Below are 54732 nucleotides of genomic sequence, written 5' to 3' on the forward strand. Positions count from 1 at the left end.
ATCATCTTTCACACCGATCGAGGGGTGGAATATCTGGCGGCCGACTTCCGGAAGAAACTGGCCGCCGCCAATATCGAGCAGAGCGTGAACAGGCCCCGTCGCATGACGGACAACGCCCACATCGAGTCATGGAATAAGTCCATGAAATCCGACATGTACCACCGCAGAGCCTTCAGCACGGACAGGGAGCTGCGGCTGGCGCTTCGCGAATACCTCGATTTCTACAACACCCGACGGCTACACTCATCGCTCGGGTACCAAACACCAGCGGAGTTCGAAGCGCTGTGCAGTTAACCATAAGGTGTCCACTTTTTCGTAGGAAGTCCCCGTATTTGCCGCCGCTTCGCGTCGTCAAATCCGCGGCTGAGCTCCGGCGTTGGAGCTCACGATGACTTTCGTCACACCTGAAGAGCGGCTTCGCCAAGGCGCGACTATTCTCGAAAGTAAACTTCAGCCATTCGGCTTTGCTTTCGGAATCGTTGACTCTGGCAAAGGTTCAGGTGGTGACTTCGCGATCGGTGCGTTTACTGCAGGTGATCGTGAGATTCGCATGTGGTTTAGGTTTCACCTTGGAGACGTAACGTACCGCAAGGGCTCTGTGGAGGCGCCGCACAAGGCCGTCGCGCAGTACCTCGGCCTAGAGGGCACTACTGCATATCCCTGTCCTCAAACAGATAATCCATTGGAAGGTTTTGAGGCTTTGCTCACCGATTGGCACCATTGGAATCTGTTCTTCCAAAATGAAGGGGCATTGTTTGAGTCTGTTATGCAGGCCTACAAGTACAAGCAACCTCCCGCCGGATTCACCACTATATTCCGGCATGAGAAGAAGTGAGGTCCAACTAGTGCTTCAAGCCGACGTCCCCGCCTTCGGCGGGTCCGCGGCTTAAGCTGGCGTTGGGGCTCATGAAAACTCGCAAACAAGTCTATGACCTCATTCCGGCCGACCTGCATCAGACAGCCGTATGGGAGTTCGCCTTGGATGAAGAAGGTGAAGAGGGGCAGGACGAAGCTACGGTTCGTCCCGTGAATGTCGAAGGCTCTTTGAACACCGCGGATGGGATGTTCATTGTCTGGGCGTCTTTCGTACTTGCCGACGGCTCGCATGCAGAGGGCTACCTCACACCTGGGGTCCAAGGTGACAACCATCTAAGTTCGGTACAACCGGCTGTCGTGGCTGAGGGCGGGCAAGTTTCCTTCTGGTGTGGGCTTGTCGCTCCGGAAAGGGGCTACCTCGATCGCTGCTATAAGGTCCTTGGGAAACAGCCGAACGAGATATTTCCCCTGTCGTACCAGTCTCAAGTTAATCTGGTCGGGGGCACCATCAGTGGCAGCATTCCTGGCTTTGTCGTGCTTGAAGACATGAAATCGGGAAGAACGAGGGTAGTTCGGTGAGGCCCAACCATCAGTTCCACCCGACGTCCCTGCCTCCGCTTCGCTACGGCAGGGTCGTGGGTGAACTGCAGCGTTAGCGCAGAGATCACATGAAAGCTCCTCGCACACTCGTCGTAATTCTTGCTATCTATTTTCTCCTCAAGGTCTTAACTGCCGTCCTCACTGGACAGATTTACGCTCTTGCGCCGTTGGCGGTTTGGAGCATCGCAGGCTGGAAAGCCTACAAGGGCAGTCAAACTGCGGCAGGGGTGCTCGTCGTTCTTTTCGTTCTCGGTGCCGCGTTCACAACATACGGCACAATGGTCGCTTCAGGACTGCACCCTATTGATGTTGGCTTCAACTATGGATATGTAGTCTTCTTGGCGGCTTCGGCAGCGTATTTACTTTTAAGCCGCAAGCTAAAGGCATTCCAAGAGTCTAGTGGGGTTGGCGCGTATGGGCGCTAACAACGCGCTCCAGTGCGACGCTACGAGAAAATCCGATGGATAGTGTTCGCTGTCGGACGAGATTTGATTCTTCAGGACGAGCGACGCCGTAGCCCTTGCGCAGGAGCCTTCCAATCATGCGCTGCAGCGAAGTGTCGCCTTCGGCGAGGCGAAGAACGACAACGACTACGCTCCGCGGCAAGCCGGCGGTTGCTGCGTACTGGCAAAAGGCGCTGAGTCTCATGCCGGATCTGCGGTTTGAGCTTCTCTGCATTCTGGTTGGCGTCCAGTCCATTACGCGCCACTACAAGGGCGCCAGCGGGCGCCTCGCGGCAGAGGTCTTCCACTTTGGTCCGGATCGCAAGGTGCTCGGGACCTTCGCGCACTATGCTGTTTGAGCAGCAGCCTGCCCCGACATTCTGGAGATGCCGTGCATGTCCGTCACCAAGTCAATCAGCCAGCTTTCCGGCCTGGGGCCAAAGTCGCAGGAGATGCTGGCGCGCGCCGGCATCACGACGGTGGAGCAGTTGCGGGCACTGGGCTCGATCGAGGCTTACGTGCGGACCAAAAAGGCGAATGCTGGGGTGAGTCTCAATCTGCTGTGGGGACTTGAGTCCGCCATCAGCGGTGAGCACTGGCGGACAGTGGCAAAGCAGCATAGAGCCAGTTTGCTGCTGGCCCTGGAGGCGCGGGAGAAAGGTGTCTGAGCAGAAGCACGCCGTTCAGCCCGTCGGGTTTGAATGAGAAGTGCCGCACATCCCGTGGCAGGGGGCGGCGTGACAGCTGTTTATCATCCCTGCCTGTATGCCGCCGCGCCGCTGTCCTCGATCGCCGCCCTGAACCGAACTTGCTCCGATACTTTTGGGAGTTGACGCATGGTCGAAGTTTCTTTCGCTCGCTTGCTGGCACTCCGTGCGTTGTATGGCCTGATGAGCCTGGGTCTTGCGGTGGTGATCTGGCCCCAGCTGCTTTTCCAGACGCCCGCCACGGTGGATTCCGGCAGTGTCGTTCGTTCGCTGCTCGGCGCGCTGGGCTTGCTGGCCGCCTTCGGGCTGCGCTATCCGCTGCAGATGCTGCCGGTGCTGTTGTTCGAACTGCTCTGGAAGCTGGTGTGGGTTGGCGCGGTGGCGCTGCCGGCCTGGCAGCAGGATCGCCTCGGGGTCTACGGCACCGCCACGTTCTACGAGTGTCTGCCGGCCTTCATTCTGTTTCCGCTCATCATTCCCTGGCGCTACGTGCTGGCGGTCTACATCAAGGCCCCGGGCACGCCATGGCATTGCCGCCGCAGAGAGGGTGATGCCTGAGCTGATGGCAGGCCGCACACACAAGCCCAAGGGGGACACCATGGATTCGATTCATCCCGGCCGCTACACCGCTGAAGTGCAGGGCCCGTTTGTGGTCTTCATCATCGGCATGCGGATCAACCGCATTCTGGCGTTTGCCAGATGGCTTCCCGTCGCCAGAGCGATGCGTCCGATGGTCGAGCATCTGCTCGCGCATCGGGAGCTGGGCCTGCTGCACGCGCAGGCCTACGCCTACTGGCGCGGTGCGGCGCTGGTGCAGTACTGGCGCTCCTTCGAGCATCTCGAACGCTTCGCCCGCGATCCCGCCCTGTCGCATCTGGATGCCTGGCAGCGTTTCAATCGCGCGGTGGGTGCGGATGGCAGCGTGGGCATCTGGCATGAGACCTACCTGGTGCAGGCCGGGCAATACGAGTGTGTCTACGGCAACATGCCCAGATTTGGTCTGGCGGCCGCCGGCCGGCATATGAAGGCGGTCGGTGCCCGGGAGACCGCCAAGCGCAGGCTGGGCAGGGAAGGCGAGCCGGCGGTGCCTTCCTACGAAACGCCTTAGCGCGCGCATCGCGCTTGGTGTGCAGCTGCCGGCGCCGCCGCTTGGGTTCCGCCGCGCCATCGTGTACGGTGGCGCCCGCTTCGCGCCGCCCTTGGTTCTCATGCTCCTGTTCAAACTGTTTGCCGTGCCCCTGCTGGTGGCGCTGATGAGCCTGGCCGGCAAGCGCTTCGGCCACGCGGTGGCGGGTCTGCTGGCGGGCATTCCCATCGTCGCCGGTCCGATTCTGGCGGTGATGACCATCGAGCACGGCACCGCCTTTGGCGCGCAGGCGGCGATCGGCACGCTGGTGGGTCTGTTCTCTTATGCGGCCTTCGCGGTGGCATATGCGCGCGCCGCAGTGCATCTGCGCTGGCCGCTGGCGCTGCTGCTGTCCTGGCTGGTGTTCCTGGCGGTGTCGGCCTTGCTGAGCCTGGTGCACTTCTCGGCCGTGGCTGCCTGCCTGTTTGCCTTGCTGCTGCCGCCGCTGGCGCGACCGCTGCTGCCGGCCTACGCGCATGCGCTGCCCGCGCCGCATCTGCCGCGCAGTGAACTGGCCTGGCGCATGCTCGCGGCGGCCTTGATGGCACTGGCGCTCACCGCGGTCGCGGCACTGGTGGGGCCCACGGTGGCGGGTCTGCTCACGCCGTTTCCGGTGGTCACCAGTGTGCTCACGGTGTTCACGCATCGCGCCGGCGGCGCACCGGCCGTGGTGCAGCTGGCGCACGGTGTGGGCCTGGGCTTGTACAGCCTGGTGGGTTTCTTCTCGATGGCGGTTCTGCTGATTCCCGCGCAGGGCCTGCTGGTGGCGATGCTCGCGGCGGTGAGCGTGGCGCTGGCCACGCAGGCGCTGGTCTACCGCATCAAGCTGCACGCCTGAGGCGTACGCGCGGACTCATCCGCTTGCGGGAGGCGGCGCGGGCCTGCCGCGTCCAGAGTCGAGCGGCATGCCTGCTGAGGAGACGCAAACATGGCCCTGCCGCTGGAAGACCTGGAGCTGATCCGGCGTCTGAAATACCGCTATTGCCGCTGCATCGACACCGCCAATCTCGCCGAGCTGCGCGAGCTGTTCACCGAAGACGCCAGCGTCTGCTACGTGGGCGGCAGCTACCGCTTCGAGGCCAAGGGCCGTGATGAGATTCTCGGCGCGCTGGAATACGCCTTTCACGCCGATGCGATTGCCGTGCACCACGTCAATCATCCGGAGATCGATTTCGTTTCAGACCATGAGGCCACCGGCGTGTGGTATCTCAAGGACTGGTTCTGCGATCTGAAGCACAAGATCATCACGGATGGCGCGGCGCTGTATCGCGACCGCTACGTGAAGCGCGAGAACCGCTGGCTGATACAGCACGCCGCGTATGAGCGCGTGTATGAGATCGTCACGCCGTTCACCGAGCCGCCGAATATCACGGCACATTACCTGGCCAAACACGGCAAGAAGTTGCCGGGCTGAGGGACTGCCCGCCCCCTCTCCCCTGACCCCTCTCCCGCAAGGGGAGAGGGGAAGAGTCTCGTTCTAACTCGAAGCTTTCAATCCCAATCCAGTTAAAGCCCCTCTCCCCTTGCGGGAGAGGAGCCAGGGGAGAGGGGGACTTTTACCCCTCGATCTGCCCCGCGTTCTCGATGATGCGTCCCACCAGGCCATATTCCTTGGCCTGCTGCGCGCTCATCCAGTAATCGCGCTCGGTGTCGCGCTGGATGCGCTCCAGCGGCTGGCCGGTTTCGCGCGCGAAGATCTCGTTCAGACGCTGGCGCATCAGCACGATTTCCTTGGCCATGATCGCGATGTCGGAAGCCGTGCCGCCAGCGCCGCCCGAGGGCTGGTGCAGCATGTAGCGGGTGTTGGGCAGCGACAGGCGATTCTCGGGCTTGGCGGCGGTGTAGATCAGCGCGCCGGCGCTGGCCACCCAGCCGGTGCCGATGATGCGCACCGTGGGCTTCACGAACTTGATCATGTCGTGAATGGTGTCGCCGGACTCCACATGGCCGCCCTGGCTGTTGATGTAGATGGTGATGGGATCGTCGGACTCGGCGGACAGCGCCAGCAGTCGCGCGCTGAAGGTCTCGGCGAGCTTCTGGTTGATGGCGCCGTAGATCAGGACGGTACGCGCCTTGAACAGGCGCTCCTCCAGGGCCGGATTCTTGGCGGACTTGGCCTCGTCCTTCTCCTTGTCCTTTTCCTTGGCGGCCAGCGGCAGATCGTGTTCGAACATACGCAAATCCTGTTGGGGGCGGTGTGCGGGAGCGGTCCCGCGTCGACCCGCATTCTAGCCGGTCACGGTCACGGCCACCGCACGCCGGGCGCGCCAGAAGCTGTCGGCAGCGTAGATCAGCAGCGCCGCCCAGATCAGGGAGAAGCCCACCGCCTGCACCGGGCTGAAGCCCTCGTGATACAGCAGCACGCCGCAGCCCAGCTGCAGCGTCGGCGCCAGGTATTGCAGGATGCCGACCAGACTCAGCGGAATGCGCCGCGCGCCGTAGGCGAACAGCACCAGCGGCAGCGCGGTGACCAGGCCGGACACCACCAGCAGCACTTCGGTGCGCAGCGCGCTGTGTCCGAACACACCCTGGCCGTGACCATGCGCCCAGCCCAGCAGCGCCAGTGCCGGCAGCAGCAATACCGCGCTTTCCACGGCCAGGCCGTGCACGGCCGGCACCACCGCGATCTTGCGGATCAGACCGTAGCCGCCGAAGCTCAGGGCCAGCGCCAGGGCGATCAGCGGCAGATGCCCGGTCTGCCAGCTCAGATACACCACGCCCGCGCCCGCGCAGGCCACCGCCAGCCATTGCCAGGCGTTGAGCCGTTCGCGCAGCACCACCACGCCCAGCAGCACGCTGACCAGGGGATTGATGAAGTAGCCGAAGCTGGTTTCGACGATATGGCCGGCGTTCACTGCCCAGATGTACAGCCACCAGTTGCTGCCGATCAGCAGCGCGCTGGCGATGAGCAGGCCCAGGGTGCGCGGCTTGATCTCGCGGCGCCAGGCCATGCCCTCGCGCAGACCCAGATAGGCGAACACGAACAGACAGCACCACAGCACCCGGTGCGCCATGATCTGCATGGCCGGCACCTCGCGCAGCAGGCGCCAGTAGATCGGGAACAGGCCCCAGAGCAGGTAGGCGCCCACGGCGGCCAGCAAACCCTCGCGCACGGTGCGTACCTGCGAAAGTGACCAGAGAAGGGGCGTGCAGTCTAAAGACTTTGTGCCGCGCGCGCGGCGGGTGAAAACGCCCAATCCCGGACCGGACGTGCGATAGCGGCCCACTGTCGTTACGGCAAGTTCCTACGGGCGGGCGGCCGCGCAGCTGCCTACAATGGGCCATGTCCTTCGTGATCGAGCCGCCTTCGGGTCTGCTGCGCGGGGTGCCGCCCGGCGCCCTGCTGGGTGACGTCTGGACCGAATACTCGCCATCCGCGCACGAGCAGATGCTGCGCGAGCAGCCGCAGCGCTACGTGGAGATGGTGCAGAGCATCAGCGCCTACGGCATCTGCCTGCTGGACCGTGACGGCGTGATCCGCAGCTGGAACCGTGGCGCGACCCTGATCAGCGGTCTGCGCGAGGACATCGTCTGCGGCATGCACTACGCAAGGCTGTTCGCCGACGAGGCCCTGCACGAAAACCAGCCGCAGCGCGCCCTGGACTTTGCCCGCGCCAACGGCCATTGCCGTGAGGAGCAGCTGCGCCGGCGCGGCAGCGGTGACACCATCATCGTCAGCAGCACCCTGGATGTGCTGCGCGATGCCGAGGGCCAGCTCACCGGCTTCGTCGAGGTGGTGCAGGACATCACCGAGCAGAAGGAGCGCGAGCGCCAGCTCTACGAACGCGCCACCCGCGACGCGCTCACCGGCGTGGCCAATCGCGGGCATTTCTGCGAGATCGCACAGCAGGAGATCGAACGCGCGCGGCGCTTTGCCGAGCCGCTGTCGCTGCTGCTGATCGACATCGATCATTTCAAGCGCATCAACGATCAGTACGGCCATGAGGTGGGCGATCAGGCTTTGTGCATGATCGCGCGCGCCTGTCGCGGCAGCCTGCGGCGCATCGACACCATCGGCCGCATCGGTGGCGAGGAATTCGCGGTGCTGCTGCCGCGTGCCGACAAGCAGCCGGCGCTGGAGATCGCGCAGCGTCTGCGTCGCGAGCTGTCGGAGCAGAAGATTCCCGCCCCGCCGCGGCGCCACAACATCTCGCTCACCGTCAGCGGCGGCCTGGCCTCGCTGCGTCCGCTGACCCGTGATCTGGGCGAACTGCTGCGCCACGCCGACGCGGCGCTGTACCGCGCCAAGCGCGGTGGCCGCAATGCGGTGCTGGCCTGGTTTGAGTGAGCGCGGTTTCGCAGCTGCGCCGCTGATCCGCGCGACGATGCGGCCGGTGTGGCGCTTCCAGCCGGCGTGGTTGCGCTAGAACAAGGCGGCGCTGCGAGGATCGGGCAGCAGACGCGGCAGATGCAGGCCCTGCGCGACGAATTCCTCCGCGCTCACCGCCGCACCAAAGTGATAACCCTGGCCCTGGTCGCAGTGATGCGTGCGCAGATAGCAGAGCTGCTCCTCGCGCTCGATGCCTTCGGCCACCACTTCGATGCCCAGGCTGTGGGCCATGGCGATGATCGCCTGCGCCACCGCCGCATCGGCGGCGTCATCGCAGACGTCGCGCACGAAGCTGCGGTCGATCTTCAGCTGATCCACGGCAAAGCGCGTGATGTGACTGAGGCTGGAGTAGCCGGTGCCGAAATCATCGATGGCCACCCGCACGCCCTGTGCGCGCAGCTGCATGAGAATGCGCCGTGCTTCCTCGCCATCCTGAATCAGGCTGCTCTCGGTGATCTCCAGCATCAGTGAGCGCGGGTCCAGCTGCACCTCGCGGCAGGCCGCCTGCACCTGCTCGGGCAGATCGCGCTGCAGGAACTGCCGTGGCGAGACGTTCACCGACACCGTCAGCGACTGACCGGTGCTGTCCTGGATGCGCCGCGCATCGCGGCAGGCCCGCTTCAGCGTCCAGGCGCCCAGCGTCGCGATCAGACCGGTTTCCTCCGCCACGCTGATGAACTCCGTGGGCGGCACCCAGCCGCGCTGCGGGTGCCGCCAGCGGATCAGGGCTTCCATGCCGTGCACCTGGCCGCTGCGCAGATCCACCTGCGGCTGATAGTGCATGCAGAACTCGCCGGCCTGCAGGCCCTGACGGATCGCGGTTTCCAGCTCCAGCTTGCGGCTGGCCTCCTCGCGCATGTCCTCGCTGAACACGCGATAACAGCCACGGCCGGCGGCCTTGGCCTTGTACATCGCCGCGTCGGCGGTCATCAAAAGGCCGGCCACTTCCTCGCCGTCGCCGGGGCCGACGCTGACGCCGATGCTGGCGCTCAGGTGCAGCTCATGACCGTCCACCTTGAAGGGCCGCTCGAAGGAGGCCACCAGCCGCGCCGCCATGCGCTGTGCCTCGCCGGGCTCGCGCAGGTTGCGCAGCACCGCGACGAATTCGTCACCGCCCATGCGCGCCACCACATCGTTGCTGCGCAGCTCGTTCTGCAGGCGCTGCGACACCGCCAGCAGGATCTGGTCGCCGACCGGATGGCCCAGCGAATCGTTGATGCGCTTGAAATGATCGACGTCGATCATGAACACCGCGACATGGCGGCCGGCGGCACGCGCGCCGCGCAGGGCCTGGGCCAGACATTCATCCAGCAGCTTGCGATTGGCCAGGCCGGTGAGCGCGTCGTGCTGGGCGATGTGCTGGATGTGCGCTTCGTATTGCTTGCGTTCAGTGATGTCGCGCCAGACCACGGAGTAGCCGATCAGGCGTCCGGAGGTGTCGCGGATGGCCGCCATCACCATATTGGCCCAGAAGTGCGAGCCGTCCTTGCGCAGGCGCCAGCCCTCGTCTTCGACGTGATCCTGCGCGATGGCCTCGCGCAGCTGTGCCTGCGGCTTGCCCTCGTCCACGTCCTCGGGCGCGTAGAAGCTGGCCAGCGGCAGGCCCAGGGCCTCGTCCGCCTGGTAATCGTGCAGACGCGCCGCGCCGGTGTTCCAGCTGGCGACATTGCCGTGCACATCGAGCATCACGATCGCGTAGTCGGCGACGCTGTCCACCATGATGCGCAGACGTTCCTCGGAGTCGCGCAAGGCCAGCTCGGCGGCCTGGCGCTCGCTGATGTCGCGGATCACCGCCACGAAGCGCCGGCCACCGCTGCCTTCGATGGCATTGACCGACAGCAGCATCGCGAACTCGCTGCCATCGCGGCGCAGCCCCGGCACTTCGCGCGGCGCGCCGCGCAGGCAGCCGGCGTCCAGCGGCCCGCTGTCGGCCACCTGCCGTGCATGACGTGGCCGCAGGCGTTCCGGAATCAGCAGCGTGACATTGCGGCCCAGCAGCTCGCTGGCCAGATAGCCGAACAGACGCTCGGCGGCGCGATTGACGCTGAGAATGCGCCCGTCCCGGTCGATGCTGATGATGCCTTCGGCACAGCTGCTGAGCATCGCGCGCTGCGCGCCGGCGGTGTCGCGCAGGTTCAGCAGCAGGGTTTGCATCTTGTGCAGGCCGCCGCGCACGGCGCCCTGCAGGCGCGGCATCAGGCCCGGCGCCGCCGGCAGCACCTTCGCTTCAGAAGAGGGAGGCCGCATGCACGGTTCCCGGCGACGGCGCGCTGTCCTGCGCACGCGCGGGTGCCTGCGTCAGCAGCAGGCCATTGAAACCGAACAGCCGGCCGTCGCGGTCGTGCAGCGCCTGCAGGCTCAGGTGCAGCGGCAGACGCGTGCCGTCCGGACGCAGGCCGAGCACCGGATGTTCGGCGCGGCCGTCGGCCGCCGCCTGCGTCAGCGCCGGGGCCAGGGATTCCCCATCGGCCTCATGCGCCGCCAGCTCGGCGACGTGGCGGCCCTGCAGGGCTTCGCGCGTCTGCGCGAGCAGCTGCTCGGCGCCGACATTGCAATGCTGCACGCGGCCCTGTGCATCCAGCAGCAGAATGCCCAGCGACTCGGTGCCCGACAGCAGCAGGCTCAGACGCTGTTCATGCTCGTGCAGCTGGCGCTGCTGACGCTGCGGTTCGGAGAGATCGTGCACCACGCCCACCAGACGGCGCGGACCGGCCAGGTCGATGGCGTTGAGCGTGAGCTGCAGCGGCAGTTCGCGGCCGTCGCGGCGCAGGCCGGTGATCATGTGGCGCTGCTCGGCGCGATGGCCCCAGCCCAGGGGATCGAGTTCGGCCAGGGTCTGACGCAGATTGCCGCGATGCCGTTCCGGCAGCAGCACGCCGGCGTGCTGACCCAGCACATCCTCGGCGCGGAAGCCGAACAGGCGCTCGGCGGAGCGGTTGAAGCCCAGGATGCGGCCGCTGGCATCGACGGTGATGATGCCGTCGGCGCTGCACTCGCTCACCGCGCGCAGGGCCGCTTCGGCCTGATTCAGCGACTTGTTGAGCCGCGCCACCAGGGTCATCGCGCGCCGCCGCGCCAGCAGTGAAAACTGCAGTATCACCGCCAGCAGCAGCGCCAGCACAAACAGCACCGCCACGGCGATGATCGCCCAGAACAGCGCGGTCTGGCTCGAAGTGCTGGCCTGCGGTTGCGCCTGCGAAATCACCGCCGGCGCCGACAGCAGCAGGGCGATCAGCGCGGTTGCGGCCACTGCGGCGCCCAGCAACAGCCAAGGCTGCCACCTGCCCAAGCGGACCATGCGCATCGCATTTGCCATGAATAACCGTTGCCAAGAGTTTGAAAACAGAGCGCAGGCTAGAGGGCGGCGATGCGCGCGAGCGTCTTGAACCGCTTTGAGTGAGTGGATGCCCGATAAAAGGCGGCCTCACCTGCTTGGAGGAGGCGGGAAAACCCTGAGGCGACTTAGTTTGTCGGGTGAACTCACCAGGATCTTTGATATGTCCGAGCCCGGCTCACGTCCCAGTGTCATGCAGGCATTTTCCGGTTTGAGCGATGAGGAACTGGAAATCCTCACGCAGGCCGATCGTTTTGCGCAGAAGGAAATCTATCCGCTGGCCCAGCGCATGGATGATGAGGAATGGTGGCCCGCCGAGATCTTTCCGAAGATCGGCGCGCAGGGCTACTTCGGCATCACCGCGCCGGAAGCCCTGGGCGGTGCGGGTCTGGATGTCTTCACCTCGGGCCTGATCCTGCAGGCGCTGGGGCGCTGGAATCACGCCCTGGCCCTGGCCTGGGTCGCTCATGAAAACCTTTGCCTGCATAACATCCTGCGTAATGCCAGCGAGGCGCAGAAGAAGAAATATGTGCCGGGGCTGGTGAAGGGCACGGCCATCGGCGCGCTGGGCCTCACCGAACCCGGCGCCGGTTCCGATGCGCTGGGCTCGATGCGCACCACCGCGCGCCGCGAAGGCGGGCACTACGTGCTCAACGGCCGCAAGATCTACATCACCAACGGTCCGGTGGCCGATGTGCTGCTGGTCTACGCCAAGACCGACAAGGACAAGGGCGCGCAAGGCATCAGTGCCTTCATCGTCGAAAAGGATTTCCCGGGCTTCAAGGTGGCGCAGAAGCTGGTGAAGATGGGCTTTCGCGGCTCGCAGACCGCCGAGCTGGTGTTCGACGAATGCCGGGTGCCGGCGGAAAACCTGGTGGGTGAAGAGAATCGCGGCGTGAAGGTGGTGATGTCGGGCCTGGATCTGGAACGCGCGATGATCTCGCCGATCTGCCTGGGCATTGCCGAGCGTGCGCTGAGCCTGGCCCTGGACTACGCGCGCCAGCGCAAGCAGTTCGGCAAGCCCATCGCCGAATTCCAGATGGTGCAGTCCATGCTCGCCGAGATGTACGTCTGGGTGGAATCGATGCGCCTGTATACTTACCAGGTGCTGCGCGCCGCAAACGTTGTCAATGAAGACGAAGGCGGGCGCGGCGACATCCACAAGATCACCGCCGCTGGCGTGATGTACGTGGCCGAGACGCTCAACAAGGTGCTCAATCACGCGGTGCAGGTGCACGGCGGCAGTGGTTACATCTGGGAAAGCGAGATCAACCGTTTGTATCGCAGCATCAAGCTGCTGGAGATCGGCGCCGGCACCACGGAAGTGCGCAAGATGATCATCGCCAAGGAACTGCTGAGTACATGAGTGACGCCGTATTGCTCGATGCGATCTGGAACGCCGATACCGTTTACCGCCCCGATCTGTTCGCCGGCAAGACCGCCCTGGTCTCCGGCGGCGGCAGCGGCATAGGCCGCGCCACCGCGCTGCTGCTCGCGCGTCTGGGCGCGCGCGTGGTGATCACCGGCCGCACCCAGGAAAAACTCGATCGCGTGGTGGCCTACGCCGCCAGCCGCGGCGTCACGCTGCACGGCTTCGCCGCCAACGTGCGCGAGCACGAGCAGGTGCTGGCGCTCTACGAGCGTGTGGAAGCCGAAGTGGGTCTGCCGGATGTGCTGATCAACAGCGCCGGCGGACAGTTTCCGCAACCGGCCATCGAGTTCTCGCCCAAGGGCTGGAACGCGGTGGTGAGCAATAACCTGAACAGCACCTGGTTCATGATGCAGCGCGCCGCGCAGCGCTGGCGCGACACCCAGCGGCCGGGCAGCATCGTCAACGTCATCGTGGTCACCGAGCGCGGCATGCCGGGCGTGGCGCACACCGTGGCCGCCCGTGCCGGCATCGTCGGCGCCACGCGCACGGTGGCGGTGGAATGGGCGCCGCTGAACATCCGCATCAACTGCGTGGCCCCGGGGCTGACGGCCAGCGAGGGCCTGGCGGTGTATCCGCCCGAAGCGGTGGCTGAATTTCCCCGCGCCAATCCCATGAAGCGGCCGGGCACGCCGCTGGAGATCGCGCAGGCCTGCGTATTCCTCGCCGCGCCCTCGGCCAGTTTCATCACCGGCGAGGTGCTCACGGTGGATGGCGGCGGCAAGCTCTGGGGCGAACTCTGGCTGGCGGGACGGCCGGACTACTACCGCGATTGATCGCGTCGCGCACCGCAAACCGCCCGGGCCTTGCGGTTGAGGGCCGGGCGTGCGGCGCAACCCAGCACAAAGCCAGCACAAAGCCTTGCGGGCTGATGGTTCGTCGTGCCCGTTTGCTCTCGCTCAGGTTTCAGCGCTCGCGGTGCCTGCGCCGTGTTCACCGGCGAGACTGGCCAGCATCTGCAGGCGCAGGGCTTCGAGCAGTTCCGGCAACTGCGGCTGCAGCGCTGCGGTGTGCTGCGTCCAGTTCTGCGCGGCGGCGGCGAAGCCTTCGCTGCGGCGCAGCCGGGCCTGCGTGCGCGCCAGGGCTTTTTCCAGACCTTCGCTGTGCGCGTAGGAACGCAGCAGCGCGGCAAAGCGCGGGACATCGGGTGTCGCGGCGCCGGCCAGGCGATAGCAGTCGCCGGCCTCTGCCTGCGCCAGGGCCGCGCGCTGCGCGAATGCCGGCAAGGGCTCTTCGCTATGACGCGCCCAGTCGCGCGCCAGCAGATGGTCGCAGACCAGATCCAGCACGATGCCGGCATAGCGGCGCTGGCCTTCGGCGAAACCCTGCCGCGTGCGCACGATCAGCGGATGACGGTCGGTGGCTGCGTCCACGCGACGGTGCAGCTGAATGCCTTCGGCAATCGCGGCCGGATAGGCCGAGAGATCACGGCCGCGCACGATATCGCCGAGTATCGCGCCGGCCATCGAGGTGCCGGTGCGTTCGGCCAGCCACAGGTGCGCGAGAAAATTCATCCGGCCCTAGTCCGTGATCGCGTCCACCAGCCCCCAGGCCAGGGCGGTGTCGGCGTCGATGCGCTTGCCGCTCAGCACCATCCAGGCCAGACGCTGGGCGCCGATGCGCTGCGCGATGCTCACCGTACCACCGGCGCCGGGAATCAGGCCGTACTGCAGTTCCGGCAACTGGAACCAGGCATCGCGCCGCGCGATCAGCCGCGCGGCGAAGGCGGGGAATTCGATGCCCGAGCCGATGCAGGCGCCGTGCAGCTGCACCTGCACGCGTGAGGCCACGCGTGCGAGCTGGCGACCCGGCAGCGTCAGGCTGCGGATGATATGCGCGCTGGCCGGATCGCTGGCGCTGCCGAATTCACGCAGTTCTCCGCCGGTGGAAAAACACTTGCCGCGCGCGCTGAGCTGAACCTGTGTGATGCCCGGGTCGGCCTGCACCAGCGCCAGCGCCTCGTTCAGGGCATCGCGCATCGCCACCGTCATGCTGTTGCGTCGCTGCGGACGGTTGAGCGTGAGCAGCAGCGTTTCATCGTCACGCGCCAGCAGCAGCTCCGGGCCGTCCTCATCGTCGGCCAGCGGCTCGGGTGTGCCGCGCTCCTGCAGCCAGCGCCGATATTCCACGCCGCCCTGCAGCGTGGCGTAGGCCAGCGACTCCGCCTGCAGGGCGTCTTCCAGGGGCAGATGCCGCTGCAGACGCAGCAGCTGCACCAACACCGTGGAGGCCAGCGGCCAGCGGCGGACACGCGCTGCCAGCGCTGCCAGTGGCGCGGCATCGTCCAGGCGCAGATCGCAGGCGCGGCTCAGGGCATTGTCCTGCCCGCCCAGCGCGATCACCGGACAGGGCAGGCGGCGCAGCCAGGTGTGCAGCGCCGCGTCCTGCCAGTCGCGGTGCGCGTCCAGCACCAGCAGCGGCTCCTGCAGCGCTGAGCAGGGCAGCTCGCCGGTCTGCATCGCCGTCAGCAGCTCCAGGGGATCGCGCGGGCGCGGCGGTGGCGGTTGGATGGGCATCGGCTGGGCAGGCTTGGCGGCAAATATGCGGGCGCTGTTCAGCATAGTGAACAAAACGCCCGGGCGCACCTCGCAAAGTGCCTGAAATAACTCAAGTAATGCAAATGGGTGAGACAGACTCACCAGAGCCGGGTTAGGCTTGGCCCCCGATCGTCACCCCGGGCCGGCATTGGCCGTGGCCGTGGCCGCGGACCCGTCATTTTTTTGGAGCGCAGCATGTCGCAAGTCCTGGTCGAGCACCGCGAGCAGATTCTCTGGATCACCATCAATCGCGAGGAGCGCCGCAACGCGCTCAATGAAGAAGTGGTGCGCAGCATCGACCGCGCGGTGGCGGAAGCCAACGCCGACGGCCGCAGCCGCGCCATCGTGCTCACCGGCGCCGGCGACAAGGCCTTCTGCGCCGGCGCGGATCTGGCCAAGAACACCAAGGGCTTCGCCTTTGCCGCCGACTTCGCGCGGCCCAAGCATTACATCGTTGATCTGTTCAAGCGTCTGCAGGAATGCACGCTGCCGGTGATCGCGCGCGTCAACGGTCATGTCATGGCCGGCGGCTTCGGCCTGCTCTGCGCCTGCGACATGGCGGTGGCGGCGGACGACATCCGCATCGGCACCACGGAATCGAAGATCGGTGTCACGCCGATGATGATCCTGCCCTACATGCTGCGCGTGCTGCCGGCGCGGCGCCTGCAGGAGATGTGCATCACCGGCGAGCAGTTCACCGCGCGCGAAGCGCTGGACTGGGGCGTGGTCAATTACGTGGTGCCGCGCGCCGAGCTGGACGCCAAGCTCGACTGGCTGCTGGCGCGCGTGACGGACAAGAGCCCCACCGCCATCCGTCTGGGCAAGCAGGCCTACAACGCGATGCGCGACATGAGCCTGCGCGAGTCGCTGGAGTATGCGCAGGTGATGGTGCCGGTGATGTCCTCCACCGAGGACGCCCGCGAAGGCATGGCGGCGTTTCAGGAAAAGCGTCCGGCGCGCTTCAGCGGCAACTGACGGATAAAGCCCCTCATGAGCAAGACACGAAAGGCGGAAGTGCGGATCGGTTGCGGCGCCGGTTTCTGGGGCGATTCGCCCGAGGCGCCCAAGCAGCTGGTGACCAGCGGCGAGATCGACTATCTGGTGCTGGACTATCTGGCCGAAGTCACCATGTCGATCCTGGCGCGCGCGCGCGCCAAGGACCCGGCCCTGGGTTATGCCACCGATTTTCCGCAGGTGGTCGCCACGCTGGCGCCGCAGCTCAAGGCGCGCGGCATCAAGGTGGTGTGCAATGCCGGCGGCGTGAATCCGCAGGCCTGCAAGCAGCTCATCGATGACAAGCTCAAGGCCGCCGGCATCGAACTGAAGGTTTCGGTGGTGACCGGCGATGATCTGCTGCCGCGTCAGCGCGAGTACGCCGACACGCGCGAGATGTTCAGCGGTGCGGCGATGCCCGAGAAGCTGTGGAGCATGAATGCCTATCTCGGCGCCTTCCCGATTGCACAGGCCCTGGATGGCGGCGCCGACATCGTGATCACCGGCCGCTGCGTGGACAGCGCGCTGATGCTGGGCGCGCTGGTGCACGAATTCGGCTGGCGTGCCGATGAGTTCGACAAGCTTTCCGCCGGCAGCCTGATCGGGCACGTGCTGGAGTGCGGCGCGCAGGCCACCGGCGGCATCAGCACCGACTGGGAAAAGGCCGCCGACAGCTGGGACAACATGGGCTTCCCCATCGCCTGGTGCCGCGCCGACGGCAGCTTCACCGTGGGCAAGCCGGCCAACACCGGCGGCCGCGTCGAGGTCGATACCGTGGCCGAGCAGATCGTCTACGAAATCGGTGACCCTTCCACCTATCTGCTGCCGGATGTGTGCTGCGACTGGCGGCAGGTGCAGCTCAAGCAGGTGGCGCCGGATCGCGTCGAAGTCACGGGTGCGCGCGGCCGTGCGCCGACGCCGTACTACAAGGTTTCCGCCACCTATCAGGATGGCTTCCGCAGCACCATGACCATGATGATTGGTGGCGTGGCGGCGGTGCGCAAGGCCGAGGCGGTGGCGGCGGCGATCCTCAAGCGCACGCGGCGCATCTTCGCCGAGCGTGGTCTGGCCGACTATCTGCGCACCGACGTCGAAGTGCTCGGTGCAGAGGCCAACTGGGGCGCCAATGCACGGCGCCGCGATACGCGCGAGGTGATTCTCAAGATCGCCGTGCATCACGCCGAGAAGGCGGCGCTGGAGGTCTTCGCACGCGAGGTGATTCCGCCGGCCACCAGCATGGCGCAGGGGGTGACCGGCTATGCCGGCGGACGGCCCACGCCGGCGCCGCTGGTGCGCCTGTTCTCCTGCCTGGTGCCCAAGAGCAGCGTGGCGATCACCGTGGACGGCGCCGCGTTCCAGGCACCGGCGCTCGCTTATGGCGATGGCGCGCCGCCGGCCGATGCCGGCAGCGCGGGCGGGGAAGTGGCGCAGAGCGAAGGTCCGACGCAGACCGTGCCGCTGATTGCGCTGGCCTACGGCCGCTCCGGCGACAAGGGCGATGCCTCCAATGTCGGCATCATGGCGCGGCGCGCGGAATTTCTGCCGCTGCTGCGTGCGCAGCTCACGCCCGAGGCGGTGAAGCGCTATTACGCGCACTGCGTCAAAGGCGCGGTGACGCGCTACGAAGTGCCCGGCCTGCAGGGCTTCAATTTCCTGATGCAGGAGGCGCTGGGCGGCGGCGGCATCGCCAGCCTGCGACATGATGCGCAGGGCAAGATGATGGCGCAGATCCTGATGGACTTCCCCATCGCCGTGCCGCAGCGCCTCATCGATCAGGGTCTGGTCCGCCTGTGAGGCGCAAGGTGCAGCGCGTGCACGCGCCGCGTCTGGCGCGCGAGCAACGCGTCGACGAGATTCTGCAATCGGCACGCGAGGTGTTCTGCGAGAAGGGCTTCGAAGCGGCGGCGGTGGCCGAGATCGCGGCCCGCATGGGTGCGGTGGAAGGCACGGTCTACAAGTATTTCCCGACCAAGCGCGATCTTCTGCTGCGCGTGCTGGAACACTGGTACGAGGAGATGTTTGGCGACTACACGCGCGATCTGGCGGGCGTGCACGCGCATCGCGAGCGTCTGCGCCTGCTGGTCTGGCGGCATCTGCGCTCGCTGCGTGATAAGCCCAAGCTCTGCCGGCTGATGTTCCGCGAGGTGCAGTCCGAGCGCGATTACCGAGGCACGGTGCTGCACGATCTCAACCGCCGCTACACACAGCTGCTGCTCGATGTGATCCGCGCCGGCGTGGCCGATGGCGAGTTTCGCGGCGACATCGCGCCGGAGCTGCTGCGTTCCATGGTCTACGGCGGCATCGAGCATCACGGCTGGAACTACGTCTGCGGGCGCGGCGAGCTGGATGTCGACGGCGTCGCCGATCAAATCATCACCGTGCTCTGCGAGGGCATCACCAAGCCCGCGCGCGCCGGCCACACCAAAACAGGAAAGAAGTCATGAGCATCCAGAACTGGCCCTTTCATACCGTGCTGGTCGCCAATCGCGGCGAGATCGCGGTGCGCGTGCTGCGCACCGTGCGCAAGCTGGGACTCAAGGGGGCGGTGGTCTATCACGCGGCGGATCGCAACACCGCGGCGGTGAAGATGGCGGATGTCGCCATCGAGATCACCGGCGCCACGCCGGTGGCCAGTTATCTGGATGGCGCGCAGATCATCGCCGCCGCGCAGGCCTGCGGCGCCGGCGCCATTCATCCCGGCTATGGCTTCCTGTCCGAGAACAAGAGTTTCTGCGAGGCCGTGGAAGCCGCCGGCATCCGCTTCATCGGTCCCACGCCGCAGCAGATCGAGCTGATGGGCGACAAGGTGCGCGCGCGCAACTTCGTGCAGAAGGCCGGCTTCCCGGTGGCGCCCTCGGCCATCGAGGATGATGACCCCGCCAGCTTCGTCGAACGCGCCCGCGCCGTGGGTGCGCCGCTGCTGATCAAGCCCTCCGCCGGTGGCGGCGGCAAGGGCATGCGCATCGTGCGGGATCTCGCCTTGCTGGCGCAGGAGATCGAGCGCGGCCGCTCGGAAGGGCAGCGTTACTTCGGCGATGGCCGCCTGTATGCCGAGCGCTACATCGAGAACCCGCGTCATATCGAAGTGCAGGTGCTGGGTGATGGGCAGGGCGCTGTGGTGCATGTCTTCGAGCGTGAATGCTCGGTGCAGCGGCGCTTCCAGAAGATCGTGGAAGAAACCCCTTCGCCGGCGCTGGACGCGGCCTTGCGCGAGAAGATCTGCGAAACCGCAGCCGGCATCGCGCGCTCCATCGGCTATCGCAATGCCGGCACCGTCGAATTCATCTTTGGCCAGGGCGGCGAGTTCTATTTCCTGGAAATGAACACGCGCCTGCAGGTGGAGCATCCGGTGACGGAAGAGATCACCGGCATCGACCTGGTGCACGAGCAGCTGCGCATCGCCGCCGGTGAAGCCCTGGGCTATGGCCAGACGGACGTGAAGTCCAGCGGGCATGCCATCGAGTTCCGCATCTATGCGGAGGACCCGGCGCGCGGTTACACACCGACGACCGGTCCGGTGCTGCTGCTGCATCCGCCGCAGGGCGAGGGCGTGCGCTGGGACAGCGGCATTCTGCAAGGCGGTGAAGTGACCTCGGCTTTCGATCCGATGATCGCCAAGCTGATCATCCGCGGCCGCGACCGCAGCGAGGCCATCGCCCGCGCCGATGTCGCGCTGCGCGACACCGTGCTGCTGGGCTGCAAGACCAATACCGCGTTCCTGCGCCGCCTGATCGCGCATCCGGCTTTTGTTGCGGGTGATGTGCACACCGGCTTTCTCGATGCCAATCCGCAGATCGCCGCCGAACCCGCCTTGCGCGAGGAGAGCCTGCAGGCCCTGCTGGCCGCTGCGGCACTGAGCACGCGACCCATGCGCGATGTCGCGGACACGGTGCCGGACATGCAGGCGGCGATGGGCGGATGGCGGAATTGAGGCCTGAGCGTCCCCCTCTCCCCAACCCCTCTCCCGCGAGGGGAGAGGGGCTTTACTGCCAGGGGAGAAAGAAGGCCTGCCGTGAACATCAAAGCCAACTCCCCTCTCCCCTTGCGGGAGAGGGGCTGGGGGAGAGGGGGCGGTGCCGCCCACAGGACTTCGCTTCAGACCAGGAGACGATCTGATGCAACACGCATTCAAGCTCGGCGAGGCCGAGCACAATCTGGCGCTGTCGCGCTCGGCCAAGGCTTATCGCCTGCATCTGGACGGGCAGCTCATCGACATCGATCTGAAAACCGGCGCCGATGGCCGTGCCTGGCTCACGGTGGGTGAACGGCATCTGCCGGTGGTGATCGCCACGCGCGGTGATGAGGTGTTCGTGCATCTGGAGGGCGAGGCTTACGCGCTGCGCTACCAGCACCCGCTGGACCGGCTCGCCGCGCAGGCGCACGGCGGCGCCGAGGACAGCATCCGCGCGCCCATGCCGGGCAGCATCGTGGCGCTGAGCGTGCAGGCCGGCGAGGCGGTGAGCAAGGGCCAGACCCTGCTGGTGATGGAGAGCATGAAGATGGAAACCACCATCAGTGCACCGCGCGACGGTGTGATCGCCGCGATCCGTTACGAGAAGGGACAGACCTTTGATCGTGACGCAGTGCTGCTGAGTCTGGAGCCGCTGTCCTGATCTCCTCACGGCGAATCGCGCATTCCCGCGCCCGCGGGAATCCACGGAATTCGCGAACCGTCAGCTGCCGGATTCCCGCTTACGCGGGAACGACACCTCCGAGAACCCCATGAAGCGCATCGAATCCAAGCTCAACACCGCCTCATCCGAATTCGCCGCCAATGCTGCGCACAACCGGCGCCTGGCCGAAGCCTTCCGCGAAAAGCAGCGCGCCGTGCGCCACGACCGCCCGCAGCGGGATATCGACCGCCTGCGCCAGCAGAACAAGCTGCTGGTGCGGGAGCGTCTGGAGCTGCTGCTGGACCCCGGCACGCCGTTTCTGGAACTGTCTTCGCTGGCGGCCAACGAGGCCTACGGCGGCGAGGTGCCGGGCGCGGCGGTGGTCACCGGCATCGGCATCGTCTCCGGACGCGAGGTGCTGATCAATGCCGGCGATGGCGCGGTCAAGGGCGGTGCCTGGTATCCGCTGACCGTGAAGAAGGCGGTGCGCGCGCTGGACATCGCCATCGAGAACCGCCTGCCGGTGGTGCATCTGTGCGATTCCGCCGGCGGCTTCCTGCCGCTGCAGGCGGAGCTGTTCGCCGACAAGTATTACGCCGGCCGCATCTTCCGCAATCAGTGCATCCTCTCGAAGATGGGCGTGCAGCAGGTTTCGGTGGTGCTGGGCCATTGCACGGCCGGCGGCGCCTATGTGCCGGGTCTGTCCGACTACAACGTGATCGTGCGCGGCACCGGCGCGATCTTTCTTGCCGGCCCGCCGCTGGTGAAAGCCGCAACCGGCGAGGAAGTGTCGGTGGAGGAGCTGGGCGGCTGCGATATGCATACCAGCGTCTCCGGCACGGCGGACTATCCGGCCTCCAGCGAGGAAGAAGCCATCGCCATTGCCCGCGACATCGTCGCGCAGTTCAAGCGGCCGCAGAAAACCCTCATCGAATATCTGCCGCCGGAAGCGCCTTACTACGATCCGGGCGAGCTGTACGGCGTGCTGCCGCGCGACATCAAGCAGCAGTTCGACATGAAGGAAGTGATCGCGCGTCTGGTGGACGGCTCGCGCTTTCACGAGTACCAGCCCAATTACGGCAAGACCCTGATCTGCGGTTACGCGCATCTCTGGGGTTACAAGATCGGCATCCTGGCCAACAACGGCGTGCTGTTCAACGACAGCTCGCTCAAGGGCGCGCACTTCATCGAGCTGTGCAATCAGAACAAGACGCCGATCCTGTTCCTGCAGAACATCACCGGCTTCATGGTCGGCCGCGAGTACGAGCGGCGCGGCATCACCAAGGACGGCGCGAAGATGCTGATGGCGGTGAGCTGCAGCGAGGTGCCGAAGTTCACGGTGATGTGCCATGGCAGCTTCGGCGCCGGCAATTACGGCATGAGCGGCCGCGCCTTCGACAGCCGCTTCCTGTTCTCCTGGCCGCAGTCGCAGATTTCGGTGATGGGCGCCGAGCAGGCCGCCAACACCCTGGCCGATGTGAAGATCCGTCAGCTCGCCAGAGAGGGCAAGAAGCTCAGCCAGGAACAGATCGACGCGATCCGCGATCCGGTGCTGGGCGAGTTCAAGCGCAAGCAGAGCGCCTACTGGTCCACCTCGGAGATCTGGGACGACGGCATGCTCGACCCGGTGGACACCCGCAATGCCCTGGGCATCGCGCTCTCGGCGGCGCTCAACACGCCCATCGCCGATCCGCGTTACGGCGTGTTCCGCCTGTAAGGCCCACCCTCTCCGGACGGTTGGGGTTTCGGCAATGCCGCTGCGCTAGCCTCGACGCAAGCTGGCGCAACACTGCGTGCGCCATGCCCCGTGAGCCCGAACATAGAGAGGAGAACCATGCCCGAATTGAGCAAGCGGCTGCTGCCGCTGTGCGCTGCCGCGCTGCTGGCGGCCTGCGCCGCCGAAGTGAAGCCCACCGCGACCGCAGCGCCGGCTGCAGTGCCGAGCGGTCCCGTCGATGCCGCGCGTCTGATCGCCGCCGACCGTGAGCCCGGCAGCTGGCTCAGCACCGGCCGCAACTACAGCGAGCAGCGCTACTCGCCGCTGGCCGCCGTCAACAAGAGCAATGTCGCGCAGCTGGGTCTGGCCTGGAGCTACAAGCTCGATGTGGATCGCGCCACCGAGGCCACGCCCATCGTCGTCGATGGCGTGATGCTGGTGACCTCCGCATTCTCCATCGTCACCGCGCTGGACCCGCGCGACGGCCATGAGCTGTGGAAGTTCGATCCCAAGGTGCGCCGCGATCTCGACCGCGACGGCTGCTGCGATGCCGCCAATCGCGGCGTCGCGGTCTGGCAGAACAAGGTGTATGTCGGTGCCTACGACGGTCGCCTGATTGCGCTGGATCTGAAGACCGGCGCCAAGCTCTGGGAGACCGACACCATCGTCGACCACAAGCGCAGCTACACCATCAGCGGCGCGCCGCGCGTGGTGAAGGGCAAGGTGATCATCGGCAACGGTGGTGCGGAGCTGGGCGTGCGCGGCTATATCGGTGCCTACGATGCCGAGACCGGCGCGCTGGCCTGGCGCTTCTACACGGTGCCGGGTGATCCTTCCCGGCCCGCCGAGAACGCCGCCATGGAGATGGCGCGCAAGACCTGGTTCGGCGACCAGTACTACAAGCTCGGTGGCGGCGGCACGGTCTGGGATTCCATGGCCTATGACCCCGAGCTGGATCTGCTCTACATCGGCACCGGCAACGGCTCCAGCTGGAACCGCAAGGTCCGCAGCGAGGGCAAGGGCGACAATCTGTTCCTGTCTTCCATCGTCGCGCTGAGGCCCGACAGCGGCGAATACGTCTGGCACTACCAGACCACGCCGGGCGAAACCTGGGACTTCACCGCCACGCAGAGCATCATCCTGGCTGACCTGAAGATCGAGGGCCAGACGCGCAAGGTGCTGATGCAGGCGCCGAAGAACGGCTTCTTCTATGTCGTCGACCGCGTCACCGGCAAGCTGATCTCGGCGGAAAAGTTCGTCACCGTGAACTGGGCGAGCAAGGTGGACCTGGCCAGCGGCCGGCCGGTGGAGTCGCCGGACGGCGACTGGACCAGCCAGCCCAAGCTGGTGTTCCCGGGCCCGCTGGGTGCGCACAACTGGCAGCCCATGTCCTACAGCCCGCAGACCGGACTGGTGTACATCCCGGCGCAGCAGGCGCCGTATCTCTACGTGCCCGACAACGCCCAGCGTTATTCCGGCCGTGGCCGCTGGCACACCGGTTCGGCGCCGCTGGCGGTGCCGGAAAACAACAAGGAGCTGCAAGGCATCGCCGGCCTCTACAAGGGCCAGCTGCTGGCCTGGGATCCGGTGGCGCAGAAAGTGGCCTGGAGCCAGGACTACGCGGCGATCTGGAACGGCGGCACCCTGGCCACCGCGGGCAATCTGGTGTTCCAGGGCACCGCCGACGGCCGCTTCGTGGCCTATGCCGCCGACAAGGGCGACAAGCTCTGGGAAACGCCGGCCAACACCGGCGTGATGGCCGGGCCGATGAGCTATGAAATCGACGGCGTGCAATACGTGAGCGTGGCCGCCGGCTGGGGTGGTGCGCTGCCGCTGGCGGCGGGTGCGCTGGCCGCGCCGGGCACCCGTGCCGATGCGCGCATCCTCACTTACAAGCTGGGCGGCACTGCCAGCCTGCCGGCGCCCAAGACCGCGGTCGCGCTGCCCCCGCCGCCGCCGCTCACCGCCAAGCCCGCCGTGGTTGCCAAGGGCCGTGATCTGTACAACGAGCACTGCGGCGTCTGCCACGGCGCCAGCGCCATCGGCGGCGGCGTGCTGCCGGACCTGCGCAAGCTCACGCCAGAGAAGCACCAGATCTTCGCCGGCATCGTCGCCGGTGCCTACATCGACAAGGGCATGCCCTCGCTGATGGACGTGCTCAAGCCCGAAGACGTGGAAGCGATTCATCAGTACCTGATCGCGCGCGCACAGGACTTGCATCGCGAGGCTGCTGCCGGCTCGCCCTGAGCCGCAGCGCGCGAGGCCGCGTCAAAAAGCTGTCGGCCATCATGGGTCGCGATCCGCCAGAATCGCGGCCCATGATGGCTTGCTGTTGCGCGAGTCGGGGTTTCACCCCGTCAGGCGTTTTCTGTAGCGCGTAGGCCGGTGCCGCCGTTCGGCGGCTGCATTGCGCGGTTTGGTCGTGCCTGCCCATGGCGGCGCACCGCGTGCTCCTAGCTTCATGGCTCATTGAATCAGCCGCGTCCGGCCGTCGGACGCACTCAGGAGCCAGCCCATGATCCGTGTCGGGAAACCGTCTTCTTCGTGTCTCGGCGCGCTGCTCGCGCTGAGCGCGAGCCTGCTCGCAGGCGCGGCCCTGGCCGACGCACCGCCGCAGCGGCTGATCGTGAAATACCGCAATGCCAATGTCAGTGCCGACGGCCCGGTCGGGCTGCAGGCCTTGCGCAATCCGGCGGCGCGCCTGGGGGTGGTCACCAGCCATCTGCGCGATCTGCAGAACGGTGCGCAGCTGATGAGTCTCTCGGGCCGGCGCCTGTCGCGCACGGAGCTGCAGCAGATGGCGCGTGAAGTGGCGGCGGATCCGAACGTGGAATACGCCGAGGAAGACCGGCTGCTGCAGCCGCAGATGACGCCCAATGACGCGCGCTACAACGAGCAATGGGATTTCTTCGATACCACGGCCGGCATGCGCGTGCCGGCGGCCTGGGATCAGGCCAGCGGCGCCGGCATCGTGGTGGCGGTGGTGGACACCGGTTATCGCCCGCATACCGATCTGGCCGTGAATCTCTACTCGGGCTATGACTTCATCAGCAACGCGCTGATCGCCAATGACGGCAGCGGTCGTGACAGCGACGCACGCGATCCGGGCGACGCGGTCTCGGCGGGCGAATGCGGCAACGGCAATGCGGCTTCCGGCAGCAGCTGGCACGGCACGCATGTGGCCGGCACCATCGCCGCCGCCGCCAACAACAGCATCGGCGTCGCCGGTGTGGCGTATGCGGCGAAGATTCTGCCGGTGCGCGTGCTGGGCAAATGCGGCGGCTATATCTCGGACATCGCCGACGGCGTGGCCTGGGCCAGCGGGGCCACGGTCAGCGGCGTGCCGAGCAATCCCAATCCCGCGCGCGTGATCAATCTCTCGCTGGGCGGCAGCGGCGCCTGCGGCAGCACCATGCAGAACGCCATCAACACGGCGCGCGCACGCGGCGCGGTGGTGGTGGTGGCGGCCGGCAACAGCAACACCGACGCCAGCAACAGCAATCCGGCGAACTGCTCGGGCGTGGTGGTGGTGGCCGCCACCAATCGCAGCGGCGGCCGTGCCTACTATTCCAACTACGGCAGCATCGTCGATGTGGCCGCGCCCGGCGGCGCGATGTCCTCGGCCAACGATCCCAACGGCATTCTCTCCACGCTCAACACCGGCAGCACCACGCCGGGCAGCGACAGCTATGCGCTGTATCAGGGCACCTCGATGGCGACCCCGCATGTCGCCGGCGTGGTGGCGCTGATGCTGTCGAAAAATTCCGCGCTGACGCCGGATCAGGTCGAGACCCTGCTCAAGAGCAGCTCGCGCGCCTTCCCGGCCACCTGCAGCGCTTGCGGCGCCGGCCTGGTCGATGCCAACGCGGCGGTGACGGCGGCGATCGGCGGCGCGCCCGCCAGCAGCGGCGGCAGCAGTGGCGGCGGTTCTTCCAACGTCAGCAACAGCGGGTCCTGCGCCAGCGGCTACACGGCCTACAGCGGCACGCTCAGCGCCAGCGGCTCGGCCTATCTGCCGACCAGCAGCGGCTACTCGGTGGCGACCTCGGGCCTGCATTCGGTGCTGCTCACCGTGCCGGCCACCGGCAACTTCGATCTGTATCTGCACAAGCAGGTGTCGGGGGCCTGGTCGCAGGTGACGGCGGCCGCCACCGGCGGCGTGGGAGCCTCCGAATCGATCAACTACACCGGCAGCAAGGGCGTGTATCGCGTGAAGGTGGTTGCGACCAAGGGCAGCGGCGCCTATCAGGTCTGCCTGAAGACGCCGTAAGCGCCGGCGAACTGCTGCAGCACCAAAACCCGCGGCCGGAATGCCGCGGGTTTTTTATTGCCTTCGTGCCGGGCTTTATCAGCATTTCGCCTACTGGGTGTAATCCACCACTTGCAAGCTTGTAGGTGAAATCCTTACCGTACCGCCACCGCGAGGGAAAGCGCGGTATCCCCCAACACCGAGGAGCGTTCTTCATGACTCGTCGCATTGCTGCGGCTCGCACAGCCGCGGTCCGGATGTTCTTGTGCCTGTTTCTGCTTGCTTCATGGGTTGCTGCGGCGCAGGCCGCGCCGCCGCCGCAAAGACTGATCATCAAGTACAAGAACAGTCTGCCGCTGAGCGCGCGCCTGCGTGGTGCCGACCGCGGGGTATGGGCCACGCCGGCCGCACGCGCGGGCGTGCAGCTGGCGCGCCTGCGCGCCCTGCACAACGGCGCCGACCTGCTGCGCCTGTCCGGCCGCCAGCTGGAAGGCCGCGAGCTGTCGGCCCTGCTCACGCAGCTGGCTGCCGATCCCAATGTCGAGTACGTGGAAGAGGATCATCTGCTGCAGCTCAACTTTGTGCCCAACGATCCGCGCTACAACGAGCAGTGGGATTTCTTCGAGTCAGTGGCGGGCGTCAACGCGCCGCGCGCCTGGGATCAGGCCACCGGCAGCGGCATCGTCGTGGCGGTGGTGGACAACGGCTACCGCCCGCACGCCGATCTGGCCGGGCAGATCATTCCCGGCTATGACTTCATCAGCGACGCCACCATCGCCAACGACGGCAATGGCCGCGATCCCGATCCGATCGATCCGGGCGATGGCGTGGCGGCCGGCGAATGCGGCTGGCTCTCCAAGGAACAGCGCAGCACCTGGCACGGCACGCATGTCTCCGGCACCATCGCCGCGCGCAGCAACAACGGGCTCGGCGTGGCGGGCATCGCCTTCAACGCCAGGGTGCTGATGGTGCGTGCGCTGGGCAAGTGCGGTGGCTACATGTCCGACATCGCCGATGCCGTGGCCTGGGCCTCGGGCGGACATATCGATGGCGTGCCCGACAATGCCAATCGCGCCCGCGTGATCAATATGTCGCTGGGCGGACAGGGCATGTGCGACCGCACCATGCAGAACGCGATCAACACCGCGCGCGGCAACGGTGCGGTGGTGGTGGTGGCCGCCGGCAACAGCAAGGCCGATGCGAGCTACTTCAACCCGGCCAGCTGCAGCGGTGTGATCACGGTGGCGGCGGTGAATCGCAGCGGTGCGCGCGCGGCCTATTCCAACTATGGTCCGGTGGTGGACATCGCCGCGCCGGGCGGCGAGAAGACCTCGGTCGATGATCCCAACGGCATTCTCTCCACGCTCAACGCCGGTCTGAGCACGCCCGCCGAAGACAGCTATGCCTTCTACCAGGGCACCTCGATGGCGACGCCGCATGTCGCCGCCGTCGCGGCGCTGGCGCTGTCGAGGAATCCGGCGCTGAGCCCGGATCGCGTCGAGTCCCTGCTCAAGCGCACCGCGCGGCCGTTCACCGCCAGCTGCGATCAATGCGGTTTCGGCATCGTCGACGCAGCGGCTGCGGTGGCCTCGGCCAATGCCAATCTCGGCGGCGTGGCCAGCTGCCCCACCGGCTACAAGCAGTACGACGGCGTGATGAGCCAGTACGTGGCGGCGTATCAGCCCGGTGTCGATGGCTATGTCGCGGCGGCCGGTCCGCAGTCTGTGATTCTGATCGGCGACAACGGCAGCAACTTCAATCTGACCCTGGAAAAGAAATACCAGAGCCCGTACTACAGCTCCTGGATCTATGCCGCCAGCAGCTTCACGTATGGCAATCGCAAGGAGCTGAGCTACAACGGCGCGGCCGGCAGCTATCGGGTGCACATCGACGCCTACTTCGGCGGCGGGGCCTACACGCTCTGCGTGAAGTCGCCGTAAGCGCAGCGTTCCGCGCCCAACAAAAACCCCCGCGGTGCGAGCCGCGGGGTTCTCCTTGCTGCAGCCTGCTTTTAGCGCTGCGCGATCGGCGAGACCGTGCGCTCGGCGGCGCCGGTGTAGACCTGACGCGGACGGGCGATGCGCATGGCGGGATCGGAAACCATCTCGATCCAGTGCGCCACCCAGCCCACGGTGCGGGCCACGGCGAACATCGGCGTGAACATGTTCACGGGAATGCCCAGCGCCTTGTAGATGATGCCGGAGTAGAAGTCGACGTTCGGGTAGAGCTTGCGCGCCTTGAAGTAGTCATCGGACAGCGCGATCTCTTCCAGCTTCATCGCCAGTTCCAGCTTGGGATCGTCCACCTTCAGCGCCTGCAGCACCTTGTGGCACTGCTCGCGGATGATGGTCGCGCGCGGATCGAAGTTCTTGTACACGCGATGGCCGAAGCCCATCAGGCGCACGCCGGAGTTCTTGTCCTTCACCTTGTCCATGAAGCCCTGCACGTTCTTCACGTCGCCGATTTCATCGAGCATGGTCAGCACGGCTTCGTTGGCGCCACCGTGCGAGGGGCCCCAGAGCGCGGCGATGCCGGCGGCGATCGCGGCGTACGGATTGGTGCCGGTGGAGCCGGCCATGCGCACCGTGGAGGTGGAGGCGTTCTGCTCGTGGTCGGCGTGCAGGGTGAAGAGGATGTCCAGCGCCTTGGCGGCGATGGGATTGACGTGATACGGCTCGGCCGGCACCGCGAACATCATGTGCAGCAGGTTGCTGCAGTAATCCAGATGGTTCTGCGGATACATGAAGGGCTGGCCGTAGTACTTCTTGTAGGCCGCCGCGGCGATGGTCGGGATCTTCGCGATCATGCGGTGCGCGAAGATTTCGCGATGGCGCGGATCCTTGTTGTTGGTGGTGTCGTGATAGAACGCCGACAGCGAGCCGACCACGCCGGTGAGCATGGCCATGGGATGCGCGTCGTAGTTGAAGCCTTCGAAGAACCGGTTGAGGTTCTCGTTGATCATGGTGTGCTTGCGGATGCTGCTGTCGAAATTCTGCAGCTCCTGGCCCTTGGGCAGCTCGCCGTTGAGGATCAGGTACGCGACTTCCAGGAACGAGCAGTGCTCGGCCAGCTGTGCCACCGGGTAACCGCGATACAGCAGGATGCCCTGATCGCCGTCGATGTAGGTGATGGCCGACTTGGTGGAGCAGGTCGAGGAGAAACCGGGGTCGTAGGTGAACACGCCGGTCTTGTCGTAGACCTTGCCGACGTCCAGGCCCACCGGGCCGAGCGTGCCGCCGATGGCCGGCAGATCAAGCTTCTCGCCGGTCGCGTTGTTGAGAAGACTGTAGCTGGGCGTACTCATGGATTCCTCTTGATGGGCTGTATTTCAGTGAAGGCGGGCGATTGGAATGAGCGGATCAGGCAGCGGCAGCGGGGCGACGGCGCGCGACGCCACTGTCCAGCGCCGCCTGGGCAACGGCCGGCGCGACCAGATTGCGCAGGCGGGGGTCCAGCGGCTTTGGAATGATGTAGTCCGGGCCGAAACACAAGGATTTTAACCCATAAGCGTCCAGCACTTCGCCCGGAACCGGCTCACGGGCGAGCTGGGCCAGGGCGCGCACCGCCGCCACCTTCATGGCGTCATTGATGCAGCTGGCGCGCACGTCGAGCGCGCCACGGAACAGAAACGGGAAGCACAGCACGTTGTTGACCTGATTGGGATAGTCGCTGCGGCCGGTGGCCATGATCAGGTCCCTTCGCACGTTCAGTGCCACCTCCGGACGGATTTCCGGCACCGGATTGGAGAGTGCGAACACGATCGGGCGCTCGGCCATCAGCATCAGCCACTCCTCGCGCACCAGGTCCGGACCGGACAGGCCGATGAACACGTCGGCGCCGGCCAGCGCGCCCGCCAGGCTGCGCCGCTCCGAGGGCTCGACCGCAAACTCGCGCTTCTCCGGATTGAGGCCCGGGTAATCCTCGCGGCCGGTGTGAATCACGCCCTTGCGATCCACCAGCAGCAGATTCTCGCGGCGCGCGCCCAGGGCCACGGCCAGGCGCATCGAGGCGATGCCGGCGGCGCCGGCGCCCAGGCAGACGATGCGGGCGTCTTCGATCCGCTTGCCCTGCAGCTCCAGGGCGTTGAGCAGGCCGGCGCAGAGCACGATGGCGGTGCCGTGCTGGTCGTCGTGAAACACCGGAATGTCCAGGCGTCGCGACAGCTCGGCCTCGATCTCGAAGCAGGCCGGCGCGGCGATGTCTTCCAGATTGATGCCGCCGAAGGTGGGCGCGATGCGCGTCACGGTGTCGATGAATTCGCGCGAGTCCCTGGTATCGACCTCGATGTCGAAGACATCGATGTCCGCGAATTTCTTGAACAGCACCGCCTTGCCTTCCATCACCGGCTTGCCGGCCAGCGCGCCGCAATCGCCCAGGCCCAGCACCGCGGTGCCGTTGGAGATCACCGCCACCAGATTGCCCTTGGCGGTGTAGCGGTAGGCGTTTTCGGGATTGGCCTGGATGGCCAGCACCGGCTCGGCCACGCCCGGGCTGTAAGCCAGGGACAGATCGCCGGGGCCGGACACCGGCTTGGTGATGCTGATGCCCAGTTTTCCGGGGCGAGGATGTTCGTGATAGTCGAGTGCGGCCTGGCTCAGATTCAAAGGCGTGTTCATGGCGGCTGCGCGGCGCTGCGGGCCCGCGGGCATTGGCAAAAGGGGGCGGAATTGTCCGCCGCACACCGCCCAAAACAAAGGGCCGCGCATGGTGCGCGGCCCTGTCACATCAGCCAAGCGACGTGTCGTCGCCGGTACAGCGTTTCGTCTGCGACGCTTACTTCTTGCCGTAGCGCGCCTTGAACTTGCCGACGCGACCGCCGGTGTCCACGACCTTCTGCTTGCCGGTGTAGAAGGGGTGCGAGAGGCTGGAGGTATCGAGCTGCACCAGCGGATACTTCTCGCCGTTGATCTCGATGCTTTCCTTGGTCTTCACCGTCGAGCGGATGATGAAGACGTGATCGGCCGCGCCGTCCTTGAACGCAACCGGGCGGTACTCGGGATGGATGCCGTCTTTCATGGGAAGCTGTCCGCGAAAACTTAAAAAGGGCGCGAAGTTTAATGAAGCGGGTGGGCTACCGCAAGCGCCCCGCGCGATTTGCCGGCGCGGCCGCTCACTCGCTTTCCGGGCTCACGTCCACCAGCGGCAGCTCGCCCTCCTCGCCCAGCTGCACATGGACCGCCATGGGACGGCAGCAGACCGGGCAGTCCTCCGTGTAGTCCTGCACCTCGCCGGCCGACAGATCGATGTCGAGCTGGATGGCTTCCCAGCAGGCGGGGCAGGTGACGGTCACTTCTTCGAGCATCAGTCCAGCTTACAGGAACAGCTGCAGCAGGCCATTGAGATGGCGGTGGCCCAGCGCCGTGGGGCGCACCCGGCCCTGGGATTCTTCGATCAGGCCGCGCGCCTGCGCGGTCTGGGCGGGCGCCAGCGCCGCCCAGCGCAGGCCGGTGCGCGCTTCGTAATCGGCGATGGCGAAGCCTGCGTTGAGGCGCAGGGCGTTCATGAGAAATTCGAAGGGCAGGTCCTGCGCGCCCACCGTTCGCTGCTCCTGAATCGCGCCCGGGCCGCCGGCTTGGGCCAGATAGGTTTTGGGATGCTTGTGCCGCGCGCGGCGCTGCACGCCCTCCGCCAGGCTGCGCTTGCCATGTGCGCCGGCGCCGATGCCCAGGTAATCGCCGAACTGCCAGTAGTTGAGGTTGTGCCGCGCGCGCCGGCCCTCCTGCGCATAGGCCGAGACCTCGTACTGCGCGTAGCCGGCGCCGGCGAGCAGGCTCTGCGCCTGTTCCTGCATCTGCCAGGCGCTGTCCTCGTCGGGCAGCGGCGGCGGGCGCGCGGCGAATTCGGTGTTGGGCTCCAGCGTCAGCTGGTAATAGGACAGATGCGTGGGCTGCAGCGCGATGGCCGCGCGCAGATCGCCCAGGGCCTGCGCCGGCGTCTGCTCGGGCAGGGCGAACATCAGATCCAGATTGAAGTTGGCAATGCCCGCGGCGCGCGCCATGTCCACCGCGCGGCGCACCTCGGCGCTGTCGTGGATGCGGCCCAGGCGCTTGAGCATGGCATCGTCGAGGCTCTGCACGCCGATGGACAGGCGGTTGATGCCCGCCGCCGCATAGCCGGCGAAGCGCGCGGCCTCGGCGGTGCCGGGATTGGCTTCCAGGGTGATTTCGATATCGGGTGCAAAGCGCAGCCGCCTGGCCACGGCCTCCAGCAGCCGGCCGATGGCGCGCTCGGAAAACAGGCTCGGCGTGCCGCCGCCCATGAAGATCGAAACCAGCGGCCGCGCTTCCGGCGCCTGGCTCAGCTCGTAATCCAGATCACGCAGCAGTGCGTCCACATAGGCTTCTTCCGGCAGGGTTTCGCGCAGGCCATGCGAGTTGAAGTCGCAGTAGGGGCATTTCTGCACGCACCAGGGGAAGTGCAGGTAGAGCGACAATGGCAGCGCTTCCGCGCGCGGGCCCGAGGCCGGCAGGCTCATGCCGGCAGCTGGCGGAGCAGGCTGTGCATGGCGCGGGCGCGGTGCGAGACGCGGTTCTTCAGCTCGGCGGGCAGCTCGGCGGCGCTGCGCGCCAGTTCGGGCACATAGAACAGCGGGTCGTAGCCGAAGCCGTTCGCGCCCTGCGCGGCTTCGAGGATGCGGCCGGGCCAGAAGCCTTGTGCGATCAGCGGGACAGGGTCTTGCGCATGACGCAGCAGCACCAGCACGGAGACGAAGCGGGCGCTGCGCTGCGCCTCCGGCAGGCCGGCCAGGGCGTGCAGCAGTTTTTCATTGTTGGCGGCATCGGAAGCGCGCTCTGCGGCATACCGCGCGGAGCGCACACCGGGCGCGCCACCCAGTGCCGCGACTTCCAGTCCCGAGTCATCGGCCAGCGCCGGCAGTCCGGAGACGCGCGCGGCGTGGCGGGCCTTGAGCAGGGCGTTCTCGATGAAGCTCTCGCCGGTTTCCTCGACGTCTTCATCGCTGAACTCGCTGACCAGACGCAGCGCGTAGCCGCGTGGCGCGAGCAGAGCCTGCAGCTCGGCGAGTTTCTTCTGGTTGCGCGAGGCCAGCACCAGGGTCTGCGCGAGGGGCGCGGGCGGTGGCGCGGCGCCGTCCAGCACCAGGCGCTTGCCGTAGCTCAGCACCGCATCGCGGCGATAGCCGAGACGTTCATAGAACAGCGCCGCGCCGGTGTTGTCCTCGCGCAGCTGCAGATTCATCTTCGGGGCGCCGAGGCTGGCGACATAGGCTTCGGCAGCAGCCATCAGCTGCCGGCCCAGGCCCTGGTGACGCAGCGCGGGATCGGCGGCCAGATAGTTCACCCAGCCGCGATGTCCGTCATAGCCGGCCATCACGCTGCCGACGATGCGCGCATCCTGCACGGCGACGAGAAAGCCTTCGGCCTGCTGCGCGAGCTTGCGCGCGATATCGCGCTGCGGATCGTTCCAGGGCCGCGTCAGGCCGCAGGCCTGCCACAGCGCGATGACCGCGCCGGCATCGTCCGGCACGAAGCGCCGGATCTGCACGGCCTCAGGCATCGAGGGCCTGACGCTGGGCGGCGCTGAGTTCGGCGATGCCCTTGGCGGCGAGATCGAGCAGGGCATTGAGTTCGTCGCGACGGAAGGCATGGCCTTCGGCGGTGCCCTGCACCTCGATGAACTGACCGGCTTCGTTCATCACCACGTTCATATCGCACTCGCAGCCGGAGTCTTCGCTGTAGTCCAGGTCGAGCACCGGCTGACCCTGGACGATGCCCACCGACACTGCCGCGATCTGGCCGAACAGGGCGTCCTTCTTGATCTGGCCACGCTTGCGCATGCTGCGCAGGGCTTCGGCCAGCGCGATATAGCCGCCGGTGATCGAGGCGCAGCGCGTGCCGCCGTCGGCCTGCAGCACATCGCAGTCGATGGTGACGGTGTAGCCGGCGATGGCATTGAGGTCCACGCAGGCGCGCAGCGAGCGACCGATCAGGCGCTGGATTTCCTGCGTGCGCCCGGACTGCTTGCCCTGCGCCGCTTCGCGACGGCTGCGGTCATGCGTGGCGCGGGGCAGCATGCCGTATTCGGCCGTCACCCAGCCGCCTTCCTTCTTCCAGGCCGGGCCGCGCTCTTCGACGCTGGCGGTGCACAGCACGCGGGTATCGCCGCAGGCGATCAGCACCGAGCCTTCGGCGTGCTTGGTGAAGCCGCGGGTGATGTGCAGGGGGCGAAGCTGGTCGGCCGCACGGCCGGAGACGCGGGTGAAAGAACTCACGTGGAAATGACAGGCTGCTTGCGGGCGCGGAGTATAACGCGCCAGGGCCGGCGCCAGAGCAGCAGGCCCAGCAGCAGCGCCAGATACAGAAGCGGCTCGCGCAGATCGGATTTCACCAGCCAGACGAAGTGCAGTGCCGCCAGCAGCGCGGCGGGATAGATGAGTTTGTGCAAGGTGGCCCAGCGCCGTTTCAGGCGCTGCTGCCAGCCGCGCGTGGAGGTCAGCGCCAGCGGCAGCAGGAGCAGCAGCGCGGCAAAGCCCAGGGTGATGTAGCGGCGCTTGATGAGGTCGGCCGCCAGCTGTCGCGCGGAGAATTCCAGATCGAAAGTGAGATAGATGCTGAAGTGCAGGCAGGCCCAGGCAAAAGCCCAGAGCCCGAGCAGGCGACGGATGCGCAGCGGTTCGCTGCGCTTCAGTCGCTCGCGCAGGGGACTCATGGCCAGGGTGAGCAGCAGCAGGCGCAACGCCCATTGCCCGCTGTGGTGCTCGATGAACTCCACGGGATTGGCGCCCAGCCGGCCCTGCAGAATCAGCCAGCCCAGCTGCAGCAGCGGCGCGGTGGCCAGCGTCCAGGCCGCGAGCCGCCAGCACAGCAAGACGCGCGCCGGCGACATCAGTAGTAGCGCCGCAGATCCAGACCGCTGTACAGGGACGCCACTTCCGGATAGCCGTTGAACATCAGGGTGTCGCGCTTGAACAGCTCGCCCAGGCGCCGCTCGCGGCTCTGCGACCAGCGCGGATGATCGACCGCCGGATTCACATTGGCGTAGAACCCGTACTCGTCCGGCGCCAGAGCGCTCCACGTGGTGGCCGGCTGCTTCTCCGTGAAGCGGATGCGCACGATGGACTTGATGCTCTTGAAACCGTACTTCCAGGGCACGGTCAGGCGCAGCGGCGCGCCGTTCTGATTCGGCAGCACGCGGCCGTACATGCCCACGCTCAGCAGCGTGAGCGGATGCATGGCCTCGTCGATGCGCAAACCCTCGCGATACGGCAGCTGCAGACCGCTGAAGCGTGCCAGCGGCATCTGCTGGTCGTCGTAGAGCGTTTCAAAGGCCACGTATCGGGCTTTGGACGTGGGCTTGAAGCGCTTGAGGAAATCGCCGAGCGGAATGCCCAGCCAGGGCACCACGATGCTCCAGGCTTCCACGCAGCGATGCCGGTAGATGCGCTCTTCCAGTGCGCCGGCCAGCAGGCTGTCGATATCGACCTGCGCCGGCGCCTCGCATTCGCCGTCCACCACCACCGTCCAGGGCCGGGTCTTGAGCTTGCCGGCATTGCGCGCGGGCTCGTCCTTGGCGGTGCCGAACTCGTAATAGTTGTTGTAGCTGCTCACGTCCTCGAAGCTGTTGGGCTTCTCGCCGCCGGCCCTCTCGCGGCGGGTGCTGATTTTCAGCGCGCCGGGCCCCGGGCTTTGTGCGCGGCCCAGACCGGGCGCGGCCAGGGCGATGCCGGCCAGACCCAGCTGCTGCAGAAAGCGGCGGCGGCTGGCGTAGACCTCGGGCGGTGTGATCTCGGTTTCCCGCAGCAGATGCGGCGGCGCGATGCGTATCAGCATGATCAGCTCGGTGAAAAAGCGGGCAGGAGCATTCAAGACCGCAGCTTGCGACAAGCCGTTCGGCCTTACCATATGCGTGGTACGAACTGGCATGACGATTGGACGCGCGGCAATGACTTTGGACGAACTGGCGGAAACCTTCGAATTTCTCGGCGACTGGGAGGAGCGCTACCGCTATCTCATTGAACTCGGCCGCAAGCTGCCGCCGCTGCCCGAGGGCGCGCACAACGAGGCCAACAAGGTGCGCGGCTGCATGTCGCAGGTCTGGCTGACGCAGGAAGTGCTGCCCGGCCCGCCCAAGACCCTGGAATTTCGCGGCGATTCGGATGCGCACATCGTCAAGGGCCTGATTGCGGTGCTGCTGAGCCTGACGTCGGGGCGCACGCCCCGCGAGATTCTGGATCTGGACATCGGCTCGGCTTTCGAGCGTCTGGGGCTGGAAAGCAATATCTCCATGAACCGCCGCAACGGTTTTTATGCCATGGTGGAGCGCATCAAGGCGCTGGCGGCGCAGGAGGCCTGAGGCTGCCGCGAGCCCCTGTCACAAGCGCCGCGTTGCGCCGGCCCTAGAATCAGGCGGGTTTTCCCAAGGAGCTGCACCATGGAAGTCATTGCACTGGTTTTTGTCGCCTTCGTCATCGTCACCCTCTGGAAGGGCGTGGTGATGGTGCCGCAGGGCCGTGAATACACCGTCGAGCGCTTCGGCAAGTACCGCGCAACCTTCCGCCCCGGCCTGCACTGGCTGGTGCCCTACGTGGACAGCGTCGGCCGCAAGCTGTCGATGATGGAGCAGGTGCTGGACGTGCCTTCGCAGGAAGTCATCACCAAGGACAACGCCATGGTCGGCGTCGACGGCGTGGTGTTCTTCCAGGTGCTGGACGCGCCCAAGGCCGCCTACGAGGTGCAGCAGCTGGAATACGCGATCCTGCAGCTGACCATGACCAATCTGCGCACGGTGATGGGATCCATGGATCTGGACGAGCTTTTGAGCCAGCGCGACCACATCAACCTCAAGCTGCTGTCGGTGGTCGATCAGGCCACCACGCCCTGGGGCGTGAAGGTGACGCGCATCGAGATCAAGGACATCCGCCCGCCGCCGGCGCTGGTGGAGTCGATGGCGCGGCAGATGAAGGCCGAGCGCGAGAAGCGCGCCAACATCCTCGACGCCGAAGGCTTCCGCCAGGCGGCGATTCTCAAGGCCGAGGGCGAGCGCAATGCCGAAATCCTCGCCGCCGAGGCGCAGAAGATCGCCGCGGTGCTGGAGGCCGAGGGCCGGCGCGAGGCGGCGTTTCGCGATGCCGAGGCGCGCGAGCGCGGTGCCGAGGCCGAGGCCAAGGCCACCACCATGGTCAGCGAGGCCATCGCCAAGGGTGATGTGCAGGCGATCAACTACTTCGTCGCGCAGAAATACGTGGAGGCGCTGGGCAAGATCGCCAGCAGCCCCAACGAGAAGCTGGTGCTGATGCCCCTGGAGGCCGCCAGCGTGATCGGCGCCATCGGCGGCATCGCCGAGCTGGCCAAGAAGGCCGGCGCGGTGAAGTCCTGATCGATCCGCAGCCGGAGCCGCGCATGAGACTGCATGAGCTGCTGTACTGGCACTGGTGGGTCGCCGCCCTGTTGCTGCTGATGCTGGAAGCCTTCGCGCCCGGTGCGGTGTTCCTGTGGATGGGCGTGTCGGCCGCCGTGGTCGGCCTGCTGCTCCTGCTCATGCCCCAGCTGGCGCTGGCTGCGCAGCTGATCGTGTTCGGGGTGCTGGCCCTGATCGCCTTCTTCGCCTGGCGCCGCTTCAAGCCGCAGGCGGACGCCGAGGATCAGCCCGCGCTCAACCGCCGCGGCGAGTCCTATGTGGGCCGCCATTTCACGCTCAGCGAGGCCATCGTCAACGGCGTCGGCGAGCTGCGCGTGGATGACACGCAGTGGCGCGTCGTCGGTCCGGATTTGCCGTCCGGCAGCGCGGTGCGCGTGACCGGCACGGAAGGTGCAACGCTCAAGGTCGAAGCCCTGCGATGAGAGCCTTGCCATGCACAGCAGTACCGTTGACGAAATGAGCGCCCAGCAGCACACGCCGCAGGGCCTGCACGCGCATCGCGGCGAGATCGTCGGCATCGAAATCCCCGAAACGCTCTACAGCCTCGGCGAGGAGATCGCGCACGCGGTCACCCACGGCGTCGGTGCGCTGCTGGCCATCGTCGGCCTGGTGGCGATCGTGGTGCGCGCGGCGCTGTACGGCACCTACTGGCATGTGATCGCCTGCAGCGTGTTCGGGGCCACGCTGGTGCTGATGTACACCGCCTCCACGCTCTATCACAGCATCCCGCTGCCGCGCGCCAAGCGCGTGCTGCGCGTGATCGATCACTCGCTGATCTACTTCCTGATCGCCGGCACCTACACGCCGTTCACGCTGGTGACCCTGCACGGGGTCTGGGGCTGGAGTCTGTTCGCGGTGACCTGGGGCCTGGCGGTGGCCGGCGTGGTGTTCAAGATCTACGCCACGGGCCGTTTCGAAAAGCTCTCGCTGTTCATCTATCTGGCGATGGGCTGGTGCGCGCTGGTGGCGGTCAAGCCCATCCTGCAGAACCTCGAGACCGGCGGCGTGCTGCTGACGGCGGCGGGCGGCCTGGTCTACAGCGGGGGCGTGGCTTTCTACACCTGGGAGCGGCTGCGCTATCACCATGCGATCTGGCACTTGTTCGTGCTGGGTGGCAGCGTGCTGCAGTACTTCGCGGTGTTCTTCTACGTGGTGCCCGGCCCGGCCTGAACACCGGACCGCGGTCGGGCGGGCGCGGCGCGGGGCTCAGTCTTCTTCTTCCGTCGCGTCTTCCGGCAGCGGCAGATAGTGGATGTGCGTGCCGCTCTCGCCGCGCACGGCCAGACGCACCATGGCTTCGGCGACTTGTTCGGCGGGGATCGGCCGGTAGCGGCGCAGGGGGCCGGCGCAGAGCATGGCCAGCAGCGGCGAGAGTTTTTGTGCGAAGGCTTCGCCCCGCCGGTGTTCGCTGCGGGCGCCCAGCAGCAGCGAGGGCCGCAGAATGTGCAGGGCTTCGAAGTCCAGCGCCGACACCGCCTTCTCCATGCGCCCCTTCACGCGTGAATAGAAGCTCGGCGCGTGCTCGGAAGCGCCGGCTGCGGAAATCACCAGGAACTGCTGCGCGCCGGCCGCGTGCGTCAGCCGCGCCAGTTCCACCACCATGCGGTAGTCCACATCTTCAAACGCCGCGCGCGAACCGGCCGTGCGCAGCGTGGTGCCCAGGCAACAGAACACATCGTCCACCCGCAGCGACTCGCCCAGCGCCTCGAGCCCGGCGAAGTCCGTGACGATTTCGCGCAGATGCGGGTGGCTCAGGTTCAGGGGCCGGCGCGTCAGCACGCGCACCTGGGCATAGGCCGGGTCCTGCAGCAGGCGCTGCAGTACGCCGCGGCCCACCAGGCCGCTGGCGCCGGCGATCAGTGCGACCCGGTTCATGCCTTTGCACTTGTCATCGAGATTGCCGCCCTATATATCCCTGAGGAAACATGAAATATCAGTTCCCCGCTACGAGCGCCATGACCTTGCACCCAGGCTTCGAACTACATCCCCAACTGCGTGCGGACACATTGGCCGTCGGCGACTGGCCACTGTCCCGGGTGCTACTGATGAATGACACGCACTATCCCTGGCTGATTCTGGTGCCGCGCCGCCCCGGCCTGCGCGAAATCTATGAGCTGCCGGAGGGGGAGCGTCAACAGCTTATGCGCGAATCCTGCCTGCTGGCCAGCACCCTCATGCGGCTGTTCACCGGCGACAAGCTCAACGTGGCGGCGCTGGGCAACATGGTGCCGCAGCTGCATCTGCACCACATCGTGCGCCGCGTCGGCGATCCGGCCTGGCCGGCGCCCGTCTGGGGCAGGCACCCTGCGCAGCCGTATCTTGAGGCGGCGGCCGATGACTGCCTGGCGCTGCTGCGCCGCGAATTGACCGCGCTGTTGCCCCTGCAGGTCTGAGCGGCGCTTGCCGCTGCGAGCCGCGGCTCTCTACAGTGCCGCGTTCTCGGGCAGGAGGCGGCAATGGACAATGTGGCGGGCAAGTGCGTGCTGATCACCGGCGCGGCCATGGGCATGGGCCGTCTCTACGCGGAGCATGCGGTGCGCGAAGGCGCGGCCGCCGTGGTGCTCTGGGACATCAATGCCGCTGAACTCGACAAGACCGCCGCCGAGCTGCGCGGTCGCGGCGGCAAGGTGCATGCGCAGGTGGTGGACGTCTCGCAGCAGCCGGCGATCGCCGCCGCCGCCGAGACCCTGCGCCGCGAGGTGGGCGAGCCGGATGTGCTGATCAACAACGCCGGCATCGTGCGCGGCAAGTATTTCTGGGAGCACGACCCGCAGAAGGACATCTACGCCACCATGGCCATCAACGCCCTGGCGCCGATGTACATCACCCGCGAGTTCCTGCCCGGCATGATCGCGCGCCGTGATCGCCAGGCGCGCATCGTCAACATCTCCTCGGCGGCGAGCATGGTCTCCAACCCGCGCATGAGCGTGTACTGCGGCTCGAAATGGGCCTGCACCGGCTGGAGCGATTCGGTGCGCCTGGAGCTGGAGGCAGCCGGCCACGCGCACATCAAGCTGCTCACGGTCTGCCCCACGTATATCGCCACCGGTATGTTCGAGGGCGTGAAGAAGATGCTGTTCACGCCCATCCTCACCCCGCAGTCGGTGGTGGACGCGGTCTGGCAGGGCATGAAGGCGGGCCGCGTGCGCCTGATCCTGCCCTGGACGGTGTATCTGTCCAATGCGCTCAAGGGACTGCTGCCGGTGCGCCTGTTCGACTGGATGGCGCGGCATGTGTTCCGCGTCTACAACACCATGGACGAATTCAAGGGCCGCTCGTCCTGAGCCGGACCACCGCCTGACTTGTCTCATTGCTCTGGTGGCATGGCGCGCCGTATAAACGCGCCATCATCCCTGCGGTGCCTATGTTGCCCGCAAACAGCCGGAGGAAGAAGTCATGAAAGCCCGCCAGAGCCTGGCGCTTGCTGCTGTCGCGGCCTTGCTGCTGGCCGCCTGTCAGAGTGGTCCGCCCAAGCCGCCGCCCTGCAAGGTCTGCGCTTATGGCGGGCCGGGCGCGCCGCCCGGCGTGGCCTTGCCGCCGGGACTGGCCACGCCGTTCAAGGCGGGCGAGCGGGTGGCCGTGGCCAAGGCCGTGGAGTTGCGCAGCGCGCCCTCGCCCACCGGCGAGACGGTGGAAGCCCTGCCGGCCGGCACCGTGGTCACGCTGCGCTCGCGCATGCTCAATGCCATCGGCCCCTGGTGGCTGGTGGATCATCAGCTCAATTCCGGCTGGCTGCGCGAGAGCGAGCTGCCCGCGCCGCGCTGAAAAATCCCGCCGCTGACGGCGCGCCGCTGGCTGCGCCGTCAGCCACCCTGTGTTTGCCGGAGCATCGCTTGTGATCATGGCGCTCCGGTAAGATCGCGGGCACTCTAAGGCTAAACACAGGGCGGGGAGCGGCAACATGAATTATTTCGTCACCGGCGCCACCGGCTTCATCGGCAAGTTCCTGATCGAGAAATTGCTGCAGCGTGAGGGCAGCAGTGTCTATGCGCTGGTGCGCGAGGGCTCCCAGGAAAAGTTCGAGCTGCTGCAGGAGCGCTTCGGCGAGGCCGGTGACCGCCTGATCGCAGTGACTGGCGACGTGACCCAGCCCGGCCTGGTCAGCGACGCCGACCGCAAGAAGCTGCACGGCAAGATCGACCATGTGTTCCATCTGGCCGCCGTTTATGACATGAACATGGACGATACGCAGGCCGACCGCATCAACATCGACGGCACGCGCAATCTCGTCGAATTCGTCAACGGTCTGGGCGGCAAGGTCAGGCTGCACCACGTCTCCAGCGTCGCGGTGGCCGGCGGCAGCTTCGTGGGCCGCTTCACGGAAGAGATGTTCGACGAAGGCCAGAACGTCGATCACCCCTATTACCGTTCCAAGTACCAGTCCGAAGCCATCGTCCGCAACGAGACCAAGGTGCCGTTTCGCATCTTCCGTCCGGGCACCGTGGTCGGTGCCTCGCAGACCGGCGAGATGGACAAGATCGACGGGCCTTACTACTTCTTCAAGGCCATCCAGAAGCTGAGCTTCGCCATCCCCAAGTGGCTGCCGCTGCTGGGCATCGAGGGCGGCAAGGTGCCGGTGGTGCCGGTGGACTACGTGGCCGCGGCCATGGACTACATCGCGCACAAGGACGGCCTGGACGGCGGCTGCTTCTGCCTGGTGCAGTCCAAGCAGCCCAGCGTGGGTGATCTGCTGCAGACCCTGCTGGAAGTCGCGCACGGCCCTGAGTTCGCGCGCAAGCTGGAGCTGCCCAAGCTGCCGTCGGCGATGCGCCAGATCGCCGGGCAGGTGAAGAGCCGCATTCCCAACAGCGTGGAGACCAAGTTCTCGCAGCTGATCGGCGTGCCGCTGTCGGTGGTGGCCTATGTCGGCAACCGCACGGTGTTCGACGACAAGAAGACCCGCGCGGCGCTGAAGGGTTCGCACATCCAGTGCCCGGAGTTCCGCGATTACGCCGAGCAGCTCTGGCAGTACTGGGAGAAGTTCCTCGACATCGACACCAAGGTGCCGCGCGGTGCGGTGCAGAAGCTGGGCGGCAAGGTGGCGGTGGTGACCGGCGCCTCGCGCGGCATCGGCATGGTGGTGTCCAAGAAGCTCGCGGCGGCTGGCGCCAAGGTGGTGCTGGTCTCGCGCAAGCGCGAGAAGCTCGAAGAGCTGCAGAAGGTGATCGAGGCCGCCGGCGGCGAGGCGCATGTCTACCCCTGCGACCTCAACGACATGGAAGCCATCGACCGCTGCTCGCAGGACATCCTCAAGGATTTCGGCCATGTCGACATCCTGATCAACAACGCCGGCCGTTCGATCCGCCGCGCGGTGTTCGAGTCGCTGGACCGTTTCCATGACTTCGAACGCACCATGCAGCTGAACTACTTCGGCGCGGTGCGCATGATCCTCAACTTCCTGCCGTCGATGGCCAAGCAGAAGAACGGCCATATCGTGAACATCAGCTCGATCGGCGTGCTGGCCAATGCCGCGCGTTTCTCGGCCTATGTGGCAAGCAAGGCGGCGCTGGACGCGTTCGGCCGCTGCCTGTCGGCGGAAGTGAAGCACCGCAACATCGAGATCACCGCGATCTACATGCCGCTGGTGCGCACGCCGATGATCGCGCCGACCAAGATCTACGACTACGTGCCCACCTGGTCACCGGAGAAGGCCGGCGACACCGTGATGCATGCCCTGCTCAAGCGCCCGAAGTCCATCGCCACGCCGCTGGGCACCGCCGCGCAGCTTTCGTATGCGCTGTGGCCCAAGCTCAACGACTACATCCTCAACAAGGGCTTCCACCTGTTCCCGTCCTCGGAAGCCTCCAAGGGCCGCAAGGAAGGCGCCAAGCCCACGCTGGAGCAGGTGGTGTTCGCCAACATCTTCAAGGGCGAGTACTTCTAGGCAAGCGGCTGCGCGTGCCGCGCGCTGTGGTGCCGGCCGGAGGCTCCCGCGACGCAGTCGGGGCAGAAGGCTGGAGCGCTGCAACAAAAAGCCCGCCGTGCAGGCGGGCTTTTTCGTGCCTCAAGGTGCGGGATCAGGCGCTGCGCGCATGGCGCAGGCGGCGCTGTTCCACCGAGCCAGCCAGGCTGCGCAGCAGCTCGGCGGTGTCGTCCCAGTGGATGCAGGCGTCGGTCACCGACTGGCCGTAGCACATGGCCGGGCCGATGTCCTGGCGGCCTTCCACCAGATGCGATTCGATCATCACGCCGATGATGCGCTCGTCGCCGCCGGCGATCTGGTGGCCCACGTCCTGGCCCACGCTGATCTGCTTCTTGTGCTGCTTGCTGGAATTGGCGTGGGAGAAGTCGATCATCACCTGCGGACGCAGGCCGGCCTTGCTCAGCGCCGCGCAGGCCGCGTCCACGCTCTTGGCGTCGTAATTGGTGCCGGAGCTGCCGCCGCGCAGAATCACGTGGCAGTCCTCGTTGCCGGTGGTTTCGAAGATGCCCACCTGACCCTGCTGGGTCAGCGACAGGAAGCGGTGCGGATGCCTGGCCGACATCACCGCGTCCACCGCCACCTTCACCGAACCTTCGGTGCCGTTCTTGAAGCCCACCGGGCAGGACAGCGCCGAGGCCAGCTCGCGATGCAGCTGCGATTCGGTGGTGCGCGCGCCGATGGCGCCCCAGGCGACCAGATCGGTGAGGTACTGCGGGGTGAGGATGTCCAGGTATTCCACGCCGGCGGGAATGCCCATGTCATTGAGCTGCAGCAGCAGCTCGCGGCCCATGCGCAGGCCCTTGTTGATGTCATAGCTGTCGTCCAGGTTCGGGTCGTTGATCAGGCCCTTCCAGCCGACCGTGGTGCGCGGCTTCTCGAAGTACACGCGCATGATGATCAGCAGATGCTTGGACAGCTGCTCGCGCAGGGTCTTGAGGCGCTCGGCGTATTCCAGCGCGGCCTTGGGATCGTGGATGGAGCAGGGGCCGACGATCACCAGCAGGCGGTCGTCGCGGCCGTGCAGCACGTCCTGAATCTCGCGGCGCGCATCGAAGGTGGTCTGCGCCGCGCGCTCGCTGGCCGGCAGCTCGGCCTGCACCTGGGCGGGCGTGGAGACACCGCTGATGGACTTGATTCGGGTGTTTTCGGTGACGACGCGCATGACACAAAACCTGTGTAACCCCAAATGGGGCCGGGATGCTAGCAGGTTTGCCGGGCCTGCTCACCCGGGCCTGCGCTGAGTTTTTTCTATGGCGGCGATAGCGGAGACGCGCCCTGCCTCAGGCACAATGCCGCCCAATCTGCCCCTTTCGCCCAGGATGCCCAAGCCCATGCTGCGCCGATCCGTCTTGCTCCTCGCCCTGCTGCTGAGCGGCGCCGTACAGGCCGAGCCCTTCGTGCTGGGCACCAGCAACCAGGCGGCACTGGCGCGGCACGCGCCGCTGCCCACGCCGCAGGCCGACGCCACCGGCAGCGGCCTGCGCCTGAGCCTGGACTGGACCAATGAATTCGTGCTCGACCAGCGCGGCACCGAGGCGCTGCTGCTGGATGGCGAGACCCTGCGCCTGAATCTCGCGGCGCGCTGGAACTGGCGCGGCTGGCTGCTGGGCGCCGAGCTGCCCGTGCTCAATACCTCGGGCGGCGTGCTCGACAGTCCCATCGAGAGCTGGCATCAGTTCTTCGGGCTGCCCAATGGCAATCGCGAAGACGAGCCGCGCAAGCAGTATCGCGATGTCTACCAGCGCAACGGCCAGACCCTGCTCGATCTGGACAGCGGCAAGACCGGCATCGGCGATGCGCGCCTGTCGCTGGCGCGCTGCGGCGCGGCCGGCTGCTGGCGCGGCCTGCTGCAGCTGCCCACCGGCGATGCCGAGCGGCTCATGGGCGGCGGCCTGGGCGGCGCGCTGTGGTACGAGCGGCCGTACGCCTTTGCCGCCGGCGGCGCCTGGAGCGGCGCGCTCGCCGCCGGTGTCGCGGCGGTGCGTGCCGATGGCCCGCTGCAGGATCAGCAGCGCCAGTTCATTCCCTTCGGCTGGGCCTCGCTGGGCTATCAGCTGCTGGCCAGGCTGGAACTGGGCGCGCAGTTCTATCTGCACGGCCCGCTGTACAGCGATTCGGAGCTGGCCGCGCTGCGCCGCCCCGGCGGCCAGCTGGCCTTCGGCCTGCGCTACCGCCCCACACCGCAGACCTCGCTGTGGCTGGGCGCGCAGGAAGATCCCATCATCGAATCCTCGCCGGACTTCTCGATCCATCTGGCGGTGGACTGGCATTGAGCGCCGCCGCGATGGACTCCCGTCTGCTGCGCGCCATCGGCTGGCTGGCGTCCTGCGCCGCGCTGGCCATGTACTTCGCCTACATCGACCAGATCCGCCTGAACCTGCAGGGCCACAAGGGTTCGGCGATCCAGGCCGGGGCGACCGTCGTCAACTGCATGCTGTGGACGGTGTATGGCGCCGCCCGCGCGCGTCGCGACTGGCCGATCATCGTCGCCAACGTGCCCGGCATCGTGCTGGGCCTGATCGCGCTGCTCACGGCCTAGCTGGGGGATCTGCGCAGTCGCCGGCATCCCCGCAGCCGGCTAGGCTTGGCCGATGATCGCCGCCGATGAACACATCGCCCTGCATCACCTCACCCGGGCGCACGCGCCGTTTCTGCAGCGCCTGATGAACGAGCCGTCCTGGCTCGCCAACATCGGTGATCGCGGTATCCGCAGTCTGGCCGATGCCGAGCGTTTCATCGCGGAGAAGATCCGGCCTGCGTATGAGGCACAGGGCTACGGCATGTATGCGCTGACCCGCGCCAAGGACGAGACGCCGCTGGGCGTCTGCGGCCTGTTCCGGCGCGAGGTGCTGCCGCTGCCGGATCTGGGCTTTGCCCTGCTGCCGGAATACTGGGGCCAGGGCCTGGCCTGCGCCGCCGCGCGACTGACCCTGCGCCACGCCCATGAGGTCTTGGGCCTGCGCCGCCTGCTGGCGATCACCGCGCCGCACAATGAGCGCTCGGCGCGTCTCCTGCAGCGCCTGGGCTTTGTCTGCACGGGCAGCGTGCGGCTGGCGCCGGATGCCGAAACCCTGCAGCTCTACGACAGCGGCGAAATCGCGCCTTAGAACTTATCCGCGAATTGCACGCGCTTGCGACGGAGGTCGTTTTGCCGCAGGGCAAGGCGGCAGGCGCGCCGCTTGGTGATTCCAAGCCAGCGGCTGCCAACGCCGCACTGCGACAAAACGGCCCCGTCCCGAAGGGTTGCGCCCAAATCGCGCCATGCGGCGTTGCGAAACGCAAGCCTTGGAACCACCAAGGCCTGCGTTTCGCGCCTTGCCTGGCGCGATTTTGGGCAGCAACGCAAGCGTGTGCAATTCGCGGATAAGTTCTTAAACCGCGTCGGCGTCCTGCACCGGCAGCAGGCATTGCAGCATCGCTTCGAAATGCATCAGCCCCAGCTCCTGGCGGCCGGCCTCCAGCCAGATGTGACGCAGCAGCATGGTGCTGCGCCAGCGCAGCTCGCGCAGGCTCAGCTGCAACTCGGCGGCGATCTCCTCGTCGAGTGCGCCCAGCGTTTCGGCATCGGCAATCAGGAACATCACGCCGCTGGCGTTGAGCGCCACCAGCAGCGTGGTGCACAGCTCGCTGACGCGACCGGCGAAATGGCGCACCGACCAGGGCATGTCGTGGTTGCTGTGGGTCTGCACCGCCGCGTCCTTGCAGTTCTGCAGGCGGAGGTAGATGTCCTGCGCCGCGCGGCAGAGTTCGCGCGGGTCCTGCTGCGTCGCCGGCGGCGGCACCGGATGGCCCAGGGTCTCGCAGACCACAGACACCAGATCGGCCGGAAACTGCCGGCTCACCAGGCGCAGGGCCAGCAGGGCCTGCGCCTCGGATTGCGCTTCCTCCGCGAAGATCGCCGCCAGCACGTCGGCGACGATCAGCAGGCGCCCGTGCACGGACAGCGCGTCCTCTTGCAGGCCCAGCGGATAGCCGCTGCCGTCCAGGCGCTCGTGATGCTCCTGCACCGCGCGCACGATGCGCGGCGGCATGCTCGCGCAGTCGGCCAGCAGCAGCGCGCCGATGCGCGGATGCACCGCCACCTGCCGCCACTGCTCGACGCTCAGCGGCTTCTGCCGGTCGAGCATGTCGGGGTTCACGTACATCTCGCCGAAGTCGTGGCAGAGCCCGGCGAGAATCAGCGCCGGCAGCTCGGATTCCGGCAGGCCGATGCGTCGCGCCAGCAGCGTCGCGATCAGCGACGCGAGCAGGGCGTGCTCGTAGCCGCCGCTGCCGTCGAAGGCCACCGTGCTCAGCTGCAGCTCCGGCACGCCGGAAACCTCCAGGGTGGCGAACTGTGCGCGCACCTCGCCCAGATGCGGGCCGCCCAGCTTCGGCAGCGCCGGCAGCTGCGCCAGCAGGCGCTCCAGGTCCTGACACAGATGCGCGCTGCGCACGCCGTCTTCGAGACGGATGCAGATTTCCAGCGGTTTGTGCAGGCGGCTTTCCAGCAGACGGTCGCGCAGCGTCACCGAGATCGGTTTGCCGGCGGCCCAGAGTTTCAGGCCGTGCTGGTTGTAGATGTCCTCGCCAGCCAGGATGGGTTTGTGTTCCGCAGCGCTGAGCAGCCGGCCCAGATAATGTGGATTGGGCTGCACGAAAGAAAATGTTCCCATCTGCCTGCCTTGTTCTGGATTGGGGGATTGCGAGCCGGCGGCAAGCGGTCATCGCAAGGCATTGGTGCGGCAGCTTGGAATGTCACTCATGCGTATGGCCTTGTGCAAGAGCAGCGCTGTCGGAATTTGTCCGGGCTTCGGGTGGTCGTATGCTGAAGGCCCCACGCACGCTGTCCTGTTATGACTGATCTGCTGCAACACCTCCGCACGCTGGAGGCGGAACTGCATCATCCCGGCGTCGCCTGCTCCGGCGAGCGCCTGGCGCAGCTGCTGCATCCGCAGTTTCATGAGGTGGGCCGCTCCGGCCGGCGCTACGACCGCGACACCGTGATCGCGCATCTGGCCCAGGCCCGCGGCCCCACGGCGCTGGCGGCGCAGGACTATGTGCTGCAGGCGCTGGGGCCGGACTGCGCGCTGCTGTGCTACCAGTCGCTGCATCGCGAGGGCGACGGCACGCAGACCGCGCTGCGCGCCTCGATCTGGCGGCGCACGCCGCAGGGCTGGCAGCTGTTCTATCACCAGGGCACGGCGGTGCCGCGATGAGGCCGCGACACGCGCGGCCGCTGCGGAGCTTGCGCCATGCGCGATGAGCGCAGCACGGCGCCGGCGCGGCGCGAGGAACTGCTGAGCCTGCTCTCCACCTCGGGCACGCTGGCCGGTCTGTGCATCACCGTGGTGGCGTTCATGAACACCTTCGACAAGAGCCGCAGCGACGTCTCGATCGCCGACGATGCGTTCGCGATCTGCGCGGCGGTGTTCCTGCTCTGCATCTACGTCAGCTTCTGGGCGCTCAAGAGCGGCACCTCGCGGGTGGCCGGGCTGCTGGTGACGGTGGCTGACACGCTGTTTCTGATCGCACTCACCGGCATGACGCTGGCAGCCTTTATCATGGTCTACACCATCGTCTGATGGCCGCGCGCCGCGACCGGCGCACCAGGAGGGGACATGCTCGCCAAACTGCTGACCGTGCTCGTGGCCTTGCTGCACAGTTATTTCCTGATTCTGGAGATGTTCCTCTGGGACAAGCCGCTGGGGCGCAAGACCTTCAAGCTCACGGAGGAATACGCCGCGCAGTCGCGCAGCCTGGCCGCCAATCAGGGCCTCTACAACGGCTTTCTCGCGGCCGGTCTGCTGTGGTCGCTGAGCCTGGGCGAACCCGGTTTGCCGGTGCGCAGCTTCTTTCTGATCTGCGTGGTGGTGGCCGGGGTCTTCGGTGCGCTCACCGTCAGCCGTCGCATCTTCTTCGTGCAGGCGCTGCCGGCGGCGCTGGCACTGGTGGCCGGCCATTTCAGCTGAGTCCCGGCGCCGGCCCGGCGGAATGAGACCACGATGCGCCTGACCCTGGACGCGCTGGAGACGCTGGATGCCATCGACCAGCACGGCAGCTTCGCGCGTGCCGCCGAGGCCCTGCATCGCGTGCCTTCGGCGGTGACCTACACCGTGCAGAAGCTGGAGTCGGATCTGGGCGTGCAGCTGTTCGACCGGCGCGGCAAGCGCGCCACGCTCACCGAGGCCGGTCGCGCCCTGCTGCTGCGCGGCCGTGATCTGCTGCGCCAGGCCGAGAGCCTGGAGGACTGCGTCAAGCGCGTCGCCCATGGCTGGGAGCTGCAGCTGACCATCGCGGTGGACGAGATCGTGCCGCTGGAGCTGCTGTTTCCGCTGATCGCCGAGTTCGACGCGCAGCACACCGGCACGCGCCTGCGCCTCACGCGCGAGACCTTCCACGGCGCCTGGGACGCGCTGGTGGACCGGCGCGCCGATCTGGCCATCGGCGCCGCCGGCGAGATGCCGCTGGGCCACGGCCTGGCCAGCCAGCGCTGGTGCGCGCTGCCCTTCGTGTTCGCGCTCTCGCCACGGCATCCGCTGGCGGCGCTGCCGGAACCGCTGCCGCTGAGCGAGATCGGCAAGCATCGCGCGGTGGTGGCGGCGGACTCCTCGCGCAAGCTCTCGCCGCGCACGGTCGGCGTGCTCGACGGCCAGGACACCCTGGTGCTGCCCACGCTGGCCGCCAAGCTCGCCGCGCAGCGCGCCGGTCTGGGCGTGGGCTTTCTGCCGCAGTACATGGTGCGGCCGCATCTGGCCGACGGCGGTCTGGTGCTGCGCCAGACGCAGGCGCCGCGCGCACCGGCGCTGTTCAATCTGGGCTGGCGCGCCGGCGACGAAGGCCGCGCCCTGGCCTGGTTTCGTCAGCGCATTCTCGGCGATCCGCAGCTGCTGGCAGCGCTGGAGGCCGGGCCCGATAGCGCCGCCGAACTGCTCTGAACGGCTGACGTCAGATCACGGCCGCGCTTTACACTGCGGCTCTTTTTTCGGGGGACAGAATGCAGCCGCAGCTCGACTACACGGTGCGCGAGGTCGCGATCGGCCTGCGCAGCCGCCTCATCATCTGGCTCATGCGCTGCCTGCTGCGGCCCTGGCTGGCGCGCATCGTCACCGGCAAGTCGGCGTCGCTGATCGGCGCGCAGCTGCTCACCGCCGCCCAGGCCCTGCCGCGCGGCCTGCCGCTGCAGCCGCGTTACGAGCTGCTGGGCGCGCAGCAGCCGGTGCCCGGCCATGTGTTCGGCGAGCTGGGCGAGCCCGGCGGCAGCGTGCTGCTCTGGCTGCACGGCGGCGCCTTCCTGCTGCCGGCCGCGCCCAGCGCGCATCTGGCCACGCTGTCGCGGCTCTGCCAGCGCCTGGGCGTGGCCTGCTTCGTCCCGGATTACCGCCTGGCGCCGCACGCCCGCTTTCCCGCCGGCCTGGACGATTGCGAGCGCGCCTACCGCCTGTTGCTGGAGCTGGGGTACGCGCCCGGGCGCATCGTGCTGGGCGGCGACTCGGCCGGCGGCAATCTGCTGTTCGGCCTGCTGCAGCGCATCCGCGCCGCCGGCCTGCCGATGCCCGCCGCCGCCGTGGCGCTGTCGCCGGCCGCCGAGCTGAGCCGCGCCCATGCGCCGCCCTCGCGGCTGCGCAACCGCAAGCGGGACGCCTTGCTGTCGGTCAAGGACTTGAGCGCGATCCGGGAGTCTTATGTCGGGGCGGCGGATGCCAGTGATCCGCAGGTCTCGCCTGTGTATGCGGATTTTCAGGGCTTTCCGCCGCTGCTGCTGCTGGCCAGCGATGCCGAAATCCTCTGCGACGATGCGGTGCTGCTGGCCGCGCGGGCGCGGCGGGCCGGGGTCGAAGTCCGCCTCGATATCTGGCCGGTGCTGCCGCATGCCTTCCCGCTGTTTGCGGCAAGCTTGCGCGAGGCCCGCGCGGCGCTGGACGATATCGCGGCGTTCCTGCAGGACAAGCTCGCGGCACCGCGTCGCGCTGCCTAACAGACACAGGCCCACAACCCGGCTGCCATGCCGGCCCAGAGCCCCGGAGGCGAACCATGAGTCAGTACCCGTCCATCTATCAACGCTCGCTGCGCGATCCCGCCGGCTTCTGGGCCGAGCAGGCCGAAGCCCTGCACTGGGAGCGGCGTTGGGACCGCGTACTGGATGACAGCCGCGCGCCGATGTATCGCTGGTTTGCCGGCGCGCGCTTCAACACCTGCTACAACGCCCTGGACCGTCACATCGACAGCGGCCGCGCCGATCAGGCCGCGCTGATCTACGACAGCCCGGTCACCGGCACGGTGCAGACCTATACCTATCGCCAGCTGCGCGGCCGCGTGGCGCGCTTTGCCGGCGTGCTGCGCGCGCAGGGCGTGAAGGCCGGCGATCGCGTGGTGATCTACATGCCGATGGTGCCGGAAGCGGCGATCGCGATGCTGGCCTGCGCGCGCATCGGCGCGGTGCATTCGGTGGTGTTCGGCGGCTTTGCCGCGCCGGAGCTGGCCAAGCGCATCGAAGACGCGCGGCCGGTGCTGGTGGTTTCGGCTTCCTGCGGCATCGAGCCGGGCCGCATCGTCGAATACAAGCCGCTGCTGGATCAGGCCCTGAAGATGTCCGCGCACCCGGTGGCGCACTGCGTGATTCTGCAGCGCCCGCAGTGCAAGGCCGAGATGCAGGCCGGCCGCGATCTGGACTGGCTGGAAGCCGAAGCCGGCGCCACGCCGGCCGAGTGCGTGGCGGTGGCCGCCACCGATCCGCTGTATGTGCTCTACACCTCCGGCACCACCGGCAAGCCCAAGGGCGTGGTGCGCGACAACGGCGGCCACGCCGTGGCGCTGGCCTATTCCATGCGCACCGTCTACAACACCGCGCCGGGCGAGGTGTACTGGGCGGCTTCCGACGTGGGCTGGGTGGTGGGCCATTCCTACATCGTCTACGGCCCGCTGCTGGCCGGCTGCACCACCATTCTTTACGAAGGCAAGCCGGTGGGCACGCCGGACGCCGGCGCCTTCTGGCGCGTGATCCAGCAGCATCAGGTGAAGACTTTCTTCACCGCGCCCACGGCCTTCCGCGCCATCAAGAAGGAAGATCCCAAGGGCGAGCTGCGCGCGCGCTATGACCTCTCCTGCCTGCGCACCCTGTATCTGGCCGGCGAGCGCTGCGACCCCGACACCATCGAGTGGGCGCGGGCCCAGCTCAAGGTGCCGGTGATCGACAACTGGTGGCAGACCGAACTCGGCTGGCCGGCCATCACCAATCCCATGGGCATCGAGCCGTATCCGGTGAAGCCGGGTTCCGCCGCGCTGCCGGTGCCCGGCTTCGATGTGCAGGTGCTGGACGTGGACGGCAAGCGCGTGGGCGCCGACGAGATCGGCAACGTCGCCATCAAGCTGCCGCTGCCGCCGGGAACCCTGTCCACCATGTGGGGCAATGAGCAGGGCTATATCGACAACTACCTGACGCGCTATCCCGGCTACTACCTCGCGGGCGATGCCGGGTATCAGGACGCCGACGGCTATTTCTGGGTGATGTCGCGCATCGATGACATCATCAATGTCGCCGGCCACCGCCTCTCCACCGGCCAGATGGAGGAAGTGCTGGCCAGCCATCCGGACGTGGCCGAGTGCGCGGTGATCGGCGTGGCCGATGCGCTCAAGGGCCAGCTGCCCGTGGGTCTGGTGGTGCTCAAGGCCGGCGTCGACCGCGAGCCCGAGACCATCACCCGCGAGCTGGTGGCGCGGGTGCGCGAACAGATCGGTGCGGTGGCGGCGCTGAAGAAGGTGCTGATCGTGGCGCGCCTGCCGAAGACGCGCTCAGGCAAGGTTCTGCGCGCCACCATGCGCGCGATTGCCGATCATCAGCCCTACAATGTTCCGGCTACCATCGACGATCCGCGCATTCTCGAAGAGATCGCGGCGGCGCTGGCGGCCCAGGAATAAGGAGACCGGGTGTTGCCCATGCGCCGAGACGAAAAGACCTGTCATGCCCGCTGGCGCGGGAATGACAGGCAATGGTCGCGAGGCCGCGCATGAGCGAGCCGGTCGTCTACCTCACGCGCCGCGAAACCTTTGCCGCCGCGCACCGCCTGTGGTCGGCCGAGTTGAGCGAGGCGGAGAACCGCGAGCTGTTCGGCCCCTGCGCCCGCGATTACGGGCACGGCCACAACTACGTGCTGGAAGTCACCCTGCGCGGCGGCATCGATGCCAAGACCGGCGTGGTGGTCAACATCACCGAGCTGCGCGATGTGATCCGCGAGCGGATTCTGGCCGACGTGGACCATCGCCATCTCAATCACGATTCGCAGCTCATGCACGGCATCAATCCCACGGTGGAGAACATCGCCGTGGTGTTCTGGCGTGTGCTGCACGAGCGCTTCGGCGCGCTGCTGTACGAGGTCTGCCTGCACGAGACCGAGAAAAACTGGGTTCGCTACCGCGGGGAGTGATAGCGCGCCGGAAAAGAACACGCGTTTGCCCGCAGCCGCAGCCTGAACCCCGGGCGCTTGCTGCGCGTAAAACCGGTCCGCATGATGCTGCGTTCTTGCGGACAAAACATCGCATCAATCAACCTCAATCGGGTCA

General features: G+C 66.8%; 58 protein-coding genes and 1 pseudogene. 40 read left to right on the forward strand and 19 right to left on the reverse strand.

The genetic code is table 11. The annotated features are described in order from the left end of the window. From BMY12_RS13815 to BMY12_RS13850, 10 genes are all read left to right on the forward strand, one after another. On the forward strand, positions 1 to 294 hold a 294-nt coding region (locus tag BMY12_RS13815), incomplete at its 5' end, for an integrase core domain-containing protein (RefSeq protein WP_218140125.1). 94 nt (positions 295 to 388) lie between these two features. Then, positions 389 to 835, forward strand: a complete 447-nt coding sequence (locus tag BMY12_RS13820) for a hypothetical protein (RefSeq protein WP_143068959.1) — start codon at positions 389 to 391, stop codon at positions 833 to 835. Positions 836 to 906: 71 nt separating this feature from the next. Then, positions 907 to 1395 carry a hypothetical protein gene (locus BMY12_RS13825; protein WP_093287366.1) on the forward strand — a complete coding sequence of 163 codons (489 nt, stop codon included), beginning with the start codon at positions 907 to 909 and terminating at the stop codon, positions 1393 to 1395. Positions 1396 to 1484: 89 nt separating this feature from the next. Then, positions 1485 to 1841 (forward strand): hypothetical protein, encoded by a 357-nt coding sequence (locus BMY12_RS20030; protein WP_143068960.1) that lies wholly within the window; start codon positions 1485 to 1487, stop codon positions 1839 to 1841. 116 nt (positions 1842 to 1957) lie between these two features. Further along, positions 1958 to 2218 (forward strand): hypothetical protein, encoded by a 261-nt coding sequence (locus BMY12_RS20035; RefSeq protein ID WP_143068961.1) that lies wholly within the window; start codon positions 1958 to 1960, stop codon positions 2216 to 2218. A 36-nt stretch (positions 2219 to 2254) separates the two neighbouring features. Continuing rightward, positions 2255 to 2527 carry a TfoX/Sxy family protein gene (locus tag BMY12_RS13830; RefSeq protein ID WP_093287788.1) on the forward strand — a complete coding sequence of 91 codons (273 nt, stop codon included), beginning with the start codon at positions 2255 to 2257 and terminating at the stop codon, positions 2525 to 2527. Positions 2528 to 2695: 168 nt separating this feature from the next. Continuing rightward, positions 2696 to 3124, forward strand: a complete 429-nt coding sequence (locus BMY12_RS13835; RefSeq protein WP_143068962.1) for a hypothetical protein — start codon at positions 2696 to 2698, stop codon at positions 3122 to 3124. A 40-nt stretch (positions 3125 to 3164) separates the two neighbouring features. Further along, complete coding sequence (locus BMY12_RS13840) at positions 3165 to 3674, forward strand: DUF4188 domain-containing protein (RefSeq protein ID WP_093287791.1); 510 nt, start codon at positions 3165 to 3167, stop codon at positions 3672 to 3674. A 100-nt stretch (positions 3675 to 3774) separates the two neighbouring features. After that, complete coding sequence (locus BMY12_RS13845) at positions 3775 to 4530, forward strand: hypothetical protein (RefSeq protein ID WP_143068963.1); 756 nt, start codon at positions 3775 to 3777, stop codon at positions 4528 to 4530. A 90-nt stretch (positions 4531 to 4620) separates the two neighbouring features. Further along, entirely contained in the window at positions 4621 to 5106 is a 486-nt protein-coding gene (locus BMY12_RS13850; protein ID WP_093287374.1) for a nuclear transport factor 2 family protein, read from the forward strand. Between the two features lie 142 nt (positions 5107 to 5248). On the opposite strand, the gene BMY12_RS13855 is transcribed toward BMY12_RS13850, so the two are convergent. Beyond that, entirely contained in the window at positions 5249 to 5866 is a 618-nt protein-coding gene (locus BMY12_RS13855; protein ID WP_177189000.1) for an ATP-dependent Clp protease proteolytic subunit, read from the reverse strand. Positions 5867 to 5920: 54 nt separating this feature from the next. Next, a complete protein-coding gene (gene rarD / locus BMY12_RS13860; RefSeq protein WP_093287376.1) occupies positions 5921 to 6805 on the reverse strand; it encodes an EamA family transporter RarD in 885 nt (294 codons plus the stop codon). A 170-nt stretch (positions 6806 to 6975) separates the two neighbouring features. Between rarD and BMY12_RS13865 the strand changes: the two genes are divergently transcribed. Further along, a complete protein-coding gene (locus BMY12_RS13865; RefSeq protein ID WP_093287379.1) occupies positions 6976 to 7980 on the forward strand; it encodes a GGDEF domain-containing protein in 1005 nt (334 codons plus the stop codon). 75 nt (positions 7981 to 8055) lie between these two features. On the opposite strand, the gene BMY12_RS13870 is transcribed toward BMY12_RS13865, so the two are convergent. Continuing rightward, complete coding sequence (locus BMY12_RS13870; RefSeq protein WP_093287381.1) at positions 8056 to 10269, reverse strand: putative bifunctional diguanylate cyclase/phosphodiesterase; 2214 nt, start codon at positions 10267 to 10269, stop codon at positions 8056 to 8058. Next, positions 10250 to 11272: a PAS domain-containing protein gene (locus tag BMY12_RS13875; RefSeq protein ID WP_143068964.1), complete on the reverse strand. Its 1023-nt coding sequence runs from the start codon at positions 11270 to 11272 to the stop codon at positions 10250 to 10252. The genes BMY12_RS13870 and BMY12_RS13875 overlap by 20 nt, the downstream gene beginning before the upstream one ends. A 247-nt stretch (positions 11273 to 11519) precedes the next feature. On the opposite strand from BMY12_RS13875, the gene BMY12_RS13880 reads away from it, so the two are divergent. Both BMY12_RS13880 and BMY12_RS13885 read left to right on the forward strand, forming a co-directional pair. Further along, positions 11520 to 12722, forward strand: coding sequence for an acyl-CoA dehydrogenase family protein (locus BMY12_RS13880; RefSeq protein ID WP_218140206.1), 1203 nt, complete (start codon positions 11520 to 11522; stop codon positions 12720 to 12722). Further along, positions 12719 to 13561, forward strand: a complete 843-nt coding sequence (locus BMY12_RS13885; protein WP_093287389.1) for an SDR family NAD(P)-dependent oxidoreductase — start codon at positions 12719 to 12721, stop codon at positions 13559 to 13561. Before BMY12_RS13880 ends, BMY12_RS13885 begins: the two co-directional genes overlap by 4 nt. A 123-nt stretch (positions 13562 to 13684) precedes the next feature. Here BMY12_RS13885 and BMY12_RS13890 read toward each other — a convergent pair whose 3' ends face one another. Further along, positions 13685 to 14299 carry an acyl carrier protein phosphodiesterase gene (locus tag BMY12_RS13890; protein WP_093287391.1) on the reverse strand — a complete coding sequence of 205 codons (615 nt, stop codon included), beginning with the start codon at positions 14297 to 14299 and terminating at the stop codon, positions 13685 to 13687. Between the two features lie 6 nt (positions 14300 to 14305). Beyond that, positions 14306 to 15301 (reverse strand): enoyl-CoA hydratase/isomerase family protein, encoded by a 996-nt coding sequence (locus BMY12_RS13895; RefSeq protein WP_245732519.1) that lies wholly within the window; start codon positions 15299 to 15301, stop codon positions 14306 to 14308. Positions 15302 to 15517: 216 nt separating this feature from the next. Between BMY12_RS13895 and BMY12_RS13900 the strand changes: the two genes are divergently transcribed. The 9 genes from BMY12_RS13900 (at position 15518) to BMY12_RS13940 (ending at position 28834) form a co-directional block, all read left to right on the forward strand. Next, entirely contained in the window at positions 15518 to 16297 is a 780-nt protein-coding gene (locus BMY12_RS13900) for an enoyl-CoA hydratase-related protein (RefSeq protein ID WP_093287799.1), read from the forward strand. A gap of 15 nt (positions 16298 to 16312) precedes the next feature. Further along, positions 16313 to 18109: an acyclic terpene utilization AtuA family protein gene (locus BMY12_RS13905; RefSeq protein WP_093287395.1), complete on the forward strand. Its 1797-nt coding sequence runs from the start codon at positions 16313 to 16315 to the stop codon at positions 18107 to 18109. 8 nt (positions 18110 to 18117) lie between these two features. After that, positions 18118 to 18759 carry a TetR/AcrR family transcriptional regulator gene (locus BMY12_RS13910; RefSeq protein ID WP_177189001.1) on the forward strand — a complete coding sequence of 214 codons (642 nt, stop codon included), beginning with the start codon at positions 18118 to 18120 and terminating at the stop codon, positions 18757 to 18759. Continuing rightward, on the forward strand, positions 18756 to 20246 hold the full coding sequence (locus BMY12_RS13915; protein WP_093287400.1) for an acetyl-CoA carboxylase biotin carboxylase subunit: 1491 nt from the start codon (positions 18756 to 18758) through the stop codon (positions 20244 to 20246). The genes BMY12_RS13910 and BMY12_RS13915 overlap by 4 nt, the downstream gene beginning before the upstream one ends. A 184-nt stretch (positions 20247 to 20430) precedes the next feature. Continuing rightward, positions 20431 to 20928 carry an acyl-CoA carboxylase biotin carboxyl carrier protein subunit gene (locus BMY12_RS13920; RefSeq protein WP_093287403.1) on the forward strand — a complete coding sequence of 166 codons (498 nt, stop codon included), beginning with the start codon at positions 20431 to 20433 and terminating at the stop codon, positions 20926 to 20928. 109 nt (positions 20929 to 21037) lie between these two features. After that, a complete protein-coding gene (locus BMY12_RS13925; protein ID WP_093287405.1) occupies positions 21038 to 22645 on the forward strand; it encodes an acyl-CoA carboxylase subunit beta in 1608 nt (535 codons plus the stop codon). Between the two features lie 117 nt (positions 22646 to 22762). Further along, entirely contained in the window at positions 22763 to 24892 is a 2130-nt protein-coding gene (locus BMY12_RS13930) for a PQQ-dependent dehydrogenase, methanol/ethanol family (protein WP_093287408.1), read from the forward strand. Positions 24893 to 25160: 268 nt separating this feature from the next. Then, positions 25161 to 26915 (forward strand): S8 family peptidase, encoded by a 1755-nt coding sequence (locus tag BMY12_RS13935; RefSeq protein WP_093287410.1) that lies wholly within the window; start codon positions 25161 to 25163, stop codon positions 26913 to 26915. Positions 26916 to 27151: 236 nt separating this feature from the next. Further along, positions 27152 to 28834 carry a S8 family peptidase gene (locus BMY12_RS13940; protein WP_218140208.1) on the forward strand — a complete coding sequence of 561 codons (1683 nt, stop codon included), beginning with the start codon at positions 27152 to 27154 and terminating at the stop codon, positions 28832 to 28834. A 71-nt stretch (positions 28835 to 28905) separates the two neighbouring features. Here BMY12_RS13940 and BMY12_RS13945 read toward each other — a convergent pair whose 3' ends face one another. The 10 genes and pseudogenes from BMY12_RS13945 to msrP form a co-directional block, all read right to left on the reverse strand. Then, entirely contained in the window at positions 28906 to 30198 is a 1293-nt protein-coding gene (locus BMY12_RS13945) for a citrate synthase (RefSeq protein ID WP_093287415.1), read from the reverse strand. A 55-nt stretch (positions 30199 to 30253) separates the two neighbouring features. Beyond that, positions 30254 to 31510, reverse strand: coding sequence for a malic enzyme-like NAD(P)-binding protein (locus BMY12_RS13950; RefSeq protein WP_093287802.1), 1257 nt, complete (start codon positions 31508 to 31510; stop codon positions 30254 to 30256). Positions 31511 to 31667: 157 nt separating this feature from the next. Beyond that, positions 31668 to 31910 (reverse strand): type B 50S ribosomal protein L31, encoded by a 243-nt coding sequence (locus BMY12_RS13955; RefSeq protein WP_093287418.1) that lies wholly within the window; start codon positions 31908 to 31910, stop codon positions 31668 to 31670. Positions 31911 to 32004: 94 nt separating this feature from the next. Further along, positions 32005 to 32196, reverse strand: coding sequence for a CPXCG motif-containing cysteine-rich protein (locus BMY12_RS13960; RefSeq protein ID WP_093287419.1), 192 nt, complete (start codon positions 32194 to 32196; stop codon positions 32005 to 32007). A 9-nt stretch (positions 32197 to 32205) separates the two neighbouring features. Further along, positions 32206 to 33369, reverse strand: coding sequence for a radical SAM family heme chaperone HemW (gene hemW / locus BMY12_RS13965; RefSeq protein ID WP_093287422.1), 1164 nt, complete (start codon positions 33367 to 33369; stop codon positions 32206 to 32208). After that, positions 33366 to 33989, reverse strand: a complete 624-nt coding sequence (rdgB, locus tag BMY12_RS20905; protein ID WP_366516810.1) for an RdgB/HAM1 family non-canonical purine NTP pyrophosphatase — start codon at positions 33987 to 33989, stop codon at positions 33366 to 33368. Before rdgB ends, hemW begins: the two co-directional genes overlap by 4 nt. A 12-nt stretch (positions 33990 to 34001) precedes the next feature. Next, positions 34002 to 34499, reverse strand: a pseudogene (locus BMY12_RS20910) (GNAT family acetyltransferase); the annotation flags it as partial. After that, on the reverse strand, positions 34402 to 35124 hold the full coding sequence (rph, locus tag BMY12_RS13975) for a ribonuclease PH (protein ID WP_093287424.1): 723 nt from the start codon (positions 35122 to 35124) through the stop codon (positions 34402 to 34404). The pseudogene BMY12_RS20910 and the gene rph, both read right to left, overlap by 98 nt. Further along, positions 35121 to 35738, reverse strand: a complete 618-nt coding sequence (msrQ, locus tag BMY12_RS13980) for a protein-methionine-sulfoxide reductase heme-binding subunit MsrQ (RefSeq protein ID WP_093287427.1) — start codon at positions 35736 to 35738, stop codon at positions 35121 to 35123. The genes rph and msrQ overlap by 4 nt, the downstream gene beginning before the upstream one ends. Continuing rightward, positions 35738 to 36682, reverse strand: a complete 945-nt coding sequence (msrP, locus tag BMY12_RS13985; protein ID WP_093287808.1) for a protein-methionine-sulfoxide reductase catalytic subunit MsrP — start codon at positions 36680 to 36682, stop codon at positions 35738 to 35740. The genes msrQ and msrP overlap by 1 nt, the downstream gene beginning before the upstream one ends. A 112-nt stretch (positions 36683 to 36794) precedes the next feature. Here msrP and BMY12_RS13990 point away from each other — a divergent pair, with 112 nt between their 5' ends. The 4 genes from BMY12_RS13990 to trhA all read left to right on the forward strand — a co-directional run bounded on the left by BMY12_RS13990 (position 36795) and on the right by trhA (position 39440). Beyond that, a complete protein-coding gene (locus BMY12_RS13990; protein WP_093287429.1) occupies positions 36795 to 37205 on the forward strand; it encodes a SufE family protein in 411 nt (136 codons plus the stop codon). Between the two features lie 78 nt (positions 37206 to 37283). Continuing rightward, entirely contained in the window at positions 37284 to 38228 is a 945-nt protein-coding gene (locus tag BMY12_RS13995) for an SPFH domain-containing protein (RefSeq protein WP_093287432.1), read from the forward strand. A gap of 23 nt (positions 38229 to 38251) precedes the next feature. Continuing rightward, on the forward strand, positions 38252 to 38692 hold the full coding sequence (locus BMY12_RS14000; RefSeq protein WP_093287434.1) for an NfeD family protein: 441 nt from the start codon (positions 38252 to 38254) through the stop codon (positions 38690 to 38692). A 10-nt stretch (positions 38693 to 38702) separates the two neighbouring features. Beyond that, entirely contained in the window at positions 38703 to 39440 is a 738-nt protein-coding gene (trhA, locus tag BMY12_RS14005; protein ID WP_245732523.1) for a PAQR family membrane homeostasis protein TrhA, read from the forward strand. Positions 39441 to 39476: 36 nt separating this feature from the next. Here the strand turns inward: trhA and BMY12_RS14010 are convergent, their stop codons facing one another. Beyond that, the gene (locus BMY12_RS14010) at positions 39477 to 40145 is read right to left on the reverse strand and encodes an NAD(P)H-binding protein (protein WP_093287440.1); all 669 of its coding nucleotides are present in this window, start codon (positions 40143 to 40145) and stop codon (positions 39477 to 39479) included. Between the two features lie 50 nt (positions 40146 to 40195). On the opposite strand from BMY12_RS14010, the gene BMY12_RS14015 reads away from it, so the two are divergent. The 4 genes from BMY12_RS14015 (at position 40196) to BMY12_RS14030 (ending at position 44154) form a co-directional block, all read left to right on the forward strand. Beyond that, complete coding sequence (locus BMY12_RS14015; RefSeq protein WP_301331442.1) at positions 40196 to 40663, forward strand: HIT domain-containing protein; 468 nt, start codon at positions 40196 to 40198, stop codon at positions 40661 to 40663. A 63-nt stretch (positions 40664 to 40726) separates the two neighbouring features. Further along, on the forward strand, positions 40727 to 41554 hold the full coding sequence (locus BMY12_RS14020) for an SDR family oxidoreductase (RefSeq protein ID WP_093287446.1): 828 nt from the start codon (positions 40727 to 40729) through the stop codon (positions 41552 to 41554). Between the two features lie 112 nt (positions 41555 to 41666). Further along, complete coding sequence (locus BMY12_RS14025) at positions 41667 to 42035, forward strand: SH3 domain-containing protein (protein WP_093287449.1); 369 nt, start codon at positions 41667 to 41669, stop codon at positions 42033 to 42035. A 136-nt stretch (positions 42036 to 42171) separates the two neighbouring features. After that, complete coding sequence (locus BMY12_RS14030) at positions 42172 to 44154, forward strand: SDR family oxidoreductase (RefSeq protein WP_093287452.1); 1983 nt, start codon at positions 42172 to 42174, stop codon at positions 44152 to 44154. A 133-nt stretch (positions 44155 to 44287) separates the two neighbouring features. Here the strand turns inward: BMY12_RS14030 and BMY12_RS14035 are convergent, their stop codons facing one another. After that, the gene (locus tag BMY12_RS14035) at positions 44288 to 45355 is read right to left on the reverse strand and encodes a 3-deoxy-7-phosphoheptulonate synthase (RefSeq protein WP_093287454.1); all 1068 of its coding nucleotides are present in this window, start codon (positions 45353 to 45355) and stop codon (positions 44288 to 44290) included. A gap of 169 nt (positions 45356 to 45524) precedes the next feature. Between BMY12_RS14035 and BMY12_RS14040 the strand changes: the two genes are divergently transcribed. From BMY12_RS14040 to BMY12_RS14050, 3 genes are read left to right on the forward strand one after another with little or no spacing between them, the layout of a single operon-like run. After that, on the forward strand, positions 45525 to 46466 hold the full coding sequence (locus BMY12_RS14040; protein ID WP_177189002.1) for a DUF3187 family protein: 942 nt from the start codon (positions 45525 to 45527) through the stop codon (positions 46464 to 46466). A gap of 11 nt (positions 46467 to 46477) precedes the next feature. Continuing rightward, the gene (locus BMY12_RS14045) at positions 46478 to 46732 is read left to right on the forward strand and encodes a SemiSWEET family transporter (protein WP_093287460.1); all 255 of its coding nucleotides are present in this window, start codon (positions 46478 to 46480) and stop codon (positions 46730 to 46732) included. A 52-nt stretch (positions 46733 to 46784) separates the two neighbouring features. Next, the gene (locus BMY12_RS14050; RefSeq protein ID WP_093287463.1) at positions 46785 to 47300 is read left to right on the forward strand and encodes a GNAT family N-acetyltransferase; all 516 of its coding nucleotides are present in this window, start codon (positions 46785 to 46787) and stop codon (positions 47298 to 47300) included. A gap of 264 nt (positions 47301 to 47564) precedes the next feature. Here the strand turns inward: BMY12_RS14050 and BMY12_RS14055 are convergent, their stop codons facing one another. After that, positions 47565 to 48848, reverse strand: coding sequence for an HD-GYP domain-containing protein (locus tag BMY12_RS14055; protein ID WP_093287466.1), 1284 nt, complete (start codon positions 48846 to 48848; stop codon positions 47565 to 47567). Between the two features lie 180 nt (positions 48849 to 49028). Between BMY12_RS14055 and BMY12_RS14060 the strand changes: the two genes are divergently transcribed. The 7 genes from BMY12_RS14060 (at position 49029) to BMY12_RS14090 (ending at position 54596) form a co-directional block, all read left to right on the forward strand. After that, positions 49029 to 49391 (forward strand): nuclear transport factor 2 family protein, encoded by a 363-nt coding sequence (locus tag BMY12_RS14060; RefSeq protein WP_093287469.1) that lies wholly within the window; start codon positions 49029 to 49031, stop codon positions 49389 to 49391. 36 nt (positions 49392 to 49427) lie between these two features. Next, entirely contained in the window at positions 49428 to 49757 is a 330-nt protein-coding gene (locus tag BMY12_RS14065) for a hypothetical protein (protein ID WP_093287471.1), read from the forward strand. A 36-nt stretch (positions 49758 to 49793) separates the two neighbouring features. Further along, positions 49794 to 50144: a DUF1304 domain-containing protein gene (locus BMY12_RS14070; protein ID WP_093287474.1), complete on the forward strand. Its 351-nt coding sequence runs from the start codon at positions 49794 to 49796 to the stop codon at positions 50142 to 50144. 33 nt (positions 50145 to 50177) lie between these two features. Next, a complete protein-coding gene (locus BMY12_RS14075) occupies positions 50178 to 51110 on the forward strand; it encodes a LysR family transcriptional regulator (RefSeq protein ID WP_093287477.1) in 933 nt (310 codons plus the stop codon). Positions 51111 to 51169: 59 nt separating this feature from the next. Further along, positions 51170 to 52150, forward strand: a complete 981-nt coding sequence (locus BMY12_RS14080) for an alpha/beta hydrolase (protein WP_093287480.1) — start codon at positions 51170 to 51172, stop codon at positions 52148 to 52150. A 56-nt stretch (positions 52151 to 52206) separates the two neighbouring features. Beyond that, the gene (locus tag BMY12_RS14085) at positions 52207 to 54090 is read left to right on the forward strand and encodes a propionyl-CoA synthetase (protein ID WP_093287482.1); all 1884 of its coding nucleotides are present in this window, start codon (positions 52207 to 52209) and stop codon (positions 54088 to 54090) included. Positions 54091 to 54179: 89 nt separating this feature from the next. Then, a complete protein-coding gene (locus BMY12_RS14090) occupies positions 54180 to 54596 on the forward strand; it encodes a 6-carboxytetrahydropterin synthase (RefSeq protein WP_093287485.1) in 417 nt (138 codons plus the stop codon). Positions 54597 to 54732 lie beyond the last annotated feature (136 nt).

Source organism: Solimonas aquatica, from assembly GCF_900111015.1.
Lineage (GTDB): Bacteria > Pseudomonadota > Gammaproteobacteria > Nevskiales > Nevskiaceae > Solimonas > Solimonas aquatica.

Excerpts from the sequence above, each read along its gene's own strand:
- BMY12_RS14050 (WP_093287463.1), top strand. The coding sequence starts at position 46,785 with ATGATCGCCGCCGATGAACACATCGCCCTGCATCACCTCACCCGGGCG.
- BMY12_RS14060 (WP_093287469.1), top strand. The coding sequence starts at position 49,029 with ATGACTGATCTGCTGCAACACCTCCGCACGCTGGAGGCGGAACTGCAT.
- hemW (WP_093287422.1), bottom strand. The coding sequence starts at position 33,369 with ATGAGCCTGCCGGCCTCGGGCCCGCGCGCGGAAGCGCTGCCATTGTCG.
- BMY12_RS14010 (WP_093287440.1), bottom strand. The coding sequence starts at position 40,145 with ATGAACCGGGTCGCACTGATCGCCGGCGCCAGCGGCCTGGTGGGCCGC.
- BMY12_RS13880 (WP_218140206.1), top strand. The coding sequence starts at position 11,520 with ATGTCCGAGCCCGGCTCACGTCCCAGTGTCATGCAGGCATTTTCCGGT.
- BMY12_RS14040 (WP_177189002.1), top strand. The coding sequence starts at position 45,525 with ATGCTGCGCCGATCCGTCTTGCTCCTCGCCCTGCTGCTGAGCGGCGCC.
- BMY12_RS14070 (WP_093287474.1), top strand. The coding sequence starts at position 49,794 with ATGCTCGCCAAACTGCTGACCGTGCTCGTGGCCTTGCTGCACAGTTAT.
- BMY12_RS13865 (WP_093287379.1), top strand. The coding sequence starts at position 6,976 with ATGTCCTTCGTGATCGAGCCGCCTTCGGGTCTGCTGCGCGGGGTGCCG.
- BMY12_RS13825 (WP_093287366.1), top strand. The coding sequence starts at position 907 with ATGAAAACTCGCAAACAAGTCTATGACCTCATTCCGGCCGACCTGCAT.
- BMY12_RS13915 (WP_093287400.1), top strand. The coding sequence starts at position 18,756 with ATGAGCATCCAGAACTGGCCCTTTCATACCGTGCTGGTCGCCAATCGC.
- BMY12_RS13820 (WP_143068959.1), top strand. The coding sequence starts at position 389 with ATGACTTTCGTCACACCTGAAGAGCGGCTTCGCCAAGGCGCGACTATT.
- BMY12_RS13840 (WP_093287791.1), top strand. The coding sequence starts at position 3,165 with ATGGATTCGATTCATCCCGGCCGCTACACCGCTGAAGTGCAGGGCCCG.
- BMY12_RS13925 (WP_093287405.1), top strand. The coding sequence starts at position 21,038 with ATGAAGCGCATCGAATCCAAGCTCAACACCGCCTCATCCGAATTCGCC.
- msrP (WP_093287808.1), bottom strand. The coding sequence starts at position 36,682 with ATGCTGATACGCATCGCGCCGCCGCATCTGCTGCGGGAAACCGAGATC.
- BMY12_RS13930 (WP_093287408.1), top strand. The coding sequence starts at position 22,763 with ATGCCCGAATTGAGCAAGCGGCTGCTGCCGCTGTGCGCTGCCGCGCTG.
- BMY12_RS13945 (WP_093287415.1), bottom strand. The coding sequence starts at position 30,198 with ATGAGTACGCCCAGCTACAGTCTTCTCAACAACGCGACCGGCGAGAAG.
- BMY12_RS14055 (WP_093287466.1), bottom strand. The coding sequence starts at position 48,848 with ATGGGAACATTTTCTTTCGTGCAGCCCAATCCACATTATCTGGGCCGG.
- BMY12_RS13870 (WP_093287381.1), bottom strand. The coding sequence starts at position 10,269 with ATGCGGCCTCCCTCTTCTGAAGCGAAGGTGCTGCCGGCGGCGCCGGGC.
- BMY12_RS13830 (WP_093287788.1), top strand. The coding sequence starts at position 2,255 with ATGTCCGTCACCAAGTCAATCAGCCAGCTTTCCGGCCTGGGGCCAAAG.
- BMY12_RS13905 (WP_093287395.1), top strand. The coding sequence starts at position 16,313 with ATGAGCAAGACACGAAAGGCGGAAGTGCGGATCGGTTGCGGCGCCGGT.
- BMY12_RS14045 (WP_093287460.1), top strand. The coding sequence starts at position 46,478 with ATGGACTCCCGTCTGCTGCGCGCCATCGGCTGGCTGGCGTCCTGCGCC.
- BMY12_RS13885 (WP_093287389.1), top strand. The coding sequence starts at position 12,719 with ATGAGTGACGCCGTATTGCTCGATGCGATCTGGAACGCCGATACCGTT.
- trhA (WP_245732523.1), top strand. The coding sequence starts at position 38,703 with ATGCACAGCAGTACCGTTGACGAAATGAGCGCCCAGCAGCACACGCCG.
- BMY12_RS14085 (WP_093287482.1), top strand. The coding sequence starts at position 52,207 with ATGAGTCAGTACCCGTCCATCTATCAACGCTCGCTGCGCGATCCCGCC.
- BMY12_RS13990 (WP_093287429.1), top strand. The coding sequence starts at position 36,795 with ATGACTTTGGACGAACTGGCGGAAACCTTCGAATTTCTCGGCGACTGG.
- BMY12_RS14035 (WP_093287454.1), bottom strand. The coding sequence starts at position 45,355 with ATGCGCGTCGTCACCGAAAACACCCGAATCAAGTCCATCAGCGGTGTC.
- BMY12_RS13940 (WP_218140208.1), top strand. The coding sequence starts at position 27,152 with ATGTTCTTGTGCCTGTTTCTGCTTGCTTCATGGGTTGCTGCGGCGCAG.
- BMY12_RS14020 (WP_093287446.1), top strand. The coding sequence starts at position 40,727 with ATGGACAATGTGGCGGGCAAGTGCGTGCTGATCACCGGCGCGGCCATG.
- BMY12_RS13850 (WP_093287374.1), top strand. The coding sequence starts at position 4,621 with ATGGCCCTGCCGCTGGAAGACCTGGAGCTGATCCGGCGTCTGAAATAC.
- BMY12_RS14000 (WP_093287434.1), top strand. The coding sequence starts at position 38,252 with ATGAGACTGCATGAGCTGCTGTACTGGCACTGGTGGGTCGCCGCCCTG.
- BMY12_RS13960 (WP_093287419.1), bottom strand. The coding sequence starts at position 32,196 with ATGCTCGAAGAAGTGACCGTCACCTGCCCCGCCTGCTGGGAAGCCATC.
- BMY12_RS14025 (WP_093287449.1), top strand. The coding sequence starts at position 41,667 with ATGAAAGCCCGCCAGAGCCTGGCGCTTGCTGCTGTCGCGGCCTTGCTG.
- BMY12_RS14090 (WP_093287485.1), top strand. The coding sequence starts at position 54,180 with ATGAGCGAGCCGGTCGTCTACCTCACGCGCCGCGAAACCTTTGCCGCC.
- BMY12_RS14080 (WP_093287480.1), top strand. The coding sequence starts at position 51,170 with ATGCAGCCGCAGCTCGACTACACGGTGCGCGAGGTCGCGATCGGCCTG.
- BMY12_RS14065 (WP_093287471.1), top strand. The coding sequence starts at position 49,428 with ATGCGCGATGAGCGCAGCACGGCGCCGGCGCGGCGCGAGGAACTGCTG.
- BMY12_RS13935 (WP_093287410.1), top strand. The coding sequence starts at position 25,161 with ATGATCCGTGTCGGGAAACCGTCTTCTTCGTGTCTCGGCGCGCTGCTC.
- BMY12_RS13900 (WP_093287799.1), top strand. The coding sequence starts at position 15,518 with ATGTCGCAAGTCCTGGTCGAGCACCGCGAGCAGATTCTCTGGATCACC.
- BMY12_RS13890 (WP_093287391.1), bottom strand. The coding sequence starts at position 14,299 with ATGAATTTTCTCGCGCACCTGTGGCTGGCCGAACGCACCGGCACCTCG.
- BMY12_RS13995 (WP_093287432.1), top strand. The coding sequence starts at position 37,284 with ATGGAAGTCATTGCACTGGTTTTTGTCGCCTTCGTCATCGTCACCCTC.
- BMY12_RS14015 (WP_301331442.1), top strand. The coding sequence starts at position 40,196 with ATGAAATATCAGTTCCCCGCTACGAGCGCCATGACCTTGCACCCAGGC.
- BMY12_RS20035 (WP_143068961.1), top strand. The coding sequence starts at position 1,958 with ATGCGCTGCAGCGAAGTGTCGCCTTCGGCGAGGCGAAGAACGACAACG.
- BMY12_RS14075 (WP_093287477.1), top strand. The coding sequence starts at position 50,178 with ATGCGCCTGACCCTGGACGCGCTGGAGACGCTGGATGCCATCGACCAG.
- BMY12_RS13855 (WP_177189000.1), bottom strand. The coding sequence starts at position 5,866 with ATGTTCGAACACGATCTGCCGCTGGCCGCCAAGGAAAAGGACAAGGAG.
- BMY12_RS20030 (WP_143068960.1), top strand. The coding sequence starts at position 1,485 with ATGAAAGCTCCTCGCACACTCGTCGTAATTCTTGCTATCTATTTTCTC.
- msrQ (WP_093287427.1), bottom strand. The coding sequence starts at position 35,738 with ATGTCGCCGGCGCGCGTCTTGCTGTGCTGGCGGCTCGCGGCCTGGACG.
- BMY12_RS13920 (WP_093287403.1), top strand. The coding sequence starts at position 20,431 with ATGCAACACGCATTCAAGCTCGGCGAGGCCGAGCACAATCTGGCGCTG.
- BMY12_RS13955 (WP_093287418.1), bottom strand. The coding sequence starts at position 31,910 with ATGAAAGACGGCATCCATCCCGAGTACCGCCCGGTTGCGTTCAAGGAC.
- BMY12_RS13950 (WP_093287802.1), bottom strand. The coding sequence starts at position 31,510 with ATGAACACGCCTTTGAATCTGAGCCAGGCCGCACTCGACTATCACGAA.
- BMY12_RS13845 (WP_143068963.1), top strand. The coding sequence starts at position 3,775 with ATGCTCCTGTTCAAACTGTTTGCCGTGCCCCTGCTGGTGGCGCTGATG.
- BMY12_RS13895 (WP_245732519.1), bottom strand. The coding sequence starts at position 15,301 with ATGCCCATCCAACCGCCACCGCCGCGCCCGCGCGATCCCCTGGAGCTG.
- BMY12_RS14030 (WP_093287452.1), top strand. The coding sequence starts at position 42,172 with ATGAATTATTTCGTCACCGGCGCCACCGGCTTCATCGGCAAGTTCCTG.
- BMY12_RS13835 (WP_143068962.1), top strand. The coding sequence starts at position 2,696 with ATGGTCGAAGTTTCTTTCGCTCGCTTGCTGGCACTCCGTGCGTTGTAT.